The organism is Sinomicrobium oceani, assembly GCF_900119185.1.
In the GTDB taxonomy this organism is placed as follows: domain Bacteria; phylum Bacteroidota; class Bacteroidia; order Flavobacteriales; family Flavobacteriaceae; genus Sinomicrobium; species Sinomicrobium oceani.
This window is the reverse complement of the sequence record NZ_FPJE01000025.1, coordinates 14,446-68,122: the sequence shown is the minus strand read 5'-3', so window position 1 is coordinate 68,122 and position 53,677 is coordinate 14,446. Positions and strand designations below refer to the sequence as shown.

Below are 53,677 nucleotides of genomic sequence, written 5' to 3'. Positions count from 1 at the left end.
TGGTGTCGATACGAATTATCGCCGTGCCCCCCATCACATGGGTCAGCGCATAGCGCATATCGGTGATCTTAAGATCCGAAGGTGCAGAACTGCGACTGACCTTAGAGGTCGTCTGGGCCATCGTATCTTCGAAGGACAAGCCCATAAAACCGGCAAGACCGATACCTCCAAGGGCGGTTTTTTTTAGAAAATTACGGCGGGCTGAGCCCGTATCAGGATGAGATATTTCTGCAGCACGAGACTCACGGTACGCTGCTTCCTCGGCTTTATTTTTGGCCATAAGACGCCTTAACTCCGTTTTCATAAGTTGTTGTTCTGTTTAAAATATTGTCTGATTTTTTGACGGAATTACACGATCTGTTCCTTGCTTACCGATTCGGCAAGCCCACGCATATATCCGATTGCAAACAGGTTTCCGAGATCCATATACCCAGCTCTGGTATTTTTCTCTCCTGCCATGGTAGGAACATGGTCCGGTCGTATAGGGCCTCTGAAACCTATATCGTAATAGGCCTTCATAGCCTGGTACATGTCTATATCGCCTTCGTCATGAAATGTTTCGGTAAACTTCGTACTCGGCAGTTCTCCGCTTAATTCGCGCACATTCCGGAAGTGAACAAAATGTATCTTTCCCTCATTTCCCCATCTCCTCACTAACTTCGGGATATCTGCGCCCATGAGCGAAAAATTGCCCTGGCACATCGTAACACCGTTAAACTCGCTGGGGACAATATTCATCATGCGGTCGAAATTTTCCACCGTATTCATAATCCTGGAAATTCCCTGGATACTATCTACCTGAGGATCATCCGGATGCATGGCAAGTTTCATCTCTATCTTCTCGGCCTCAGGCACTACGGCCTTCAGAAAGTATTCCAGGTTTTCCCATAACTTCTCTTTACTTACCGTTCCGTATTCCGTGAGCGGTTTATCCTTTATCTCATTGTAATCGAAAGCTGTTACAAGAGCTCCGCCCCTTCCGGGACTATCCATCGATGTTCTTGCCCAGCTAATCACCGGCATCCAGTTGTAACAAATTACATCGACCCCGGCACGCTTGAGGTTTTTCATAAAAGTGATAAAATTGTCTATTTCTTCATCCCTGCCTTCAAGTCCGAGTTTGGTCTTGGAATGCAATGAAGGAGGACCTTCCACCACATTGTAATTTAATCCTACGGCCTTCCATCCATCAACTACTTTTTTTATGGATTCATATTCCCATGGTTTTGCTTCCGGGTCACCTATAATTCTTTTATCTATGCCGGCAACAGCTCCGAGAGCATCAATCTGTTTTGATAATTCAATGAGATATTGACATGCTTCCATGCCTCCGAAATACGCATTACTCATTTGCATTCCGGCATCTTTAGCCATGCTTCCGAGTTCCCGGTGTTTTTTCACCACAGCTTGTTTTATTTCCTTTTTTTCTTCGCAGGAATACGCTATTCCTCCCATAGACAAAACTGCTGCCATGGAAGCTCCCTTTTTTATAAAATTTCTTCTGTTATTTTCCATGATTTTACTTTTATTACATATTATCATTCTGCATCCCACCATACTCTTGTGAGATAATTATCCGGTCCCTGTGCACTGATTGCCGCCTCTACATTCATCGTATTAAGTGCGCGTTCTTCATAAGAATACATCAATCTCCTAATGGGTCTTCCGCCGGTGGTATTCAAAGGATAGGTAATCGGTGCCATTTCCGGGAACCCTGTTCTTTTCCAATTAGACCAGGCTTCAAAAAAATCGAGATACATGTAATGTGCCAGGTAAAACTGCGTGTGGATCTGTCTCATCTGTTCTTCATTACTTCCCGTAAGCGGATGATTTGCGATATAATCATCAATTTCATCAGAGGTAATAGATACGCCGTCAACACTACTGTTAGGGTAACGTATCGCAGATTCCATATTGCCGCGGATAGCATTGTGATAATGATCTTGTGGTGTATCGCTGATCCATCCGCGTAATGCTGCTTCGGCAAGTAGAAACTCGCATTCGGAGTAGCTCAGAATAATTGAAGGGGTCGAAAAATTAGCTATTGTAGCCGTATTAGGTTCCGAAAACTCCGCAAGCATCCCATTATTCCATCCCGGAATTATTTCACTGATGGTTCCGGGATCATAACCATTGGGCAGCCCTTTCTGCAAAGAGGGTTCGGTAGTTTCGGAAAGGACCTGGCTTTGTCTTGCATTGATGTTACCTTCCCAAAGTGTCATATAAAAAGGAATACGGGGATCATCGTGCTCCTGTAACAGATCGACAAAAGTTTTGCCCATTTTCACCAGTCCGAGCCCCTGATTACTTTCGGGAAGACTTTCCCTTTTGAGTTCCCTGGCGTCCCAGTTCCAGGTATTGCCACTGGTAGGGGCATGTTCTAACACGGCTATATCGTCATTACTTTGCATCACACCTCCGTTATAGGCTTTAACAACCCATTCCCGTGCCATAGCAGCATCTACTTTGGTCAACCGCATTCCCAGTCTGAGCATCAGGGAATAAGCAAAAGTCTTCCACCGGTCTGTACGCCCTCCGTACACGACATCTCCACCTCCGAAAGAGGCCCTGGAAGCATCGAACTGCCCTATAGCTTCTTCCAGTTCTGCAAGCATCATGGGATATATTTCGGATTGCCGGTCATAAATCGGTTTGAACATCAGTTCACTGCTTCCTTTTACAGCTTCAGTGTACGGTACATCCCCGTAAGCATCCGTAACCCGGTGCAAGACATATACCTTCCATATTTTTGCAATGGCATTCTGATTGACCAGTTCGGGATTATCTTCGGTCGCTTCCAGAATTACAGAGAGTTCCCGCATATGTGAGGTATAAGCGGTTTCGAAAAAATTTCCGGTCTGCTGATTCACAATACCCTTTTCACCATACCAGAACGTCTGTAATGTAGCATGATACTGCATGGCGCCGGAGAGGTATTTGATATTAGTCCGGTTTCTGTCCTCAGTACCGGTTCCTACGGTTCTGATCAGACTGGTGGTAAAAAGACTACCTATATCCGGCTCCGTGTATGCGTTGGGATCCCGGTTCATTTCCTCAAATCCCGAATCGCAGGAAACCATGAGTAACATCCCGGTAAAAAGGACAATCCGGGAGATTGTTTTTGCGCTTATATATCTTTTGAGATTCATGTTGTATTTTTTTGGTTAGCATTCTTTATCTTAAAATGACAAACTCACATCCAACCCGAAAGTACGGGTAGATGGTAATCCGAAATTTTCCAGTCCCTGAGCATTAGAGCTGCTGTAATTCGACTCCGGGTCTATATTATCAGTCGTGGTATAAAGCACCAAAAGATTTCTTCCTACGACAGAAAGACTGGCTGCGGTAAAAGGTGTTTTTTCCAGCAGAGCGGAAGGAAAGTTATACCCGAAACTAAAGGATCTCAGTTTAATGAAATCTGCCTTTTGTACAAATTCATCGGTAATGCTGTAGGCTATACCCCGGTAATAGGTCTGTGCGGGAACAGTAGCGGAATACGCATTTCCTGCTTCGTCAACACCCTGTACCTGTACTCCTGTTTCCCGTACGTTATTGGCTACGGTACGCTTATCAAGTCCGAAATCAGTACCATACGCACTTGTTGCAGAATAAATACTTCCCCCCCAGCGACTGTCGAGCAGAATATTGAGATTGAAATTCTTATAACTGAAATTATTAGAAAATCCGATACTCAACGGGGGAACACCTTTTCCGAGAGGTACTACCGGGCCCGGTACAGGTAATCCGCTCAGACTATTATATACAATTTGTCCGCCGGCATCTTGTAGCATTCGGTTTCCTGCAATCATACCAAAGGGCTGCCCTTCAAAATGATATATACCACCGTTCAATGTTCTTGTTGTCGCTCCGGGCAATTGTAATACATCAAGATCATCTGCTATTTTAAGCACCGTATTCTTATTATAAGCCATGTTATACGTGAGATCCCAGTTCAGTCCATCTTCGCTCCTTACCGGTGTTCCGGTAAGCATAAGTTCGACCCCCCGGTTTCTCATTTTTCCGACATTTAGCGCTACGTTATCATATCCGCTTGAAGGTGCAATAGAGGCGTTTACGATATCATCGGTCGTGGTACGATCGTATAGGGTAAGATCCATTCCCAATCTGTTCTGGAACACCCGAAGTTCTATACCTGCTTCTATTGTAGTAGAAGTATAAGGCACCAACCTCGTAGGAATAGTCCCACTGGTTACATTAGTTAGTGTCTGACCGAGGTGAGGTATAGATTGTGCGGAATAGGTCTGGGCTATAGCGTACGGACTGGGAGCTCCTCCACCCACCTCTGCCCAGGACGATCTTACTTTGGCATAACTCAGCCATTCGGGCTTGTTCGTCCAGGCTTGTGTCAATAAAAAACTAAGTCCTACGGAGGGATAGAAAAGATTGTTGTTGTTTACATCCAGGGTAGAGAACCAGTCATTTCTCCCGGTGAGGGTAAGATAGAGGTAATCTTTATAATCTACATCAGCGGAAAAGAATAAAGAATTGATACCGTATTTTCCATAATCAATATCAAAGTTCTGACTGCTTCCGTTGCCGATAAAATAACGGAAAGGAATATTGAACTGCCCACTGGATAATCCGATACCATCATATAGGTTACGCATCTGATTTCCTCCGGCGATGGCATTGATACTAAAATCTCCCGCATTTAAATTCACCCCGAGTATCGCCTCAATATTGGTTTCGGTTTCCAGACTTTGGTCTGTCCACATACTTCCGGGGTTATTAAAGGCAATACCCGAAGGTTCGATGCGAAACCCATCGGTATTGATCTGGTCCATTCCGATCCGTGCCCTGGCATACAAAAAGTCGGTAATATTATAGCTAACACTGAACGATCCTATAAACCTTTTCCTGGTATCCCCGTTTCTTATTTTATTTACCGCAAAGTAAGGATTCGTTGCATAGATATAATCGCTCCAGGGCATTTCATCGCCATTGGGCAGGTATCCCGGCGCAAGAGTTCTTACATCTATATTCGTGGCAATGAGCTGGGTTCCCGCATTCGGATTTTGCTGAAAATCTGCCAAGAACGTACGGTTTTTCACTTCCTCCGTAGAGTATTGTGCATTACCGGAAAACTCTATTTTTTCAGCCAGACTTGCATTGACATTAAGATTGAAAGTCTTACGGTTCATCTTATTGTGCGGAACAATAGACTTATTGTCCATATTCGAAGCAGCAAACCGGAAATTTATTTTTTCACTCCCTCCTGTCAATGCAACACTATTGGTAATCGTAGAACCCGACTGATAAAAATTCTCTACATTGTTTTTTTTCGCCGTATAAGGTCTCTGTTCGCCGTCCGGCTGTATAACCATGGAACCATCAAGGGGAGCCCCCCACGAAGTTCTTCCGAATGCCACGGCTTCACCTTGCGTTGTCGGTGCCTGTCCTAACGAACCGGAACCGTACTGGTATTGCCAGTCCAGAAAGTTCATAGCAGTTTCCGCAGTAAAATTGGAATGGAGTTCCACACCAATACCTTTTCGACCTCTGCCCGATTTGGTTGTTATCAATATGACACCATTAGCTGCCCTTGCCCCATAAAGCGCTGCTGCTGTTCCTCCTTTCAGCACCGATATACTTTCTATATCATCAGGATTAATACTGGAAAGCCCGTCTCCCCGATCAATTCCTCCATAAGTACCCGGAGTAGACGAATTGGTATTGGTAATCGGCATCCCATTCACCACATACAGTGGTTGATTATTTCCGTTAAGAGAGCCGTTTCCCCTGATAATTACCCTACTGGATGCTGCAGGGCCACCGCTGGTAGGTGTAGCTGTTACCCCGGCCACCCTTCCGGAAAGGGCATTTCCCACATTAATTTCACGTGCTTTAGTCAGGTTTCCCCCATCTACCTCAGAAACCGCATACGTAAGCGCCTTCTTTTCTCTTTTTATACCTAATGCCGTCACTACTACGGCATCCAGTACCTGTGCATCTTCCTCAAGTACAATATTAAACGTGGTTTCTCCCCGTACCGGAATTTCCTTCCTCGTAAACCCTACATAAGACACCACAAGAACAGCATCTTCATCGGAGATCGTAATAGTAAATTTACCGTCAAAGTCACTTACAGCTCCGTTAGAAGTACCTTTTTCCATGACATTGGCTCCGCCCAGAGGTATTTGCTGATTGTCGGTAATCGTACCGGAAACTTCATACCCCTGTACATTGTCTTGCTCAACGGGAGGTACAGTAATACTTCCTGTTTTATGTGTCTTGCCTTTCAACAAAATTTTCCGGTCCATGATCTCGTAATCCGTGTCGGAGCTGTCAAAAAGTTTTTTGAGAATACGGTCTATCGTTTCCCGTTCGGCATTGATACTCACCTTTCGGGATAGGTCGACGGCTTTGATATTAAATATAAAGCGGAATTCGGTCTTCATTTCAATTTCATCGATTACACGCGATACCGGTACGGCATCCATATCCAGGGAAATTTTTGTTTTCTGGGAATATGTATTACTGGCCTGAAGAGCTGCAGTTACGGTGAATAACAAAAGAAGTGATAACTTCATTTTTAAGTCAAAGTTGAATTTCCGGGCATGGTTATACCCGGACTTCCAGAGTTTTTTCATAATTTTGAGTGTTTTTGGGTGATTAATAGATTTTAATCACTTGAACAAATCGGGAAATGTGGCTGCATTTTCCGATTCTTTTTTTCAAATGATCTGTTACAAATCCTGAGAGTTTTCGTGTTTTATGTCATACTGTTCCGATATTAAAAATTAGTTGATTACAATTCTGTTTTCTATGATTTCATAATTTATCTTATAAGCAGCATTAAAATATCGCAGCACCTGTTCTATGCTTTCTTCCCCGGGTTTGATCGTAGCATTGAATTTTTCATATTTCAGGCTGTCGTTATTATTGATAATATTCACATTGTAATATCTCTCCAGCTTTTCTACAATATTATCAAAGGACTCATGCCTCAATATAATCTCTCCTTTCATCCACGAGGTATATAGTGCGGTATTTACTCTTGACCTCGATAATTGCTTGCTCTGTTTATTTAAAATACCTTTATAGCCGGGTTGCAACAGTAGTTTTTCCTGTTCGTATCCCGGAGTACTGGAGGATAAACTGACTGCTCCGTTGACAAGTACGACAGAAGTATCATCATCTTCGGAATAATTGGAAAGATTAAATGTTGTTCCCAATACTTCTACGTGAAGATTCTGTGCCCGCACCACAAACGGATGTTCTCTGTGGTGTGTGACATCAAAAAACGCTTCGCCCTCCAGGTAGACTTTTCGCTTTCCGTTTTCCGGAAAGACTACCGGATATTTCAGCGAACTTCCGGAGTTGAGAAATACATGTGTTCCGTCGGAGAGTACAATATCAAAACGTTTTCCATTAGGTACGTTCAATGTGTTGTACACGATCTTTTTTCCTCCGGAGAAGTCCTTTTTAGTATACATGAGCTTTCCGTTACGTATGGTTCCCAGACGTTTCCCGTTATCATCCGTAACCGGATATTCTCCCTCGGTGTCTATCGTTTTTATGTCACCGTTTTCCATCTGTATGGTAACAGCCCCTTCGGTTTTGGACACTTTCGTAAAATCTTCCTTCCCGGAAAACACATTGTATTCAAAAAGATACCCGACAGCGAAAAACAGGATGGCCATGGCTGCATATGCCATTAATTTGCGAAATCTCCGATGGTATATAACATTTTTATCCTTCCTGATCTCTTTTATCAAATATTTTTTAATGTCATTATTTTGATCCTGATCGTTGTTCATATAAAGAATTATAGCATAGTGGGTTTTTATAAATTCCCGGAAAACCTTTTCATTTTCGGGGTCTTCGATCCATTTGTTAAGTATATCCAGCTCTATACTATTTGCATCTTTACTGAGATATTTAACCAAAAGATATTCGATTTCCGGGTTGGGCATTGTAATGTTGTTTTTATAGTAAATACAGATCTAAAATTAAATACCCTTAATATTTTAGCTTTATTTTTTTGTTATATATAATTTTTATAGTTTTATTTTGCCAAATAAACCAACCACATGTATACTTTTAATAACGAAGACCTTATCGAAGGATTGAAGAAAGGCGATGAAAAGGCCTTTATGTTTCTGGTAGATTCTTATGGCAACAGGCTTATTGCCTATGCCAGAGGACTGGTAGACGATCCGGCAATGGCCAAGGATATCGTGCAAAACGTTTTTCTCAAGACATGGCGTCACAGACATAAACTCGACAGCAAATTTCAGATCAAAGGCTTTCTGTACAAATCGGTGTATAATGAATTTCTGAACCAATATCAGAAAGATAAAACACAAATGATACTGCAATACAAGTATATAGAGACCTTTAATCATATTGTAGAGAAAACTGAAGAAAAAAATATTCAGCAGATGATTGATATCGTATACAGGGAAATTGAAAAATTACCACCGAAATGCCGGGAGATCTTTAACCTGAGTAAAAAGGAAGGATTGACGAATACCGAAATTTCTTTACATCTCGGTATCTCCGTAAAAACAGTTGAAGCCCAAATCACGAGGGCATTTTCCATTCTACGTTCAAATCTGGGAAAACAGTTCGAGTCTATTTTAATTCTGATCTTCGGAAAACTTTCAAAAGTACCGTTTCCATAATTTTCGCCTATCCAATCCGCAAATAGTGCTACTACCAAAAAACTAATTTCTTAAAACAATACAAAACACCTGTTTAAAAATCAAAAACATATATGTGTATTATTTACACAGTCATACGGTTAAGCGTATTTTTTACACACTCAAAATATATGCTTAATTCTCTTTAGTCTCTACAATAAAGTAAGTTAACTACTACAACGTATTGTGGCATCATTTTAAATAGCATTCATCATAAAGTTAAAATTTTCTAAAAAAAGCTTTGATGAAAAAAAAACTATTACCCAGGTCAGTACTTCTGCTTTTGGGCCTGTTCTTTTGTAATCTGTCTGTTGCACAAGAAGAACGGGACATCAGCGGAAATGTCAAAGATGCTACCGGTATGCCATTACCCGCTGCCAATATCGTTGTAAAAGGAACACAAAACGGAGCCGATACCGATTTTGACGGAAATTATTCACTCCGGGTCAAAACAGGTGATATTCTGGTATTCACCTATATCGGGATGCAATCTCAGGAAGTTCCGGTAAAAGACAACCAGGATACCTACGATATAGTGATGAAAGAAGAAAATGCCAAGCTCGATGAAGTTGTGGTTATTGGTTACGGTACACAAAAACGTGCCGATGTTACCGGAGCTATCAGTGTTATGAAAGCCAATAACCTTGACGAAAGACCACTGCTTAAAGTAGACCAGGCGCTGACCGGTCAGCTTGCCGGGGTCCGCGTCGTACAGACCAGCGGTATCCCGAGTAAAGGGCTCTCCGTCCAGGTCAGGGGTACGGGTTCTATCTCCGCCAATACACAACCTTTATATGTAATAGACGGTTTTCCGCTCGATCCGTCGGCGCAAAACAGCGCGGGTGGCTATTCCACGGGTAACCCGCTGGACAATATCAGTCCCAATGATATCGAATCTATACAGGTCCTCAAAGATGCGGCTGCTGCGGCCATCTATGGTTCGCGTGCTGCCAACGGTGTGGTTATCATACAAACCAAGTCCGGGCAGATGGGGGCACCCACCATATCATTCAACACCTATGTAGGTACTGTCGAAGCTTCCAAAAAACTGGACGTACTCAATGCTTCAGAATGGATAGACAGGGCTACAGGTATGATCGATTACAACTGGATAAACTCCGGTCCCGGTCGGACAGCATCGCAGACCGCTGCCGAACGGCAGGCCATCCTCGGCGGCTTCGATGCCAGTATGATCAGGGACGAACGCTGGTACCAGCCCGGTTACGGAGGACTGGACTACGTCGATTGGCAGGATGCCCTTTTTAAGACAGGATTTGTACAGAATTATCAACTCTCCGCAAGAGGAGCTACCGAAAATGTAAAGTACTATATTTCCGGAGAATACCTGGATCAGGACGGTTATGCCGTAGGTGTCAATTACAAAAGGTTCTCAGCCCGGGCCAACGTAGAAGTCAAGGTAAGTGACAAGATCTCGATGGGAGTCAATCTCAATCCCACGTATTCCGAGGCCAATGATCCCGGGCTCGAAGGAAAAGACAATCAGCTACACAAAGCAGCCACTTCCGTACCTTTGTCTGCAGACGGGCTCGATTATAATATCGGGGACAATACCCGCTATGAATGGGGAGGAAGCAGCCCAAGCCCGCTACGGGTACTTCAGAACAGTATAGGACGTACCAAAACCATGCGGACCCTTTCTACCCTCTATGGTACAATGGAGATCGTTAAAAATCTCAACTTCAAATCCACGTTGAACTTCGACAATACCGATGAAGACCACAAGAGTTTTACGCCTTCGTTCGTCACCAACAACAACCAGGCTTCGGGAACATTTACCTCCTTCAGAAAACAGAATTTTGTCAATGAGAATACATTAAACTACGATGCCACCCTCGGCACGAAGCATCGTCTCAATGCCCTGGTCGGATTGTCTTACAACTGGCTGAACCTCGAACAACAGCGCATCCGGTCTGCAGACGGATTTGCTTCGGACGAGATTACCACCATCAACGGAGCCAACAATATCAATGTCAACGATACGTACACCCTGGAGAGCAAACGTGTACTTATCTCTTATTTCGGCCGGGTACAGTATAGTTTTGATGATAAGTACCTGCTCACAGCTTCCATACGCCGGGACGGTTCTTCCAATTTCGGACAGGATACCAAATGGGGAATATTCCCCTCCGCTTCCGCGGGCTGGGATATCAGTAAGGAAAATTTCCTGAAATCCGCCTCTTTCCTCGATCAACTCAAACTCAGGGCAAGCTGGGGTATTTCAGGAAACAATGGTATTCTGGATGATTACGGGAGTATTTCCATGTTGGGATTTGCCAATTACAGCTACAACGGGGCGCTGGTTACCGGACTGGTACCGGCTAATGCCGCCAATCCCAATCTGGGGTGGGAAGAATCGGAAAGTTTTGATTACGGTATCGATTTTTCCGTATTTAACAACAGGATAAGGGGATCTTTCGATTACTATATCAAAACCAACACCGACCTACTGCTCAACATTCCCGTACCTACCGCATCCGGTTTTTCCACGGCACTCACCAATATAGGAGAAGTGGAAAACAGAGGGTGGGAACTCGAACTCTATACCCAGAATCTGAACGGGGATTTTAACTGGTCTACCAGTATCAACCTGAGTTATAATACCAACGAAGTAAAAAAACTCGGCCCCGACAATGCTCCGATCCTGGGGGGAGATTTCGATATCGAACACAATATATTACAGGTAGGTCAACCGATGTACAGCTACTATGTCGTACAACAGGACGGCATACTTACGCAGGCCGATATAGAAAACGGCGCAGCCCTGTTTGGCAACCAGACTGCCGGTGACCCACGTTATGTGGATGCGAACGGCGACGGGGTTATCGACCAGAACGACCGCGTCCTTTCCGGGCACCCCAACCCGGACTATATCTGGGGGATCACCAATACATTCCGGTACAAAGGCTTTGACCTTTCGGTACTCTTGCAGGGACAATGGGGCGGACACCTCTACTCCACTTTCGGAAGGGCCATAGACCGGACGGGAATGGGATACAACCAAAACGTACTGGGAAAATACCGCGATCGCTGGCGCTCAGCAGAAGACCCCGGTAACGGAGTGGTCGGGAAATCCAATTCGAATTTCGGAGGGATTAAAAACACAGACTGGTTGTATTCTTCAGATTACTGGAGGGTACGGAATATTACCCTCGGTTACAATTTCGGCGAAGCGCTTAAAGATACCTTCTTCAAAAGCATCCGTGTGTACATAGCACTCGAAAACTTTTTCGGAGGCGACAAATACGCCGGCGGGTGGAACCCCGAAGCCAGAAATACCAGCGGTGATGACTATGGCGGAGCCCCCTTGTCCAAATCCTTTATTACCGGAATCAATGTTACGTTCTAACCCTAAAAAGACTGTACAGATGAAAAAAATATATATACTGCCCCTATTGGCCGCTACACTCTTCTTCTCCTGCACTAACGAACTCGATCAGAACCCTGTTTCCGATATCGGGAGTGAGAACTTCTACAGGGATGAGGACGATTTCGAACAAGCCATAAACGGTATTTACAGCAGCCTGCAGACCTACCCGGATCATCAGCTCGTACTCTCCGAAATACGATCGGACAACATGTATGCTATCACCAATTCCGGGATACGCGATCATGAGCCCGTAAACAACTTTTTCCCGACCATCGCTACCAACAGTTATATTGCCGAAGTGTGGAGCAAAGATTTCGAAGGGATTCTCCGCGCCAATACCGTCCTGGATCGTATGACAGATGAGGCTGTCCCCGATGAAAACATGCGAAACCGGATGATCGGTGAAGCCCGGTTTATGCGCGCTTTTTTCTATTTTGACCTGGTGCGGTTTTACGGGAAGGTTCCCCTGCTCGATCACGTGGTCACTCCCGAAGAATCTCTCGAAATCGGGAGAAGCAATGTTTCCGAAATCTACACGCTTATCATAGCCGACCTGGAAGATGCCATAAACAAACTCCCCGAAAGCTACCCTGCCGAACAACGTGGAAAAGTGACGCTCTGGGCGGCAAAAGCTATGCTCGGAAAAGTCTACCTCACCCGTTCCGGCACCTCTTATGACATTGAAGGCCCCGGCATGGATTCAGGCGAATACGATCTGGCCTTATCCCTCTTCGATGATATCATCAACAATGGCCCTTATGCTTTTATCGATGATTACGATACTATTTTTGCCTACGACAATGAAAATAATTCCGAGATTATTTTCGATATTCAATATAAAGACGGAAGCCTCGGAATAGGAGCTACCTACCCCGGATTATTCGTCCCGGATAATTATTTTGAAGCCATAGGTATCCCCTTTCCCGCGGGAGGTGAATACAAGGCGCCTTCCGAAAATCTGCTGCACAGTTTCGATGATAACGATATCCGGTACAACACCATATTCCAGGAAGGGTATACCGATGCCAACGGTAATCCTATTGCCGATATCTTTATTGTGAAATTCCTCGATACCGAAAATCCCGGTACCGACCGTTTTGACTGGCCTATCAATTTCCCGCTGATACGATATACCGAGGTGCTGATGATGAAAGCCGAAGCCATTCTTTTCGGAGGAACGGGAAATCCGTCGGATGCCGATGAGATCGTAAACCGGATCAGGGACAGAGCTAATCTCCAACCACTCACCGCGGTTACCACCGATCAGCTCCTCGAAGAAAAGCGAAGGGAATTCGCCGGAGAAGGAACCCGGTGGCACGACCTCGTCCGAAGTGGTAAAGTCCTCGATATCATGAATACATGGATCCCCGAAGATGATGTCTCCGATAAAATACAGGCCCCTATAAACCAGAACAGCATTATTTACCCGCTCCCTTCTACACAGATTACGGTGAAAGAAGGACTTTACGACCAGAACCCGGGGTACAATTAGATTTAAGAATAAAAAAGAGGGGGTTTAGCTCGTGGTTGGTGAATCGCCGGGTTACCGGGTTAATTATCTGGAACCAATAAACACATCGAGTACTACATGGACTGCGAACCACGAGCTAAACAGCTCTCCACCCTCCCTATCCTTTGATTATAGTCATAAAAACAATAAGTTATTAACAATCGGCGCAATCGGTTGCTTTAAACTTTCACGTCACCGGTTTTTTATTTAATTTTCTCCTGCAATTAAAAATCAACCCTAATCCATAGCCTTATGTGCTATGTTAAAACCCGTCGTATGTTTATCTTGTGCAAAAGACTGTTCCCCGCTCTGTTCTTGTTTTTATGGTTCACCGTTTCTCACGCCCAGGGCGGTTATGAACTTTGGTTGAATTACCGCAAAACAGAAAATCCGGAAACCCTGGAGCACTACAGGACACATCTCCTGTCTGTGGTTATGGACGAAAACAGCGAGACGGTTGATGCGATCAGGGAAGAGCTCAGCACCGGTCTTGGCCTTATGCTGGACAGTACGGTCTCCTTCATTTCTGAAATCCCGGAAAAGAACAGCCTTGTCATCCGCAAAACGGAAAACCTTCCTTCGGGGCTACGCAATACCCTGAAAAAAGATATTGCAACTATTGAAAACGATGGTTTCCTGATCCGTGCTTCCGGCAATACGGTAATCATTACCGCCCGGAAAGACGTCGGTTTGCTCTACGGGACTTTCCGTCTGTTGCATCATTTGCAACAAGGCCTGCCCCTTCGCAACCTGAGGATACTGGATATTCCAAAAACAGATATCCGGGTGCTCAATCATTGGGACAATCTCGACAGAACCGTAGAACGTGGTTACGCAGGAGCTTCTATATGGAAATGGCATCGCCTTCCGGGTTATATCGATCCGCGTTATAAAGACTATGCCCGGGCCAATGCTTCGGTGGGGATCAACGGAACCGTTCTCACCAATGTCAATGCCAGTGCATTGGTCCTTACGCCTGCCTATATCGAAAAGGTGGCTGCCCTTGCCGAGGTCTTCCGTCCGTACGGTATCAAGGTATATCTCACCGCCAGGTTTTCGGCTCCCATGGAGATCGGCGGACTCCAAACGGCCGATCCGCTCGATCCCGGGGTACGGCAATGGTGGAGAGACAAAGTCGATGAAATCTATAAGACTATCCCTGATTTCGGTGGCTTCCTCGTCAAGGCCAATTCGGAAGGTCAGCCCGGTCCCCAGAACTACGGAAGATCCCATGTAGACGGGGCCAATATGATGGCCGAGGCGATGGCTCCTCACGGGGGGATCGTTATGTGGAGAGCCTTTGTTTATTCCGAACACGATACAACCGACCGGGCGAAACAGGCTTATAACGAATTTGTTCCGCTCGACGGCAAATTTATGGAAAATGTGCTGGTACAAGTTAAAAACGGTGCTATCGATTTCCAGCCCAGGGAACCTTTTCACCCCATGTTCGGGGCCATGCCGCATACGCCGTTGATGATGGAATTTCAGATGACCCAGGAATATCTCGGGTTCAGTACACACCTGGTCTTTCTTCCCAAACTATACGAAGAAGTGCTGCAATCTGACACCTACAGGCACGGAAAAGGATCGTTGGTCGCCCGTGTCGTGGACGGTACGCTCGACAATAAGAAAATAAGCGGTATGGCCGGGGTTGCTAACATCGGCAGTGATATCAACTGGACAGGACATCCTTTTGCGCAGGCCAACTGGTACGGGTTTGGCCGGCTGGCCTGGGATCCTTATCTCTCCGCATCGCAGATTGCAGACGAATGGTTACGGCTCACCTTTACAAACGACAACAACTTTATCAAGCCCGTAAAAAATATCATGCTGGAATCGCACGAAACCGTCGTAGATTACATGACCCCGCTGGGATTACATCACATTATGGATACCGGACATCATTACGGTCCCGGACCGTGGGTAGGTAACCTGTCACGACCCGAGTGGAACCCCGTATATTACCATAAAGCAGATACGGCAGGGATCGGTTTCGACCGGACTCCTTCCGGTAGTAATGCCACGGCTCAATACGCCGGGGAAGTGGCTGCAACCTTCAATAACGTAAAAACCTGTCCCGAAAAATTCCTGCTATGGTTTCATCATCTGCCGTGGGATTATAAGCTTCAAAGCGGCAATACCCTATGGGATGGCCTCGGTATACGTTACCAGGAAGGTGTAAACCGTGTCCGGGAAGCACAAAAAACCTGGGCTGTCATGGAGCCCTACGTAAATAAACAACAATTCGAAGAAGTACGTATGCTCCTCGGTATTCAGCACGAGGAAGCACAATGGTGGCGCGATGCATGCATGCTGTATTTCCAGACTTTTTCGAAACAACCGTTCCCGGAAGAAATGGAAACCCCGTTGCATTCCCTGGAATATTACCGCTCACTTAAATTTCCCTATGCCCCGGGAATCAGTCCGCAATGGCATTAAAAAAACCGGCTGTCCCGAAGGGGTATAAGGGACAGCCGGTCTTATCTTACCAGACGTAGTTATCACTTTAACACGCCGAGCTCTTCCAGGTCGTATATCTTCTCCATTAACACCCATTTTTCACCGTTCCGGGTGAACTCCGGGGTTTGCTGATACTTCCCCATAAGGCTTTCCCAACGTTGTACGATACTATTTTCCGCATCCATCAGCTCCTTGCGCTCCAGGGAAAAATCATCTTTGGTATCCATAATCATAAACAGACGGTTCCCGGCCAGGAAAATTTCCATCTGTAATACACCAGCCTCCCGGATACTTTTGGTAATTTCGGGCCAGGTATTACTCCTGTGATGATATTCCTTGTATTTTTCGATCAGCTCAGGATTGTTTTTCAGGTCGCAGGTAAAACAAAGTCGCTTCATAGCCATGAGTCTTTTTTTTTCGGGAACTCTTCCCGTAAGGTCAGGTTCGTTTTCGTTATTCTTATTCCGGAAGCAGTGCCCGATCCAGGTGCACATAACCTCCGTCGACATAGACGAACTGTCCTGTGGTATGTGAGGCACGATCCGAAATCAGGAACAAACAGGTATCTGCGATCTCCTGTGCTTCCGTCATCCTTTTCCCTAAAGGTATCTTTTCTTTAATAGCCTGTAACTTCGCTTCACCGTTTTCCATTTGTCCGATCCAGTTTTCATACGCAGGCGTATAACACTCGGCAATGATAAGCGCATTGGTACGTATACCATCCCGGATGAGGTCTACCGCCCATTCTCTGGTAAGCCCCAATACACCACCTTTTGCCGCGGCATATCCGGAGGTTTTCCCCTGTCCGGTCTGGGCTACTTTAGACCCTATATTCAGGATTGCACCCCTGGATTGTTTCAGGTATGGCAGGGCGTACTTTACCGTGGCATAATAACTTACGAGATTGAGGGAGAGCGAACGCATAAAATCTTCTATGGAGGCATCCAGTCCTGCCCCATCATTGACCCCTACATTATTAATCACCGCATCGATACGTCCGTACACCGCCACAGTCTGCTTTATCGCTTCTGCAATTTGATCCGGAACGGTGAGATCCGTTTTTATAAAACTGGCCTTGATGCCCTTTTCACGGTACTCTTTTTCATATTCGTATCCGCGATCGTTACGGCATACGATAACCGGCAGAGCTCCTTCCGAAGCGAGGGCACGGACAATAGTCTCTCCGATACTTCCCTTAATGCCTGCGGCCCCGGTTACGACTACTACCTTGTCTTTCAGATTTAAATCCATTTTCGGTCCTTTTATCAGGAATACAACAACCCCGTATAGTTAATACCGGGTTGCTCTACCCTTATTTTAATTATTAAAATCTATCATCCCCTTAATTACACCTTCTGCCGGATCCGTCCACTTTTCAAAATTGGCTATAGCATCCTTCAATCCCGATTCGTGAGTAACATATTCATTTACGGGAAAATCTCCGATGACCGATATGACGTGTTCAAAATCTTCCGGCGTTGCATTTCTGCAACACAACAAGGTGGTTTCTTTGGCATGAATTCGCGGATGCGTGAATTCCAGTTCCCCGTTAAAGAGTCCTACAAGTGCGTATCTGCCTCCATGTGCCATATAATCGGTTCCGGCTTCCATGGCTCTTTTATTTCCCGTGGCATCAAAAACCACATCGGCGAGGTCATCATCGGTAAGGGCTGCTACTTCGGCTACTGCATTTTCCCCGGCTTTTACGATCTTATCGATACCTATCCGTTCTTTGACAAATTGCAGGCGCTGCTCATTAGTGTCTATAGCAATAACATCTGCCCCGCGTAACTTAGCCAGTTTAAGGATGCCTATCCCGATAGGGCCACATCCTACCACCACAACGCTGTCCCGGTCGGTCACCTCCGCCCTTCTGATGGCATGTGCTCCTATGGCCAGAGGTTCGAGTACGGCAATCTGTTTATCGGTGAGGCCCGGAACAGGAATGAGGAAGGCTTCGGGAAGTACGATCTTCTCTTTCATTCCTCCGTCGGTATGTACCCCGAAAACCCTGATATTACGACAACAATTGGTTTTTCCCTTACGACAGGCCACGCAGGTTCCGCAATGCAGATACGGAATTACGGCAACTTTATCGCCCGGCCTCAACGGACTGCTTTCATCGGCTTCCAGTACTTCCGAAGCTATTTCGTGCCCCAATACCCGGGGATACGTAAAAAACGGCTGGTTACCTCCGTACGCATGCAGATCCGTACCGCAAACACCTATTTTATTTACCCTGAGCAAAACTTCTCCTTTTGCCCGTTGGGGCTCTTCCATGTCACCGAGCACAAGACTACCCGGTTTTTCGCATACTATATATTTCATTTCTATTACGATATTTCTAAGGGATTGGCATAAAAACACTTTCCCTTAGCCTCCGGAAAATCTACGATAAGACCTTCCGGAGTCTGTCGGAAAGATAGCCTTTGTCCGGTGCTTACCAAACGGATACGGCGAATTTTTTTCGGGTAATGTGCATTGCCTTCAGCCAGGCTCTTTATAACCGCTTTACCTTGCTCGGGCCACCCCATAACCGTAGCGTACAGGGTTTCTCCTTTGGTCGCAAAACGAATATCTTTATAAGAGAAAGGTTCCCCTTTCCCCTCGTTGAAACCCTGGGCCTGAAGTTCACCGGCACTTTCCTGTTGGGGACCTTCGCCAAAGATCTTCCAGGGTCGTGTACCGTATATACTTTTGCTGTTCAGAGCCATCCATTCGCCGATTTCTTCGACAACCGCCCGCTCCTGCTCATCGATAGATCCGTTTCCGCGAACGGGGATGTTGAGCATGAGGTTTCCGTTCTTACTCACCACATCGATCAGAGTATGTATCACGGTTTTTGCCGTTTTGTATTCTTTACGGTCGTATATTCCCCTGTCGTAATGCCATCCTCCGATACAGGTATCGGTCTGCCATGGCAGGGGTTCGATAGTATTGCTCTGCCCTCTCTCGATATCCCACACCATAGCCTGGCGTTGATCTTCATTAAGGATTTTTCCGGTGATAACCGCCTTCAGCTCGCCATGATCCGCGATACTCTTATTGTACATATACGCTGCAAAGCGTAAACCTACATCGCTTACAGGCCAGAACGGCAATGCCGTATCATCGAAATATACCATGTCCGGTTTGTACACATCGATCAGTTCTTTAGTACGGTTGTAGAACTTTTCCATATACGCTTCGGTGGGAGGGGCTACGCCGTTACCCCAGTTCCATTGCCTGTGGATCATGCCATTATCATGGCTGTTCTCACCCAGCGGGTGGTTCTGGGCATAGAGTTCCTGCGGATCCAGTCCTTCCCACCAGGTTCCCTTACCCTCTTTTGCAGTGAGTTTTCCGTCGTAGGGAACTCCTGCAAGGGGTCCCTTGGTATCGGCACGCTGGGAAGTTTCGAACCAACTCCACGCATGCGCGGCATGCACACTTACGGCAAAGGGAAGGTCGTATTTCCGGGCAGCATCTGCCCATCCTTTTACGATATCTTTCTTCGGACCTCTTTTTACAGAGTTCCACTCCTTCTGGTAGGTACTGTTATAAAGGTCGAGATTATCGTGGTGGTTCGCCATGGCCATGAAATATTTAGCCCCGGCTTTTTTGTAGAGTCCCACAAGATCATCCGGATCCCAACGATCTGCTTTCCACGAGTGGATAACGTCCTTAAACCCTACTTTCGACGGGTGCCCGTAATGTTCAAGATGATACTTGTACTGCCAGGAATCTTCCATATACATTCCCCTGGCATACCAGTCGCCTGCTTCCGGTTCGCACTGCGGCCCCCAATGGGCCCACATACCAAATTTGGCGTCCCGAAACCAGTCGGGCACCTGATATTTCATCAGGGATTCCCAGGTAGGCTTAAAAGGCCCGGATATTTCCGGTTGAAAAGGTGTTCCCAGCCATTGTCCCTGAGCAAATATGTTGGATAAATACAAGCCTGCCGCTGCTGCCGACATGGTCTTTAATGCATCTCTTCTTTTCATCTGTTTTTTAGTTTTCGTTATAAGTATATCCTGCCCGATGGCAGGTGGGGAGCATATTGCGCAACCATAAACCCGATGGTTTAGGTTTGCAGTACACTTCGTGATACAGCGTGCTTAGCGCTGCTGATAACCTGTATTCTGGTTGAGATGGGTATTGATCTCCCTTTCCGAAAGCGGAATGGGCCACAACTCGTTAATACCCTCTTTAAAATTACGTCTCTGATATAGAAGATATCCCTCATCATCCACATCAAATGCAGTATAATTATCAGGATCGTTAGTGAGTTTCATACCTGTAAACTGACGGTTGAGTTCTTCTGCTGCTATACCCCAGCGCAATATATCAAAATACCGTAATCCTTCGAAAGCAAATTCCACACGACGCTCTCTCCTGATGATTTCGCGAAGTTCGGCAGGATTGGTTGTCGTTACAGCGGGCATCTGTACACTACTGCGCTGACGCACCAGGTTTACCGTCTGGTCGAGGATCCCCTGATCTATGGCCCCACCTGATTCCAGATGTGCTTCCAGATACCCCAGCAATACCTCAGGATAACGGATGATAGACCAGTTTCCTCCGTAATTCATGAGATTGGCGTCAAAATCCGGGTCCATAAATTTATTGATGCAATAACCGCTCCAGTTGTATTTGTTAAATCTGTCGGGCGAATTGCTGTCCGGTCTGGACACGTAGGTGACTCCTTTAAAAACAGTACGGTCAGAGATCATAATGGTGTAATCCAGGCGGGGATCCCTGTTGTCATAGGGGTTGTCCGGATCGAATAACGGGGATTCCTCTGTCGTTTTTCCATCGATACACTCATACGCCTTGACGAGTTCGTTGTAAGGAGAAAACTGGTGCCACCCTCCCCAGGTTTCGGGGTACAGGTACTGTAAAAGTACGTGGCTGTAGGTATCCTGCTGAAATTGAGAACTCAGAATAATTTCTTTACTGAACTCTCCCCTTTCCCAGAACAGTTCGCTATACTCGGGTGCTATCTGGTACGCCCCGGCATCCATGATCTTCCTGTAGGTATTTTTGGCGTCTTCCCACTTCTTATTGAACAACTGCGCTCTTCCCAGAATAGCCAGTGCAGCCCCGGCAGTTATTCTGCCGTTTTCGCTGTCGGGTCTGGTCGGGGGAAGTATTTCCGCGCTCTCCTTCAGTTCTTTCTCTACAAAATCAAAAACCTCATTCCGGGGTGCCTGAAACACACTGTTGGCCTCTGCTATGGTCAGCAATTGTGTTACAAGCGGCACATCGCCGAAAAATATGGCCAGATTCATATAATAATAGGCTCTGAGTGTCCGGACCTCGGAGATCATCACTTGCTTCTCCTCCTCATCCATCTCCACGTTTCCTATTTTTTCAAGAAAATTGTTACATGCTGTAATCTGTGCGTAAGCACTCCGCCAATAGCCTTCGGTAACCCAATAGGCTGAGGTAAGAGTACCGTCTGTAACCCTATCCGGAATAAGCTCTTTTTCCGATCCGTTTCCGGCCATCAGGTCGAGATACAACAGTCCCCTGGGCAACCAGAAATTTTCACCGTCCCATCCCGATCCGGCATGGTAACATCCTGTCAAAGCCAGTTCGGCATCTCCCCTGGTCTTCCAGAAGGTATTATCCGAAACAGCATCGAGAGGATTTTTATCAAAGAAATCATCAGCACAGCTCCCCATTAAAAACGGGGTTACCACACATACGATCAGTTTTGCTATATATCGAGTTTGGTTTTTCATAAAATTGATCTTTGACATTGCGTTAAAAATTAACATTCACTCCAAAGGTGTATACACTGGTTATCGGATAAAAAGGGCTGTTATCGGAAGCTTCCTGTCCCATTTCGGGATCCCATCCCTTATAAAAATCATTCAGTGTAAACAGGTTTTGTCCGCCCGCATATACACGAAGCCGGGTAACTTTGAGGATTTCCAGGATTTTTTTCGGGAACGAATACCCGATTTGCAGGTTCTTCAGTCTCAAAAATCCTGCGTTTCTGTTCCAGAAGGTAGAGGGCATTAAAGTACCGCTACCCTGATTGAGGCTGGTAAGTTTGATATACTCGGCATTGCGATCCGGGTTTTCTTCGGTCCATCTACCGTCGGCCTGCCATTGCTGTATCTGGCCTCCATTGAAAAAAGCATAGGCCTGGTAAGATCCTATTTGTCTTTTATAGCCGGCAAGGCCCTGGAAGATCGCAGACAGGTCAAAGTTTTTGTAATCGGCATTGAGGTTGAGTCCGTAAGCGTATTTTGGAAAGTAACTACCGATGACCTTACGATCGTACGTGGCATCCACAACGCCATCCGGAACACCGTCCGGGCCACTGATGTCTTTATACCTTACAAAGCCGGGCTCGGCCTGATAGGGTTGGTCCGGATAGTTTGCAATATCGTCAGCATCCGTAAAGAGTCCGTCAGCCACATACCCGTAGGTAGAGTTTACGGAGTGCCCCACGAACAGGCCCTGTCCTATATCCTGTTGAAGACCGTTGGCCAACTTGGTTACCCGGTTTTTGGTGTAGGAAAAGTTAGGAGATATCCCGATGTTAAAATTACCTAAATCCATAGTGTAGTTCACGGACATTTCGAAACCGTTATTACGCACTTCAGCGGCATTGACCTCCGAAGGTGTCAGTCCGAGTACATCGGATACGGATACCTGGTACAAAATATCGGAAGTAGTTTTATCGAAGTACTCCGCAGTGATATCCAGTGCACCTTTAAGTATACTAAAATCCAGCCCGATATTTGTAACACTGGTCGTCTCCCAGGTAATATCGGTGTTGGCCAGATTGGTAAGCCTTGCTCCTGAGATCAGATTACCTCCGAAAGGATAATTTCTTCCCAGGGTTAATACATTCTGATAGGGATAGTTTCCTATATTCTGGTTTCCGAGCATCCCCCATGATGCACGGAGTTTCAGGTTCTGTATCCATCCGGCATTTTCTTTGATGAAGGATTCTTCCGAAATCCTCCAGCCGGCAGAAAAAGATGGAAAGAATCCCCATCGCCCGTCCTTCGGAAATCTTGAAGTACCGTCGTACCTGGCATTGGCTTCAAACAGGTATTTTCCGGCATAATTGTAGTTTACCCTTCCGAAAAAAGAGCGGAGCCCCCATGATGCACCGGAGCCATAAGCCTGCATATTGCTCTGTGCTCCGGCATTCAGCTCATAAAGTTCATTATTGGGAAAATCGTCCCGGTATCCCCGGAGAAAACTATCTTTGTACTCCTCCTGTGAAAAACCGGCCAGAAAGCTGAGGTTATGCGCCCCGAAATCTCTGGTATACCTGGCCAGGGCCTGTAGGGTAACCAGTTGGTTCTCGCCATCCTGAACGTTCAGATTATTTGGGCCCACGGTTTTGTTCTCATCAAAGATAAAGGAAGATGAAAAATCTTTGTTTTCGTATCCGAAGTATTTAAACCCTGCTTTTCCACTGAGTTCGAAACCTTCGAAAAGATTCCAGGTCAATTCCGTTCCCCCGAGAAAATATTTGTTTCTTCTCGAAGAAAAAGATTCGCTCGCCAGCCAGGCCTCAGGGCTGTAATTGTCCTGGTAACCGTAGGTTCCGTCCGATTTTCGCCCTGCATATACAGGCCCCTGCCTCACGGCATAACCGATGATCGAAGTGAGATCTCCGTCGTATTGTCTCGGTTCGTTAGTATCGGAGCTGTAACCGTTAAGGCTTACCTTCAGGTTGAGGTTTTCTTTGATCTGGCTGTCAAAATTCAGCAGCACATTATACTTATTGTAAGTATTCTCGGCCACTACACCATCCTGTTTGAGATATCCGAATGCGAAGAGATACTTATTTTTTTCGTTTCCCCCGGTAAAAGAAAGATTGTGATTGGTCTGAAATCCGGAACCCGAACGGAGCAGGTTTTTCAAATGTGGTACATTCGGGTAATTATCCGGATCGGAGCCGTCGGCAAACCACCCGACCTCTTCTTCGGTATAGGCATCGGCCTGGCCCTGATTTCTGTTGGCTTCGTTACGCATTCTCGCATACCCCTCGGCATCGAGAAAATCCGGAAGTTGGGTTACTTTCTGCCAACCGATATAGCTGTTGTAACTCACCTTCATATCGCCCGAACTTCCCCGCTTGGTCTCGATAAGTATAACCCCGTTGGCTGCTCTGGTACCATATATGGATGCGGAAGCTGCATCTTTGAGTATGGATATGCTTTTAATGTTATTGGGGTCTATGTCATTTATCGAAGATGCCAATCCGTCGATCAGTACGAGAGGTTCATTCCCCGCACCGGAAAACGTGCCCAAACCGCGGATCCGGATAGAAGCTCCGTCTGATCCGGGGCGTCCGGATCCCTGCTGTACAGAAATCCCGCTCGACAACCCGGCCAGGGCCTGGGAAGCTTGTGTTATCGGTCTGTCGCTTAGCTCTTCAGAAGAAATAGAGGATACCGAACCCGTGAGGTTTACCTTACGCTGGGTCCCGTACCCCACCACAACGACCTCATCGAGTTTAGCCAGGTCCTCCTCCATCGCCACATCGATCCGACTCCGGCCCGATATACCTACCTTTTGTTGTTTAAACCCTATGTAGGAAAATACAAGGGTGGCATCTGAAGGGGCCGTTAAGCTGTAATTTCCGTCAAAATCGGTAACCGTACCGATCTGTGTACCTTCCACAAGAACATTTACCCCGGGAAGTGGTGTGCCATCCTGCTCGAAAGAAACTGTGCCTTCTACACGTATATCATCCTGAGCTCCGGCATACAGGCCGGAAAACAATAGGGATGCAAACAAGAGTAACTTTAACTTCATAAACATGTAATCATAAATTAGAGGGTTATTAAAAAACTACCTCTTTTACCTGGTAGTTGTTGGTTCCGTCGCACAGTAGTGTATATTCAGAAAACCCGGAGCATCTATTTTTACTATATTTTTTTATCGGTTGAAAGAGCAGAACATATTCATTACATATTTCCGGCTCCTGAAAAAAATCTCATGTCCTACCGTTACTATCTTTATTGAGATTTAGAATAAGTTCCACGAAACGGTAAGATCAAATTTTTGTGATTCATCAGATTTTTAATCTATTTTTTCGTTAATTTAACATCCAAAACACAAAAAAGAATGCAAATAATCATCATTCATCGATTTCAAAAGTAGCACTCAAAATAATTGTAACAATTACACTAAAAAGACTTTTTTTTATTTAAAACCGAGAATTCACCTCACCACCAACCTTTTCTGTTATGAGCAAAAGTATTTTTAAGTATTCGTTCTCTTTACTTAATACCGATTATGTAAAGCTTAATTCGAGCTGGAATTATGCCAATGTCATCAGTCCGTACTACCGGATATATTATATCGATGACGGTATCGCACAACTGTCCGGAAAAGAAACCGTACTTACGCTGAAGCCCGGCTATCTCTATCTTATACCGAGCTTTACGATATGCAATATGAAATGCGACAGTTATCTGAGCCAGTATTTTCTGCAATTCTTCGAGGAGACGCCCAATGGCATTTCCCTGTTTCAGGATCAACGGGAAATTATGCAGATCAAGGCCATGGAAACGGATATTCTGAATTTTAAACGTATTCTCAAAATCAATCCGGGACGCGGGATTAACCGGTCGGACAACCCGAAGGTTTATGAAAAACAGGCCTACTATGACGAGTATATCTCATTGAACCATAAAACAAACCTTTCCCTACAGTTCGAAAACCAGGGGATCATATTACAGTTACTTTCCAGGTTCTTAAAATCGGGGAATATAGTGAAGAAACAAACGGACATTCCGTCTAAAATACTTGACAGTATGAGTTATATTCAGCTTCATCTGGACAGGAACATCACTATTACAGAGCTTGCAAAACGGGTTAACCAGAACAAGGATTATTTCTCCAGGCTTTTTCTTACCCACACCGGTAAGCGGCCTATGACCTATATTTTGGAAAAAAAAATCGAGAGGGCACAACACCTTATGCTGACGACCAATAAAACACTGCTGGAAATATCCATAGAAACCGGTTTTTCCAATGTACCTCATTTTACCAATACATTCAAGAAAATAGTCAGTATTACTCCTGCTGCCTACAGAAGACAGAACGAAAATATGGCATAGATAAACACCAGCGGGACAGAATTTCTGTTTGCATTCACCTTTACCGCTATATCAGCAGATAAAAAAGGTTAAAATATTATTCAAATTTCATCCAATCGATCTCTGCCGTACCCTCCAGGAGTTCCAGTACGAGATCATGGATCCCGGTAATCGTACGATGCAACGGAACCTTTACGGTATTCCAGGTTTCGGTTTTTGGGATTCGGGCATCACATAGAACAGGAACATTACCGTTTCCCGGGCGCAATTGCAGTATTGCCCCGGCACCAGACCGAACCCTTAACACGGCATACCCGGGTGTTTCCTTGCCAAAGTCAACGCTGTTATAACGTATCCAGCCTTCTTTTTTATCCATGATAGTCTTCCATCCCGCAAAAGTATCGGCCTGGTTCAGAAAAGTTACGGATACTCCCGTTTTGCTCTTATCGCTGTACCTGTCCGGATGTATAGGGCCCAAACTTTGAGTACGTCCTATTCCGCGTAGTGTCGGATATACTTTTTGTATGCTGCCATCTGCATTAAAAAACAAACTGTCTGCACGGATGGCGCGGTTTTTATCAAAACCCGGAGAGAGATCATTGTGGTGATAAAAAAGGTACCATTGGTCGCGGAAGTTCACCACAGACTGATGATTGGTCCAGCAACCGTCCGGCGATTCGTCCATAATAACGCCCCGGTACGTAAAAGGTCCGAGGGGATCTTTCCCGGAGGCATATTCCAGGCGCTCGGTTTTACCTGCAACATGCGGGTAGGTCATGTAGTATGTTCCTGCGCTTTCAAACACGAAGGGGCCTTCCTTAAGTCCTTCTTCCGGCAGATCCCTCAGAATTTTCGGTTCCGAAGCCAGTTCGAGCATGTTATCCCGCAGTTTTGCACCGTAGATATGTTTTTCGGACCAGTACAGATAAGCCTGCCCGTCCTTGTCTATCATTACATTCGGGTCGATCCCCCGCACTCCTCGTATGGGTAAGGGTTGTGGCACAAAAGGACCTTCCGGGCTATCGGCAACCGCAACACCTATGGAAAACCCTTTACCGTTCAGGGTCGTATCTCTGGCTTTGGCCGGAAAATAAAAAAAATATTTCCCGTCCTTCTCTATACAATCGGGCGCCCACATACTGTAAGCCGTTGCATCCGCCCAAGGCACCTCTTCCTGACTTACGATAACACCGTGATCGGTCCAATCCGTAAGGTTTTCCGATGAAAATACATGGTAGTCTTCCATACAAAACCACTTTGGCCGCAGGTGTTCTTTATCATCACAACGAATGTCGTGCGAAGGATAGACATATACCCTGTCTCCGAACACCCTTGCCGAAGGATCGGCAGTAAACTGATCTGTAATCAGCGGATTTTGCGCATACATGGCGTACCCGCACAAACATAAGACACCGTACAAGACGGCCTTTGATCTATATTTCCTGATCGAGTGTAATGTCATAACTTTTGTTTATTCACCGATACGGTCGCGTATTTTAAAATAATCGAAATCTACATGTCCGCCCGGTTGTATGGTAGCATAATTAAACAGGGCAAAACGGTATCCCATAAAATGAGGAAGTGTATATTTCATATGCAGTACATTACCTATCGGCGTCCACTGCTTCCCATCGGTACTGTAATAGAACCTGCCTTCGTCTTTTTTATCCCGGAAATCGCAATCGGCCCTAAAGTAGACCACTTCCTGTCGTAACGGAATACTTTTTACGGTCTCCGGAGTTCCCGACTCCGCGTTAATCATCACTATGTTCTTTTGTCCGTTTTCAAACCGTACGCCTGCCAGACCATATCCTTTCTGAAAAAGAGCCAGTCCGGCCACATCTCCTTCCTTCATGCCAGATACGTCAAGCGCGATCTCTCCCGAGCTTTCCGGACCTATGGTACGTTGTGTCAGTGTATTTCTGGCAAATAATACGGACTCGTCCGTCCTTGAGGTGATAATCCTAAAGAATCCTTTTTTACCGTTTATTTTCCAGTGTTCCGGATCCGGGTTATGGTTCCACTGCCACACCAAAGGCAAGATAGCTTCGTTCTTTTTTCTTTTGAAATCATCCGGGGCTACAATCCCGGGAATCAGGGATCGGTTTGCCGGTAATCCGTCCAGATTTTCCGGCACTTTTCCGTCCACCCCCAGTACCGGCCAGCCGTCTTTCCAGGTCACGGGTACGAGATAAGGGATACGGCCTACGGCACCATTATCACGGAAGAGATAGGCGTACCACCTGCCGTCGGGGGTATCGATAAGCCCGCCCTGGGCCACACCTTTATCCTGTAGGGCCACCCTACCTTCATAAGGTCCCGTGATCTTGTCGGCACGATGTATGATTACCGTACGCATTCCTCCCTTGGGCCAGGCAATGTTGAAGAGATAGTATTTCCCGTCTACCTTAAACAATTGCGATCCTTCGGCGGGAAGCCCTACATTCGGTCCGGCAGGGGCACTGGCATTGGCGATCAACACCTGCTCGGTTCCTGCTTTTATCCCCGAAAGATCTTCTTTGAGCTCTACCATACGAAGTTCCCCTCCTCCCCAAATCAGGTATATTTTACCATCATCGTCAAAAAACAGGGTATGATCGTGATAGGAAGGCTTGAAGGATATTGCTTTCCATGGGCCTTTTTCTATATCTGTTGTCGTATAAATATGGGTTTTACCCGTCGTCTGGGCAAATGTCGACAGGTAATAGATCCCATTCCGATATCGCAAACAACTGGCCCACGATCCTCTTCCGTACGTATCTTTCCCGTTGAGCATATTGAGATCATCGTTATCAGGGGCCAGCACATCATACGCATAATTTACAAGCTCCCAATTGATAAGGTCTTTCGATTTCATGATCGGGACCCCGGGATTCATGTGCATGGTCGTACTGCTCATATAATAGGTATCTCCAACCCGGATCATAGACAGATCAGGTACATCGGCATGAATTACGGGATTTCGGGCTTCGCCGGCTTGCGCTGCAAGATCTGCAGTGTATAAGACAATAAACCCGAGAATTACTGTCAGATAACGGTTGTACATTATTTTTGGTTTTTTATGTTCAGGTTCCGGAGTTGACAATTTCCGGGCTCCTTTACTTATACATGTAAATTTAACATATAAAATGCAGCATACAAATATCCCGGTATATGAGGTACGTGCAAAGCTATTATTTATAACCATTTAATTCCATCCTCCGAAACCGGGAATTGTATTCCGGACGCGTTATTTATCAGCGGGTCATCTGTATAAGAGCATCCACTACAGGTTTGGGATGGTTATTGCGGTCGAACAGGAGCGGGTAATCCGTTCTTCCCCGTACCGGCCAGTTGTTCCGCCAGGAATTACCGTCGTTGACACCCCAGAAGGTAACCCGTGTAATTTTGTCGGAGTGTTTCAGAAATAACCGGAACAAATGGGTATAACGTTCGTCGAACTGTCGCTTGATACTGTCGGTAAGTCCTTCCGCATAAGGATCCATTTCCTTACTGTATTTGAAATCAGCCGACACTTCGGCCCCTGTCCGCTCCCACGGAGAAGGCAGTACGGTAAGATCGAGTTCCGTAATCATCACCTTCGCTCCGATACCGGAAAAGGCCAGTATTGTTTTTTCCAGTTCTTCTATTGCGGGGCCGTCCAGCCCTACATGTCCCTGCATACCGATACCGTCTACGGTGATACCTTCGTCCTGCAGTTTTTTGACGAGTCGTATGATACCTGCTCTTTTTTCGGGTATTGCCGTGGAATAATCATTATAATACAGTTCGGCTTCCGGATCGGCTTCACGGGCAAACTGAAAGGCCAGTTTCAGGTAATCTTCACCGATAATCTCATAAAATTTACTTTTTCTGAGTTCGCCGTTATCCAATACGGCCTCATTGACGACATCCCAGGTATGTACTCTGCCTTTGTATCGCCCTACCACCTTATGAATATGGTCTTTCATCCGCGCTATCAGTACTTCCCGACTTACCGTATTCCCCTGGTCATCTTCAAAAAACCAGGCCGGTGCCTGCGAATGCCAGATCAGGGTATGCCCGTTGATCCACATCCCGTTCTCTTCCCCGAAAGCTACGAATTTGTCGGGCAGGGCAAAATTATAGGTATCCTCTTTGGGATGGATACGTTCACTTTTCATACAATTTTCTGCTACGATGGCATTAAATTGTTTTTTAACCAATTCCATTTCTTCTTCACTCTTCCCTGCAATCTGTCTTTCATTCAGTGCCGTACCGATATAGAATTTTCCGGCATAGGCATCCTTCAGTGTTACTACCTCAGTCCGGGCAGTAGCATTTTTACACGCAGTGATTCCCGTTGTAATTCCGCAGACACAGAGCAAGGCTACTATGATCTTTTTTCTTTTCATATTCTCCCGATATTTACATTACTGTTTTGTTTCTGTTTCTACCGATCATAAATCCTTACCTGAAAAGCAAGGGCGCAAACCGGTACAGATTATCTCTCCAAACCGGCCAGGTATGGCCTCCGGGATACTCATAATAGGTATATTTCAGTCCGAGTTCGTCAAATTTTTTCAGCATTTTCAGCCCGTTGTCATGCGCTATGTCTTCTTTGCCTCCCATGGCAATCCACATCGTCCTCAGATCTTTATTGATTTTTTCTTTGTGCTGGCTGATAAAATCATATTGCTTATCCGCAACAGTCTTCTGTCTGTCGTATATCCATCCGGAACTGAATACCCCAAGAGCAGAAAACAGTGCCGTATTTTGTATACCGGTGTACAGGGTATGTATGCCTCCCATAGACAATCCTGCCAGGGCGCGATGGGCAGCATCGGTTTCTACCCGGTATTCTTTTTCGATCAATGGGATAACCACTTCTTTGAGTTCGGCTTCAAACATGTTTAGTCCGTTTTCTTCGAATGCAGGAGCATTCATATTGGCATCGGGCATCACCACCAGCATCGGCACCACCTGTTCTGCCGCGATCAGGTTATCGAGAATAACATCGGTTTTGCCTTGCATGGCCCATCCGCTTTCATCTTCTCCTCCGCCGTGTAACAGATAGAGTACCGGGTATTTCCGATCCGAATCGTCATATCCGGGAGGTGTATAGATAAATACGCGTCGCCAGCTTCGGGTCACCCCGGAAAAATATTTCCGGATACGGATCTCTCCGCGAGGTACCTCCCGGAGTTTATCATAGTCTCCTCCGTAAAAAGGGATCTCAATACCACTGGCCATACGGCCCATACCGTAAAAGGTTTCACTGGACGGATCGGCAAGGGGCACGCCGTCTATAAGCAGGGAGTAATAATGGAATCCGGGACTCACCGAATCGGTAGTTACGGTCCACGTTCCCTGTTCGTCTTTTTTCATATCGTATTTACCGGACAAATCTACCCCAACCTGTTTTGCTTCCGGCGCATGAATACGGAACTTCACCCGGTGATCGGGTAATATCTGCGGGTAATCAGCCGATCTCACATTGGTCTCGGCCGGAATTCCCAGCACACTGTACTTGCCAAACGATGTCTTATCAACCGGTTTGAATAGAAGTTGTGAAAACACATACAAGTCGTTCTTCCAGACTTTGAAATCATGCCCGCCGGGTTCGGCATAAAATATATGAGGTATCTGGTGCCTGGCCAGGTATTCGTGTGTACGTTTTGAGATATACATCAGGTTGTCGCGATCGCCACAGGAAATCCACAACAGCTTTAATTTTTCGCGTAGTTCCGATGGTTCCGGGACTAATATTTCGGGAGTTTTGGTATTGGGTGCGGAGGAAAATCCTCCGACCCAACCAAAGATATCCGGGTTACCAAGACCAAAATTCAGTGACTGTCCTCCTCCCATGGACAGTCCTGCAAGGGCGCGATGCCCCGGGTCCGTATACACCGGATAATCTTTTTCTATGTGTGGAATAAGATCGTTGAGCAGATCCTTTTCAAAAGTGGCAAATGCCCTGACCTTGATGCTGTCGAAAATATTTCCGGTAGCCCTGTCATCTTTCATGGCACGTCCGTTGGGCAATACCACAATCATAGGGGCCAATTCTCTCTCTCTGTAGAGGTTATCCAGAATAATCTGCGGGTTTCCCTGGTCCAGCCATTCGTATTCATCCCCGCCAATACCGTGAAGGAGATACAGCACCGGGTATTTCTTGTCGGCCGAATATCCGGGTGGGGTGTATACCACAGCTTTTCTGTCGGTCTGTACCGTTTCCGAGTAGTAAGCAATCGTGTCTACCCTTCCATGCGGAATATCCGCACGATAGGTGTCGAATCCTTCCGGGGCATGCTGTTCTACCTGTTGTGCCTGTGCAAGGAACGCCAGGATAAACAGGAAAGGAATCATCATTTTAAGTCTGGTTTTCATGGTCTCATATCTTATAGTGATTTTACGTATTCCCTACCGGTTAAAAAAACAGGGACTCCTTAGATTAAAAAAGGGTTGTCCCTGTTCCACCAAAACTGCTTATTGTAAGCTCATGATATCATTTCCGGTACACTGTTAATTGGGGTACCCCGGATTCTGATATGCTCTTTTATCGGATTCGGACATTTCCATACCATCCAGCTGTCCCTGAGGAATTGGCCGCAAATAATGATAAGGTTCTATAGTTCTTTGAAAGGTCTGCGGGGTGTGATCTCCCACATCCGGACCACATATCGTATAGGATCCTGCAAACTCTTCCCATTTTTGGGTACGCACGAGGTCAAACCACCGATATCCCTCTCCATAATATTCCCTGGAACGTTCTTCGAGAATATAGTTGATGGTAATTTCGGCTGGTGTAGCCGACACCATTTCATCGCTGTAATCTTCATCTTTGGCGGCGTTGCCGTTATTGTCCCATCGCCATTTCCCCGCACGGGCACGGATAACATTGATAAGTTCCCTGGCGCTCTGGCCTCCCTGCGGAACAGCACCTTTAACAATGGCTTCTGCTGCGATAAAGTAAAATTCGGAAAACTTGGCGATATTAAACGGACGTGTACTCGCCGCATTGGGTTGCCCCAGGCCATTCCCGTTATCGGTACGATACACCCCGAGTTTCCATAATCCCGGATACACCCGGCGGCTTATTCCCTCCGGCGAGATCACATAATCCGAACGGCCAGGTAACACTCCTGCTCCTATCCCGCTGTTATACGTACTATTGGAATAGTCTATAGCCTCGTCCGGTTCTTCATCGAGGAAAGAAAAAATAGGTTCTCCCGGATAGACTTTCAGATTATTGGCGTTATACACAAATTCCGCATTACTTCCTCCTTTGGGCCAGTTAGCACGATAAACGGTGACGAAAGTACCGTCGTAGCGGGAGTCGTTCGTCTTATCTTCGAAGGTGTTGGTCACCACATCTATGGTAGGGGCCATACGTGTCCACGGCCGGCCGTAGGCTTGTGCCGCTTCCCGCTGTACCGAACTCAATATGCTGCTGCGCTCCGTATTGAGTGCGCTGATCAGACTGGTATAATTCCATGTCATCATCCATACTGCAAAATTATCGGGAGCTCCCCCGCTACCATAAGTAAGGCTTCCTCCGTTATAGAGTTCGCTGTCTTCGGTATGATCTGCATACAGTAAAATCTCGTTATTACGGTCATTCTCAGCAAGGTTTACATCATAATAAGTATCCTGTAAACCGTAAGGCCCGGGACTGTTTATAGCCTCTACAGCAATGTCATGAGCCTGCTGATAATACCACTGCGCATCGTGTCCGTCGGGGTCTACCCGCTGGGCTTCGGGATAAGTAGGAATATTACGAGGGTTTTCCAGCCACCACGCATAGGTCAGATAAGCCTTCGCGAGGTGAAGCCGTGCAACGGTTTTTGTTACTGCCCCGGTGACCCTTCCTACATCCGGAAGGTTTTCGATAGCCGTAATCAGATCCGGAAATACGGCTTTGGTGTACACTTCCGGAACCGTATTCCGGACGGAAGTACGCACCGTAGCGGTATTAAATCGCAATTCTCCTCCACCCAGATCGAGCGGAACTCCACCAAAAGTCTGTACGAGCAAAAAGTAATCAAAGGCCCTGAAAAACCTCGCTTCGGCAATGAGCGACTCGGGGATATTCTCTACGGTAGGAGCGTTTTCTATAATCCCGCTTGCCATATTGATGTTTGGCAGCGCGTTATTCCAAAGCACATCGGAACGGCTCGTCATGGCATTGAGCTGCCCCACTCCGGAGAGGTCCATATCCCTGAAGTTCCCATCCGCACTTTGTGCATAGGTAGCCTCATCGGTTCCCGTAAGACAGGAGTTGTAATAATAGGCCTGTCCGTAAATATTTCGCAGGTGTCCGTACAAGGCGGTCACTCCTCCGTAAATCCCCCTTTCCGTCTGGAAATAACCGGGTTCATAAATACTGCGGGGCTGCTCGTCCAGGATATCCTTGGAGCACGATCCCAAAAACAGCGAAAGCAATGCTGTTCCTATATATATTTTTATATAATTACGTTTCATAGCTATCGGTTTTAAAAAGTTAGATTCAGACCAATCATATAGTTTCGTGTCGCCGGGGTATTGGTCCCGATAATCAACAGACGTCTTTGCCCGCCCACTGCGACATTTTCATCACCATACGAGTTGGTTTCCGGGTCCATCCCCGATTCCCGGGTGTAAGGCGAGAAAAGTACAAACGGGTTCTGCACGGTACAATACAACCGTAACCTGTCGATCCCCGCATCCGTGATAAATTTCTGGTCAAAATTATATCCGAGTGTGATGGTACGCACCTTGAGAAAAGAAGCGTCGAAATAGCCCAGCGTACTTCCGTATTTGGGATTATCACTGGTCTGGATTCCTCCGGGTTTCGGGTATTTTGCATCTGTGTTTTCCGGGGTCCAGTAATCCACACTGACGTTATTACCTGCACGGCCGTTCAAGGTGTTCAGGTATCCGGAAGAGCCGTAAAGTGCACTGATCAGTGTTCCTCCGCTCTTAAAAGCCCCTACCATACTAAAATCGAAATTCTTGTAGGTGAGCCTGGTATTAAATCCTCCCTGAAACCTGGGCTGTAAATCGCGGATCTGCCTGTCTTCGGCACCGATAGCCCTGGTCGGCGATCCGTCCGCATTATAATCTCCGGTATATTTTACCTTGATCATCCCTGCATTCCCCCCGGGCTCGAGGATATCCCGATACGGATCGTCTTCCTGCCACAATCCTGTACGTTCATAATCGTAGATCACATCTATAGGATGTCCTACGAACCACCAGTTTCCTTCATCGCGCTGCTGCCCCGATGCCAGGGCTACCAGTTTGTTCCGGTTGGCATAGACATTGATCCCGGCTTCCCAGCTCAACCCGTCCGGATTATCGAGAATAAGTCCGTTCAGCGAAAATTCCATCCCTTTGTTCTGGGTCTTCCCGATATTGGCCGTATAGCTCCCTACCCCGGTCGTCGGAGGTAATCCTACGCCAAGCAATACATCATTTGTATTCTGAATATAATATTCGGCAGTACCGGATAGCCTGTTGTTGAAAAAGGAAAAATCCAGACCGAAGTTCCAGGTTTCGGAATACTCCCACCCCAGATCCGCATTGGGCAATTCGGAAAGATAATATCCCATGGCAAATTCATCTCCGAAATTATAAGGTCTTGTGGCCAGTAAACCGAGTGTCTTGTACGGATCAACGGACTGATTGGACGTTTGTCCGAAACCTACCCGGAATTTTAACTGATCTATGCTTTCCACGTTTTTCATAAAAGACTCTTTAGCGATGTTCCATCCTGCCGATATGGCCGGGTAGGAATGCCACTGATGGCCTTTGGCCAATCTCGAAGAACCGTCCGAACGGAACGTTGCACTCAACATATAGCGATCGTCATAGGAATACATGGCTCGCCCCATATAAGACATCAGGCCGCTGACATTGTACCATTGCTCTCCGGGATTGACATTGATCTCTCCCTGGGCCTGCCCCAGGTTGTAGAACTGAAAGTGATCTGCCGGAATATCCCTGGCCCAGACATACGACCTGTTATAGCGGGATTCCTGTGCGGAATATAATGCTACCACGTTCAGGTTATGCTTTTCAGCAAACGTACGATCATAGGTAAGCATATGCTCTATTGTCCATTCCGTCGTATGTGCATTGGCAATGGAGGCCGTAGAAGGGTTGTCGGTTATACCACTGAACACCCCTTCGCCGGTATAACTACCGTCATTGCTCTGGCGGTAGTTCAACCCGAGATTCATACGATACTTTAATCCTTCTACATACGGAATATCCAGCTCGGCATACAAACTGTTATAAGAACTGAAGGCACGATTCTGGTCCACGTACTTATCTCCGAGCGATTCGAAACGCTTTCTGCCGGGCACCCATTGCGCTCCGGAAGTCTGTTCGAGCAATGTATTTTTCAGGGAACCGTCTTCATTATACGGATTTGCTATCGGCGAACGCCCGAGCGCCATCCCTACGGCAGGCGAATTGTTCCCGTTGGTTACGGCATAAGTATTATTCGTCGTCAGTCCGACGCGGATAAACTCTCCTATCCCCTGGTCAAACGAGCCCCTAAGGGACAGACGTTCGTAATTTTGTAACGGCACCACGGCTTCATCTTTATAGTAACCTACGTTAAAGCTATAGCTCCCTTTTTGTGTTCCCCCGGTCACCCCGATATCATGACTGGTAAGCATACCGGTCTTGAAAATCATATCCTGCCAGTCGGTATTGGTATCATCCGACTCATCGAGGGTATTATCAAATTGTCCTGCCGCAGCCCGAAGCGCTACAAACTCCGGTCCGTCCATCATCGGGAATTTAGAAAACAGGGTGCGTATACCGGTGTATCCGTTATAGGTTATTTTAGCGTCCTGCCCGGCCTGCCCGCGGTTTGTAGTCACCAGGATCACCCCGTTGGCTCCTCTCGATCCATAGATGGCCGTGGCGGAAGCATCTTTGAGGATATCAAGACTTTTGATATCATTAGGGTTGATATCTCCTATCGAACCTCCGAAAGGAATTCCGTCCAGTACCACAAGCGGATCATTACTGGCGTTAAGCGACCGGGTACCTCGAATACGGATCTGCATGGAGGCGCCGGGTTTACTCGAAGTAGGGGTCATCTCCACCCCTGCCACACGTCCCTGGATAGCCTGGGAGATGTTAGGCGCTGGCATTTCACGGATCTCTCCTCCTTTTACGGAAGCTACAGAACCGGTCACCGCTTCTTTTCGCTGTGTTCCGTATCCGACTACCACAACTTCATCGAGTTGCTGCAGATCTTCTTCGAGAGTGACATCGACAGACGATCGTCCTCCTACGTTAATTTCCACGGTCTTAAAACCTACATAAGAAAATACGAGTACAGCATTGGCATCGGGTACCTGGATACTGTAATTCCCGTCAAAATCACTGACAGCCCCGGTGTTTGTTCCTTTTACCCGGACACTTACCCCGGGAAGTTCCACCCCCGATTCGTCAAGCGTTCTCCCCGATACGGTCTGCTGAGCCTGGGCATAGACCGTAAAAGAAAACATCAGCACCAGCGAAAAGGCTATTCTGAAAAGCCATCGACAACACTGCTGCCATAAAGATTGTACATTTACACTTTGCATAGATTTTGATTTTAAAGCAACTAAAAACCAAAAGCGTTTGAACACGTTGTTATTACCTGCCCTGTCCGCCAAAAAAACTTCCCTGTGTTACGAGGTTTGGTTTTTAATTTTCTGATTGGTTAAACTTCACACACATTATTATAAAAACGAGCTGTACATTCAAAAAGGAATTAAAAAAGAGTACGACAGCTTCTGTTTTTTTCACACTACTTAAACGCTTTGGAACTGGCATACATTCCCACCGTTGTACCTGTAAAGCCATAAGAGTTCGCTGTAGAAAGGTGTCTTGCCGGAATATGTTCCGCGACCTTTTTCCAGTCATCACTTCCTTGCTTAAAGGTGAAATCGAAATGTTTTCCTGAAGAGGTTATTTTCAGTAACACCCCTGTTTTGTCTTCGGAAGAAAGTGCCTGTTTACCGATAACCTCCACCCCTTCGGGGCTTATTTTATGTACGGTTACTTCGGTCTCTTCCCCGGTTTTGTGTACCAGGAATGCATATTGATGTTTTTCGTCTTTAAACAGGACCAACCCGGCTTGCTCCTTATCGGTTTCCGGAAGAAAATGCATTCGGGTCTCACATTCGAATTTATGGTGTTGTAACCTTCGGGCCACAAAAGCAGGCTCTTTGAGTTCCGATGTATTCACCTCAGCTGTTTTAAGCGCGAGGTACCCCGGGTTTTCCTTAAGCGTGTAGAGCCCTTCCGCCGGTCCTCTCAGGGTCATCCATTCGGCACCCAACTGCGGAGCATCAAAATTTTCCCGTACCGTAAAATTCCCGAACGTAACACGGTCTGCCCGTTGCACTCCGTCCATTTTCACGATTCTCGGTACGACTTCATCACCCGTTGTCATAAAGGGAAACCCGTCTTCACTCCATTGTACCGGCATCATGAATGTTTCCCGGCCCAGATTCTCAAAATCGTTCTCCAGCGGACGGCAGGCGAGGAACACGCCCCACCACTCGCCATTGTCTTTTTGTATAAGATCGGCATGCCCTGCGCAGGTAACCGGTAAAGGACGGTCCGGGTCCAGGTGTCTCTGGGTGAGGATCGGGTTCTTATCCCAGGGCTTAAAAGGCCCCATCGGACTGTCGGAAACAAATATAACCTCACGGTGATCTACCGAAGTTCCACCTTCGGCACACATCAGAAAATACTTCCCGTTTATATGGTACAGGTGCGGTCCTTCTATCCAGATTGGCTTCTCTTTGAGATCTACCCCTCCGTTTATGATCATTTTCCCCTCTCCCTTTGTCTTTTCCGTTTCCACGTCAAATTCGTGGATACGGATCGCCCTGTGCCCTTCATAGGCAGACCCTCCGTCAGGTTCGTCATTATTCACGATGTAAGCTTTTCCGTCCTCATCAAAAAGAAAAGACGGATCGATGCCGTGTACCCCGGGCAACCATACAGGATCCGACCAATCCCCGAAAGGATCACGGGTCTTGACAAAAAAATTACCACCGCCGATATTGGTCGTAATCATGTAATACGTCCGGTTGTGCGGATTGTAACTGATGGCCGGTGCAAATATCCCCTGACTGACACGTTGATTGTCCAGTTTGAGCTGAGCGGAGCGACGGAGAATATTCCCCACCTGTTTCCAGTTCATGAGGTCTTTACTATGAAATAACGGAACTCCCGGAAAATAGGAAAACGTACTCGTTACCATAAAATAATCATCGCCGTTACGGCATATACTGGGATCGGAATACCACCCGGGAAGGATGGGATTGTAAAAAGAGGAGTTATCCGGCAGCGGATTCTCTGTATAAAAATCATCTTTCCCGGTATAATTAAAGTAATCAAAGAAAGCCGTATGAGGAGCTACCGGCACATTCTCGTCTTTCTTTGCTTCAGGGCCGCAAGACATGAACGCTACAAGGTATACAATGCAAGGTACAAACCTCCGCAATACGGACAAACATGGTGTGTTTAACATGGTCGGTTCTGTAGATTAATTAACGCTTAAAGCTGTGTTCTCCGCATGTCGGAAAATAACACGCGGGACCTCTTCATCTGCACAATAACAGTTCGCTTCAAAAAACTTTTTTTCACTTGCGATTTAGCTGTTATCACATGGGGTAAAAGTACCCCCTAATTGTCAAAATGACTATTCGTAATGTTACAATTCCTTTCCGTTACGTTACACCGGCACGAAATCACAGAATATTTAACAATACTTAACCTACAGAATATACGAAAATATCATTTTAAACCACCGAATACTATCAAAAACACAATTACGTAATATTCATATTAATAATTTACCACAGGAAGCCTGGCCAAGACTGTTTAATGGCCCAAAAACCGGATATCAAATGAGATACATCATATTAAATACTTTAAAACAAGACCTCAAAACAGTATTGTTAATATTTTTTTATCTAAAAAATTGAGAATATAAAAAAATAAGCATACATTGTAGTCATAAAAACTATATGGTGTATACACTATATGAGCCCACGGAATATTCATGGAATCCGGCCAGGTTTTATCGCTTTCCGGGAGCGAACTTCGGAAGGTCGTGTGAACATTACGAAAAATGTAGTGATCGGTGTTTAAATTATAAGTTACTGCCATGATGAAACAACTATTTTTCAGATTTTTGATAGCTATTTCCCCTTACTGTCCCCCTGCTATTGTATTTGCAGCTTTCATCGGCTGTTTTTTTTATACGGTGCCTGAGCTTTTTGCGCAATCCGGCAAGCTTTATTCTACGGATACGGAATTATCCAGCAGCATGATCAACCAGGTTTTTCAGGATTCCAGGGGACTTATCTGGATTGCTACCGAAGACGGCCTCAATCGTTACGACGGCGCCAAGTTTACAAAACTGAAACACCGCCAGCAAGACACAACAAGCTTACTGAACAATTACGTCCGGGTCATATTCGAGAACCGGGAAAGCCACTTGTTTTTCGGTTTTTTCAACGGTTTGCAACACTACGATTACGACACCCAGTCCTTTACGGAAATCCCTATATATACTTCAGAAAGGAAGCGTTTACAACCTCACGTAACTTCGGTTACGGAGCGAAAAAACGGGGATGTCCTGGTGGGTACTTCCGGCTTTGGTATATTCCTGCTACAAAAAAAAGGCGGACAATATTTCTGTACCCCTTCCGATATATCCCTCACTACAGGTTATGTACACGGACTCTTCGAAGATGCTTCACAGTCCTTATGGGTCCTCACCCAAGACCAGGGACTGTTTCGGATAACGAGGTCCGGGAAATCCGAGCATTTCTTTACCTCAAATACCGGAGAGGGAAATATTTCGAGTATATGCCAGGATCACAAGGGCGATATTTATGCCGGAAATCTGCATGAAGGCCTGTTTATATACGACGAGAAAAAACACAACTTCCGGTCGGTCATTTCACAGCACCGCGCCCAAATTCCCGTAAAGACCCTATACGTCAATAAAGAAGGGCATATCCTCATCGGCACGGATGGTGAAGGTATCAAGCTTTTTAACACGAAAACCGGACAGTTGACAGACCTGAACCCGGGAGCAAATCGTTTTGATTTTTCAAAGACAAAAGTACATTCCATTACGGAAGACCAATCCGGAAATTTATGGGTGGGTATCTTCCAGAAAGGGGTTATGCTCATCCCCTCCATGACCAACAGTTTCCGGTATATCGGTTATCAGTCTCCTCAGAACAACGCCATCGGTTCCAATTGTGTAATGTCCGTATTCAAGGACCGCAAAGGTATTCTATGGGTGGGAACGGACGGCGACGGGCTCTACGGTGTCGATGAAACAGGTAAGCAGGTGGCTCATTTTGCTCCACCGAATGCCCCGGCTACCATTATGACGATCTTCGAGGATTCGGAACATCATCTATGGGTTGGTTCTTACCTCAAAGGACTCGCCCGGGTAGACCGCAAAACAGGAAAGTTCGAGTATATGGGTCAGCTCAGGGACGATCAGTCTCATAAAGTAGAAAGCATCTACGCCATTACCGAAGATCGCGATAAGAACCTTTGGATAGGTTCTATGGGATCGGGACTTTTTTCCCTAAACCTCAAGACCGGCGAAGTAACCCGGTATTGTACGGCTCCCAACGGCAACCCGGAAGACCGTCTTCATAACAAGTGGATCAACTACCTGCTGTATACGGAAGACAATATGTTGTATATAGGAACGTATGGAGGCCTGGGGTTTCTGGATCTCGATACCATGTCGTTCCTCAATACGGAGAAAAAAAAACATTCCCTGAATAACACCATTATCTATACCCTGCACGAAGACCAGGACGGAAGCCTCTGGATGGGAACCTCCGAAGGACTGTACCGCAAACATCGCAACGGAGCGCATAAAAAGTACACCATGGCAGATGGCCTCTCCAGCGACTTTATCTGTGCGATACAGGGAGATGACCAGAATCATCTCTGGGTAAGTACGCACCACGGGTTATCGAGATTCGATCCGCAGAAGCAACACTTTACCAACTACTATATCAACGACGGTCTGCAGGGTAACGAATTCAGCAAAGGAGCAGGGTATTCGGATGAAACGGGCCAACTTATCTTCGCAGGCACCAACGGGGTCACCCTTTTTCGTCCTGAAGCTATTATCGATAACGGACAAGTGCCTGATGTAAAGATCACGGCTTTTTACATCCGGAACAAGGAGGTTAAAAAAGGTATGAAGTCCGGAAAATACGACATTATAGAAAAAAATATTACCGAGTCCGATACCATACAACTGGCCTATTCCGATAATACATTCAGTATCGAATTTGCCACGACCAACTTCACTTCTCCCGAAAAAGTCACCTATTATTATACGCTCAACACTAACAACTGGGTGAGTCTACGACAGGTAGGAAACAACATTACTTTTAATGATCTCGTACCGGGCACCTATACATTTCGTGTAAAAGCCCGGGAAAACAAGGCCTTTTCACCTCCTGAGGAAATCACGGTAATCATCCACCCCCCGTGGTATGCTTCGGTATGGGCCAGGATATCTTACGGGGCATTAGTCCTGCTTATCGGTTTTCTCATCTACTACCAGGTACGGCAATGGTATAAAACCCGGAAAAAGATCCGTAAGCAGCATTACAACAATAAGATCAACGAAGCCAAACTACAGTTTTTTATCAATATCTCTCATGAAATAAAAACCCCGATATCGCTGATCATAAATCCGCTGACCAAACTCATACATTCCGATAGAGACCCTACCCGTCAGCGTACCTATAAACTGATCCGGCGAAACTCGGAGCGTATCCTGCACCTGATTAATCAGCTTATCGATGTCCGAAAGATCGATAAGGGACAAATAACCATGCAATTCCGAAAAATCGAGATCATCGGGTTTATTGAAAAAGTGTGCACGTTATTCGAAGACCGTATCCAGGCCCAGAATATACATTTCGAATTCCGGCACAATGTCCCCGCTTTGTTTATGTATGCAGACCCCGCCTATTTTGATAAGGTCATCCAGAACGTATTGTCCAACGCCTTTAAATTCACACCCGATAACGGTGTCATACGACTGACCCTTGATGTGATAAAACACGATAACGGGGAAGATTATGCCCGAATTACCGTGCAGGACAGCGGTGCGGGCATTAAACCGGAAGAAACCGAACGCATCTTTAACAGGTTTTACCAGAACCCCGATCCGGACAAGCCGGTGGAAGGTACGGGAATAGGACTGCATTTCACCCGGTCTATCGTAAACCTGCATTACGGTACCATCCGTGCTGTGAATACCCCGGAAAACCAAGGGGCTACATTTGTGATCGAGATCCCTATGGAAGCTCATCATTTCGGGCTCCTGCCTTCCGAAACTCCCGTAACACCGTCTCACCAATACGAACCGAGAAGAGAACCTTATATTACCAGTTTCTCCGAAGCTACGGATGATGAACATGTCCGTTCGAGTACGAAGTATAACGTACTCATCGTGGATGATGACGAAGAAATACGAAACTATCTGCACAAAGAACTGGCCCCGTTATATCATGTGGCGGAATGTTGTAATGGTAAACAGGCCCTTATGCAGATACTCAGGAAAAATCCGGATATCATTATCAGTGATGTGAAAATGCCCGAAATTGACGGGATCGCGCTATGCAAAAGAATTAAACAAAATGTGAATATCAACCATATTCCGGTAGTCTTGCTTACGGCTAAAACGGGGATCAACGATAATATCGAAGGGTTGTCCATAGGAGCGGACGCCTACCTGTCCAAGCCCTTTAACATAGAGATCCTCAAAAAAACCGTACGCAACCTGATTAAAAACAGGGAGTTATTGAAAAACATATACTGCGGAAATCAGATCAAGGAAGATAAACTGAGTAAGATCAGTATCAAATCGGCGGATGAAAAACTGCTGCAAAAAGTCACAAAACTCATCAACGAAAACATTGCTAATCCGGAGCTTAACGTAGAGATGATGGCTTCGGAGATCGGGATCAGTCGTGTTCATCTTTTCCGGAAACTCAAGGAGCTCACCAACCAGTCGCCCCGCGATTTTATAAGGAACATACGCCTCAAACAGGCCGGTGAACTACTCCGTACCAATAACCTGAGCATTACCGAAATCGCTTATGCGACCGGGTTCTCCAATGTTTCCAAATTTTCGTCCGGGTTCAAGGAATTTTACGGGCTTACACCGACGGTCTACAGGGAGAAGGTCCCGGAAGAAGCCAGCGTGCACTAAAAACGTGCCAAGAGAAAAACAGGTGTCATCTTCGCGGATGTCCCAGGTCTTTCAGGACCCGGACAGCGGCATGGTATCCGCACATACCGTGTACGCCTCCGCCCGGCGGTGTGGAAGACGAACATAGGTACACTCCTTTTGCCGAGGTACGATACGGTGACCTGCGCCATGCCGGCCGGGTAAAAAGCTGTCCGATGTCGATAACCCCGCCATTGATATCGCCTCCTACGTAATTGGGATTGTAATCCTGCATTGCTATGGTATTCATCGTGTTCCTGGCCAGTATCACATCCTTAAAACCGGGAGCAAACCGCTCCACCTGGTTCTCTATAGCTTCTGTACGGTCTGCTACAGATCCGTGGGGCACATGGCAATATGCCCAGGCCGTATGCTTCCCTTCGGGCGAACGCTTATGGTCTATTATACTGGGTTGTGTAAGTAATACGAAAGGGTTGCCGGCAAGCTTCCCCTGTGCTGCCTGCTTTTCGGAGTGCACAATTTCCTCCAGGGTGTTGCCGAGGTGAACGGTTCCTGCCCTCCTGCATGCTTCGGCCTTAAAAGGTATGGGTTCGTCGAGAGCCCAGTCTATTTTAAAAACCCCCATTCCATAGCGGTACCTCTTCAGCTGCCATCGATAAAATGCGGACAGCCTGTCTCCTGCTATGTCCAGTAATTGCCGGGGCGTTACATCGAGAAGTACGGCACGGGCGTGTGGAAGCTCTTCCAGCGAACGCACATAGTATCCGGTGTGGACGGTTCCCCCCATCGAAGTAAACAAAGAACCCATGGCATCGGCAATGGCCTGTGATCCTCCTTCCGGTACGGGCCATCCGCCATCGTGCCCGGATGCCGTGAGGACCAGCCCTATGGCTGATGTCGCATAATTACTCAGGGGCTGCAAAGAATGTGCGGCCATACCTGCCCAGAGCCCTTTACCCGCCCGGGTACGGAAATGTCTTGCAAACCAGGTGGCCGGCTGTAATGCCCTCATCCCGAATTTCAGCATGTTCCGGGGACAGGAAGGAAAAGTCAGAGGTCCGAGAACATCCGGAGCAATATCGCACCAATATGAGGCGAGATCGGTATAGATATCACAGTATGCTTTGGTGTCTTGTCCAAGGGAAGCTGCACTGCGGCGCACGGACCGCTCCAGGTGCGCTGCGGAACCGTCGTCGAAGGGATGTGCACAATCTATCTCCGGCCAGATGTATCTCAGCCCGTGCCTGTGTAGTGGCAGGGAAGCCATAAAGGGTGAAGCCAGGGCAGTCGGGTGCACCGCAGAACAGATGTCGTGCCGGAACCCAGGCAGCGTAAGTTCGGCCGTACGCATCCCGCCCCCGATAGTTTCTTTACCTTCTATGAGCAGCACCTGTAATCCCTCCGACTGCAGTTTTATGGCTGCAGCCAGCCCGTTGGGGCCGGACCCTACGACGATAATATCATAATCTTCCTCCATCGTTCCCCTAAGTTACGGGAATATCCGGAAATTACAGTGTTTTCCTATGATCTTTCGGGTCGGTCAATGGTCGCCGTCTTCCCGGTCCACTTTATCTTCCAGCGCCCTCGCCGCCCCGCTGGTATGCTTTTCTTCGGAATAGAACAGAGCATTCATATCTACTCCCCTGGCTTCGGCCCGCTCCCGGAACCTGTCATATCCCGGCAAACTGCGGTGTATCCCCAACAGGAGTAACTGTATGAGAAGTATAGCGAGAATGGCAATCACTAACTTTCCGGCACGGCTTTTCATCAGAGGCTTTCTGTTATTTCGGGAAATACGATATAAAACATCAGGTAGGCAACCGCCAGGGTAAGCAACAGGTTAAAAAGCTGTCCGCAGGCGTACAGAATAAGCGGTTTCCCTCCGCTGAAATGCGATTTTAATGCCTTAAAGTTCACAGACAGCCCGATACTCACAAAAGCCAGGCAGAACAACCAGCTCCGTAGGTCTTTGGTAAAACTCCTGATCAGCCCCCGGTCTATCATAGCCTCTCCGAGATCAGGTCCTGCAAGATGGTATAACAACGAAATCAGTATTGACGCTCCTACGAATCCGAGAATAAATTTGGGAAAACGGTTCCATAGTTCCTTTGCTTCTATCCTGCTATTTCCGCGCTCTTTATTGCCGGATATCCGTGCAAAATAATAAGCGACAAAGAAAGCTATAAGCCCGATGAGCATATTCTGAATCATCTTTATGGTTGCCGCTACCTGCAGGGCGGTCTCTCCGAGGAAAGCTCCGGCAGCTACCACAGCACCGGTGGCATCTATAGTACCACCTATCCAGGCGCCCCCGAGTACTTCGGGCATACCGGTCATATTGATAAAGGCCGGTAACACGACCATCATCACCGAAGTAAACACCATAGACAAACCCACCGCAAGGGTGAGTTCTTCCTTACTGGCTTTCGATGCCGCAGCCGTCGCTATGGCCGCCGAAACCCCGCAGACGGACATATCGGCACTGATCGTTATATTCAGTGTTTTACTCGTTATCTTCAGGACTTTCTGTCCGAACCAGTACGTGAGTACCAGAACAACCGGAGTGACCACCCAGGCTACGAAAATCCCGGGCAACCCTATGGATAGTATTTTCCCGAATAAGATCTCCGCACCGAGTAATACCAATCCGGTCTTGATATAAAATTCCGTCCTGACGGCCGGAAGCAACCAGGCAGGCGTTCCTATGGTATTTGAGATCACCATGCCAAGCACTATCCCCCATAAAGGATAACCGAAGCCCATAGAGCGGACATCGGTTTGCTGCCCCAGTATAAAAGAAATCAAAGCCAACCCGAAAATACCCAGAAAACCAATAAAAAAAGTCCGGAAGCCGTATCCCAGAAAATGTCCGCCAATCGCAAAAATCATCCCGAATAGTATGGCCAGCACCGGCAGTGACCACAGCAGGTTATAGGAGGACACCCCTTTTTTCGCCTTATCCAGTGCCTTACGGGCTTCGTTCCATATAGTAGCAGAACGGGCTGCCGTTTCCATGTCTCTTCCCGGAGTTCCCCTACGTTCAAAATGCCTTTGCGCCGCAAGAGCACGTTCCTCAAGTATCCGGAGACTGTCTTCGGCAGCCGGAAGAACGGTGGGATACGGAGCCTCATTTTTATATAAGGACTGCAGCGGATTATATTCCCATTTTCCGGGACTGCGCAATACGTTTTTTATCGCACTGCCTGCAGGGGTCCCGGCAGAAGACAAAACCGATCGCTCCTCCGAAAGACGGTACCAGGCAACTGTTTTATAAGGGGAACTCTCCTGCGCTTTCAGTTCCTCTTTCAGCAAATTTTCTTGTTGTGCCATCCCCGAAAATGGAAGGATGAAAAAAACAATAAGTCCGATAAGGACAAGACCGAGACCAATGATAATGGCCCAGCTGTCTTCATTTCTTAAAACACGTTGCATACGGCGGATGTAAAGATGGGTTATGTCCGTTAAGACGGCAAATTAATAAAATTCGGACAGATTACCCCACGGCATTCCCCAAACCACATCCTTCCGCTAAGTTCGACGCTGACATCGGCTATCCAGGTCAGACTTATCAATAAAAAACTAAAAACCAAACACTTAACACTAAAAAAACTTATCAATCTGTATATTTTTTACACAAAAAACATGGTGTATGTTTCAAATTACACAACATAATCCATGACTTAAAAAACATAAATCACTAACAAACAGCAAACTAACTAAAAACCTGAATTATGGCATAAAATTTACATTATACATAACAGAACATTTAAAGTTAATCTTAAAAACATCATATTATGAAAAAGGTAATTTTGGCTTCGGCCCTGGTTTTCGGAATTTTTGCCGCTCAGGCAACCCCCGTAATAGCACATAACAATAACATCGTTACCGTACAGCAGGAAGAGTTTACCGAAGTTCCGGTAGACCAGGTACCGCAGGAAGTCTCCGATGCACTTTCCAGAGACTTTGAAGGTGCTACCATTTCCAAAGCTTATACGAACGAAGCAAAGGAGTACAAACTGGAAATTTCCATGAACGGTGAAGAGAATGTACTTTTTGCCGATAAAGACGGAAACTGGATACAGAAATAAGCAGGTTTAATGCTTTAATCCGATAATCTTTATATTCATGTGAAAGAGGCTGTCCGGGAGGATGGCCTCTTTTATTATGGCAATAGAAACCGATGAGTATGGGTAGCGCAGGATTTCAGTACCCGGTATTTTTGCAGTCCCGTTTTCAGAGTGTATTATTATTCACTTCTATCCAGTAACCGTCCGGATCCTGCAGGTAGATCTGTTTTATCCCATCCGGCCTTGTATTGGTCGTTCCGGCTTCACCGGGCCAGTTCTCGAAATGAACGTGATGTACTTTGAGATGCTCCATAAATGCATCGAGATCATTTACGTTCAGTGCCAGGTGAACCCCTTTGTGCGGTTCAAAATGTTCTTCGCTTTCGATGAGGTGTATCTGCACTTTGTCCTGAAACCGGAACCAGCGATACTTTACTCCAAGGCCACCACTATAGATCTCCTCCAGACCGAATATTCGCGAATAAAATGCCGCACTTTTATTGACATCCCTGACCAGCAAAGCATCGTGATCTTTATGGAATGTAAAATTATGCGGAGATGATGTACGTTCGTTCATGATAATATGGTATTGTCATTGATTTTTCAGTGTATGAAAATACTATTTTTTTTAAACTCCCTGTTTTCCATGAAGGGTTTACGGTTCTACCTGTTTAGTTTTACCGCAATATCGGAGGAATAGAAAATCTTCTGTTACTCTCCTCTAAACATGTATTTTTGTACCCATAAGATATAAAAACGCCAGGTTATTATATTTTTAAACACCAAAAAACATCCATGTACCGTAAACATCTGCTATTTTTTATCTTGTTGCCCTTCACCGTATTTTCACAGGCACAGGACAATCCTTTACAAAAACAAGAGCAGGACAGCCTGATGTTTATACGGCAAAAAGCCCGCGACTATTTGCATGCATGCCAGCAATACCATCGCAACGGCCAGTATGAACTGCATAAAAAATATACCGATTCCCTACTGGAATTTTCCCGTTCTTACGAGCTCAGGGAAGCAGAACTTCAGGCGCTGATGAACCAGGCCATCTATTATAACAATATCAATGCGTATGAAAAAGCGTTGCGTATTTATCACGAAGCACTCGACAAATGCGGGGACATCCCCAACAGGGATATTGCCAGGACAGTAATTCTGGTCAATGTCGGTAATGTCTATAATAATATCGGGGCCTACGACAAGGCCATTGCCGTGATGGACACCGTGATACAGCGGACCAGGATGTATAAAACCCCTCCCCTGACCGCCATTGCCGCTTACAACGGACTTTCTACGGGGTATTCCAAACTCGGTGATGAAAAGGAATCCCTGCGTTACCTGGAAAAGGTCCGCAAGATGGGCCTCGAAATCGGGGATACTACTGTTGTGGTTACCGCACTCAACAATATGAGCAGTTCCTATATGACGCTGGGAGATTACGGCAAATCACTGGATCTCAGTAATAATTCCTTAAATCTCCAGCAAAACATCGTATATTCCAAACAAAAGACAACGGCACTTCTTAATATCGGCATGAGTTATCTCAGATCCGGGAAACCCAAACAAGCCATAACGTATCTCAACCAGGCCGGGGAAGCATCCGTGCAACTGCACATCGTTGAAGTGGAAATGAAGACTCACAACTATCTTGCCGAAGCTTATGAAGCTACAGGAGACTTCGAATCCTCGTATAAGGAACAAAAACGGTATTCGGATATGGTAAAGTCCAATATGAAGGAAAAGGGCGATGCCATGACGCTCGACCTGAAAAAGGAAAACTCCGATCAGCAGAAAATCATACAACACGGAAAAAGGGAACTCGCTTTTCTCAGGGCGCAAAAAGGAAAGATCATCCTGGGATGTTTCTTAGGATTTCTTCTGCTATCGGGTATCCTGTTTTTTTACTACCGGAAACGGAAGTCCCTGGAATCGGAAAACGCCCGGCTTATCCGCGATTTCCGGGATATTCACAATCGCCACGACGCCCTCAAGACCCAAATGGAAGAGATCGCCGGGCGGATAGGCCATGAAAATGCAGCAAATGACAATAATTCCCCGAGCTATAAAAATTCTTCCCTCAGTGCGGCAGACCGGCAGCTACTCATGCACAAACTCACCGATTATATGGAACAGGAGAAACCTTACCTGGATTTTGACCTGAATCATTCGCAACTGGCTTCCAGGCTCGGTATGAGCAGTAATCACCTTTCTGAAGTCCTGAGCCTGTGTTTTGAGCAGAATTTCTACAATTTCATTAATATCTATCGGGTCGACGAGGCTTGCAGGTTAATGAAAGACCCGGAGTACCGGAATCTCAAGATCATAGCTATCGCATACGAATCCGGCTTTAAAAGCAAATCTTCCTTCAACCGGATTTTCAAAAACCATACCGGCTATACCCCGACGGCCTACAAAGAGAAATTCTGCAGTTAGCCCCCTTTTTATGGTCTTTTTCGTGTACCACTCATTAGGGTGATACCGTTGGCACAGAAGTGTTGGATACTTTTGCGGCAAAAGCAGCATTTCGTTTTTGGAAAAGTACCGAACTATGCAACAACGATTACTTCCAGCGTTTTTCCTCATCTTATATTCCGGTATCTGTCTGCACGCACAGACTACCGCCATACCCGATACCGGTTTCGAACAGGAACTCATCGACCAGGGTATTGACAGCAACGGACTCAACGGTAACATACTCAACTCGGACGCACTGGGGGTTTCCTCCCTCACCATTTCAGCAAATACCATTACGGACTTTACAGGGCTTGAAGCTTTTACCGCTCTGGAATACCTCGATGCAGGAACCAACCAGTTTGCCACCCTGCCTCTGCACAATTTAACAGCATTGAAAACACTGATCTTCGATCAGAACCAGGTCCTGGAAAACCTCGACCTTTCCTCTAATACCGAATTGACGACCCTCGATATCCGGGCCAACGGAATGACCAATGAGGCTCCGATCACCGAAATTGACCTGGGGACAAATACAAAACTGGAAAAAATACATATTTATAACTTCGGAGACCTGCAGGATTTTACACTGCCACAGACCACCTCACTAACCGATCTCTATATCTATTCGAGAAATGACCTGGATATCGACCTGGCCCCGAACCCCAACCTGGAACAAATCGATCTCGGTGTAGGAGCCTTACGCACCATACAGGTCAATCTACCTTCCACTCCGGATATCCTGAAGAACATACGCTTATATGGCGGAAACATCCCGGTTATCGATCTTTCCAACTTTATTGCTTTACAAACCATCACACTTATAGGCACGGATGTACAAACCTTTATCCCTCCTGCAACCGCTACGCTCACTAAAATAGATATACTACTACACCACATGAGCAATCTCTCTTTACAAAACTGTCCTGAGCTGACCGATGTAAGTATCACATCCAAGGGTACTTCGGGGCCCTTTGAGATCGACCTTTCCGGAAATACAGCGCTTCTCCGACTCAACCTCAGTAGCAACAATATGCTTCAGCTCGACGTCACCAATAATACTTTAATCCGTCAACTCACCGCTTCGGGCAATCAACTTACCGGGATCGACCTGTCACAAAATACCTTGCTTGAAAACCTCAATGTAAGCCGCAATGACTTCAGCAGTATCGACCTCTCCAACAATACACTGCTCAAATCACTTAACGCTTCTTCCAACCATATAACCCCTACTATCGATATCTCACAAAACCCGTTACTGGAAAGGATCAACCTCAGTAGAAACGAACTGACATTTTTCGACATTTCAACCGCTCAAAATATAGGGAGTATTGATGTATCAGAAAACAACATCACCGGAAATGAGCTCATGATGCAGTTTTTTACCAATGTGGCACATCTGGGATCCAAAACCCTGAAGGTAAACGATAACGAAATGTCCGGCCCTATTCCCGACTTCAGTTCCAAAGTGACTCCAAATACTTATAATTTCTCTTTTGAATTTCAGCATAACCGTTTTCACTTCGGGGATTTTGAAGGGCAGCACGAAGATTACGTCTATTTCCGGGATCATAAACGACGGGAGCAGGATTTTTATCATATTTTCGGGGATTACAACTATGCTCCCCAGGCCAAAACAGACGAACCCGAAGCATATCTGCCCAATGCGGGAGATACCCTTATACTGACGACAAAGGTCAGGGGAAGCCAGAATCATTATCAATGGTTTAAGGACGGTACTCCCATCGAAGACGCCCCTGATGATCACGAATACATCCTGAACAATCTCTCCGGATGCGACAAAGGCGTCTATTACTGCCAGATAACCAGCGATCTGGTTCCTCTGGAAGACAGTGCCCCCCCCCGGAAACAACGGAAAAAATCTTATTCTCATCCGGCATGATATTACAGTGACGGTTCCGCAGGTAGCAAAACAATGTACTTCCGTAACCTTCCCGTCCGATGAAGCAACAGATGTTCCGTTAATTCCGGAAATCACATGGGCCAATGTACCGGGAGCCTGCGGATATAAGGTCAGCTTAGGAACAAATCCTGATGCGGACAATTTCTTAGACGGGGAAGATATCGGAAAAGTACTTTCATATACCCCGGAAGTGCCATTACAAAGCAGCACTACGTACCATCTCCGTATCATCCCCTATTTTGAAGACGAGGAGCAGGAAAACTGTCCGGTAACTTCGTTTTCTACAGGCGACGGTGCAGAACCACCGGAATGCACCACACTGCTTTCTCCTGTTCCCGGCAGTACGGATGTTCCTGTAAGTACCCTACTGGAATGGAATAGTGTTAACGGTGCAGATGGATATTATCTACAGGCAGGTACCACTCCCGGTGGAAATGATATTCTTTCGGAAACGGACCTTACTGAAGGTACTATGACCTCTTTTGAATTTCCGGAAGCACTGCCGGAAAATACGGAAATATTCATACGTATCACCCCCTATAACGAAGAAGGAGAAGCCGAAGGATGTACGGAGATCAGTTTTACCACCGAGATCTTACTTACCGCACCGCCTTGTACCACCGTGAACATGCCGCAAAACGGGGATACCGAGGTCGGTATTAATACCGATATTTCCTGGAACTCCATTGCGGAAGCCGAAGGGTACTATGTTTCCATAGGGACCACATCCGGGGGGATGGATTTTGTGAACCGTCAGCAGGTGTCCGGGAATGTGTTTACACTCCCTCAACCTCTCGAAGAACACACCACCTACTATGTTTCCGTTATTCCTTATAACGAAGAAGGAGAAGCCGAAGGATGTACGGAGATCAGTTTTACCACCGAGACATTGCTTACCGCACCGCCGTGTACCACCAT

Annotated in this window: 31 protein-coding genes and 1 pseudogene; 10 read left to right on the top strand and 22 right to left on the bottom strand. The window is 46.4% G+C overall.

The genetic code is table 11. The features are described 5' to 3' along the window. From BT112_RS17870 to BT112_RS17850, 5 genes are all read right to left on the bottom strand, one after another. Positions 1–304, bottom strand: a 304-nt coding sequence (locus BT112_RS17870) for a twin-arginine translocation signal domain-containing protein (RefSeq protein WP_139276299.1), incomplete at its 3' end; no start/stop codon positions are given. Between the two features lie 44 nt (positions 305–348). Continuing rightward, complete coding sequence (locus BT112_RS17865) at positions 349–1,515, bottom strand: mannonate dehydratase (protein WP_072318830.1); 1,167 nt, start codon at positions 1,513–1,515, stop codon at positions 349–351. Positions 1,516–1,538: 23 nt separating this feature from the next. Next, on the bottom strand, positions 1,539–3,149 hold the full coding sequence (locus tag BT112_RS17860; RefSeq protein WP_072318829.1) for a SusD/RagB family nutrient-binding outer membrane lipoprotein: 1,611 nt from the start codon (positions 3,147–3,149) through the stop codon (positions 1,539–1,541). A 30-nt stretch (positions 3,150–3,179) separates the two neighbouring features. Then, positions 3,180–6,611, bottom strand: coding sequence for a SusC/RagA family TonB-linked outer membrane protein (locus BT112_RS17855; protein ID WP_072318828.1), 3,432 nt, complete (start codon positions 6,609–6,611; stop codon positions 3,180–3,182). 150 nt (positions 6,612–6,761) lie between these two features. Further along, the gene (locus tag BT112_RS17850; protein WP_072318827.1) at positions 6,762–7,937 is read right to left on the bottom strand and encodes a FecR family protein; all 1,176 of its coding nucleotides are present in this window, start codon (positions 7,935–7,937) and stop codon (positions 6,762–6,764) included. Between the two features lie 117 nt (positions 7,938–8,054). Here BT112_RS17850 and BT112_RS17845 point away from each other — a divergent pair, with 117 nt between their 5' ends. The 4 genes from BT112_RS17845 to BT112_RS17830 all read left to right on the top strand — a co-directional run bounded on the left by BT112_RS17845 (position 8,055) and on the right by BT112_RS17830 (position 16,006). Further along, the gene (locus tag BT112_RS17845; RefSeq protein ID WP_072318826.1) at positions 8,055–8,648 is read left to right on the top strand and encodes an RNA polymerase sigma factor; all 594 of its coding nucleotides are present in this window, start codon (positions 8,055–8,057) and stop codon (positions 8,646–8,648) included. 262 nt (positions 8,649–8,910) lie between these two features. Beyond that, positions 8,911–12,033, top strand: a complete 3,123-nt coding sequence (locus BT112_RS17840) for a SusC/RagA family TonB-linked outer membrane protein (protein WP_072318825.1) — start codon at positions 8,911–8,913, stop codon at positions 12,031–12,033. A 19-nt stretch (positions 12,034–12,052) separates the two neighbouring features. Then, positions 12,053–13,546 (top strand): RagB/SusD family nutrient uptake outer membrane protein, encoded by a 1,494-nt coding sequence (locus BT112_RS17835; protein ID WP_072318824.1) that lies wholly within the window; start codon positions 12,053–12,055, stop codon positions 13,544–13,546. A gap of 294 nt (positions 13,547–13,840) precedes the next feature. Continuing rightward, positions 13,841–16,006 carry an alpha-glucuronidase family glycosyl hydrolase gene (locus tag BT112_RS17830; RefSeq protein WP_072318823.1) on the top strand — a complete coding sequence of 722 codons (2,166 nt, stop codon included), beginning with the start codon at positions 13,841–13,843 and terminating at the stop codon, positions 16,004–16,006. Between the two features lie 62 nt (positions 16,007–16,068). On the opposite strand, the gene BT112_RS17825 is transcribed toward BT112_RS17830, so the two are convergent. The 6 genes from BT112_RS17825 to BT112_RS17800 form a co-directional block, all read right to left on the bottom strand. Further along, on the bottom strand, positions 16,069–16,425 hold the full coding sequence (locus BT112_RS17825; RefSeq protein WP_317039611.1) for an L-rhamnose mutarotase: 357 nt from the start codon (positions 16,423–16,425) through the stop codon (positions 16,069–16,071). Between the two features lie 61 nt (positions 16,426–16,486). Continuing rightward, positions 16,487–17,278: an SDR family oxidoreductase gene (locus tag BT112_RS17820; protein ID WP_072318821.1), complete on the bottom strand. Its 792-nt coding sequence runs from the start codon at positions 17,276–17,278 to the stop codon at positions 16,487–16,489. A 66-nt stretch (positions 17,279–17,344) separates the two neighbouring features. After that, on the bottom strand, positions 17,345–18,355 hold the full coding sequence (locus BT112_RS17815) for a zinc-binding alcohol dehydrogenase family protein (RefSeq protein ID WP_072318820.1): 1,011 nt from the start codon (positions 18,353–18,355) through the stop codon (positions 17,345–17,347). Positions 18,356–18,360: 5 nt separating this feature from the next. Beyond that, positions 18,361–20,013: an alpha-L-fucosidase gene (locus BT112_RS17810; RefSeq protein ID WP_072318819.1), complete on the bottom strand. Its 1,653-nt coding sequence runs from the start codon at positions 20,011–20,013 to the stop codon at positions 18,361–18,363. 114 nt (positions 20,014–20,127) lie between these two features. Then, positions 20,128–21,756, bottom strand: a complete 1,629-nt coding sequence (locus tag BT112_RS17805) for a RagB/SusD family nutrient uptake outer membrane protein (protein WP_072318834.1) — start codon at positions 21,754–21,756, stop codon at positions 20,128–20,130. A gap of 22 nt (positions 21,757–21,778) precedes the next feature. Further along, complete coding sequence (locus BT112_RS17800) at positions 21,779–24,805, bottom strand: SusC/RagA family TonB-linked outer membrane protein (protein ID WP_245777066.1); 3,027 nt, start codon at positions 24,803–24,805, stop codon at positions 21,779–21,781. Positions 24,806–25,239: 434 nt separating this feature from the next. Between BT112_RS17800 and BT112_RS17795 the strand changes: the two genes are divergently transcribed. Beyond that, entirely contained in the window at positions 25,240–26,115 is an 876-nt protein-coding gene (locus BT112_RS17795) for a helix-turn-helix domain-containing protein (protein ID WP_072318817.1), read from the top strand. A 76-nt stretch (positions 26,116–26,191) separates the two neighbouring features. Here the strand turns inward: BT112_RS17795 and BT112_RS17790 are convergent, their stop codons facing one another. The 7 genes from BT112_RS17790 to BT112_RS17760 form a co-directional block, all read right to left on the bottom strand. Beyond that, complete coding sequence (locus BT112_RS17790; RefSeq protein ID WP_072318816.1) at positions 26,192–27,556, bottom strand: family 43 glycosylhydrolase; 1,365 nt, start codon at positions 27,554–27,556, stop codon at positions 26,192–26,194. 9 nt (positions 27,557–27,565) lie between these two features. Beyond that, complete coding sequence (locus BT112_RS17785) at positions 27,566–29,140, bottom strand: glycoside hydrolase family 43 protein (RefSeq protein WP_083564984.1); 1,575 nt, start codon at positions 29,138–29,140, stop codon at positions 27,566–27,568. A 190-nt stretch (positions 29,141–29,330) separates the two neighbouring features. Next, complete coding sequence (locus tag BT112_RS17780) at positions 29,331–30,467, bottom strand: endo-1,4-beta-xylanase (protein ID WP_072318815.1); 1,137 nt, start codon at positions 30,465–30,467, stop codon at positions 29,331–29,333. 55 nt (positions 30,468–30,522) lie between these two features. Next, complete coding sequence (locus tag BT112_RS17775) at positions 30,523–32,442, bottom strand: alpha/beta hydrolase-fold protein (RefSeq protein ID WP_072318814.1); 1,920 nt, start codon at positions 32,440–32,442, stop codon at positions 30,523–30,525. A 135-nt stretch (positions 32,443–32,577) separates the two neighbouring features. Then, positions 32,578–34,536 carry a RagB/SusD family nutrient uptake outer membrane protein gene (locus BT112_RS17770; RefSeq protein WP_072318813.1) on the bottom strand — a complete coding sequence of 653 codons (1,959 nt, stop codon included), beginning with the start codon at positions 34,534–34,536 and terminating at the stop codon, positions 32,578–32,580. Between the two features lie 11 nt (positions 34,537–34,547). Further along, positions 34,548–37,640 carry a SusC/RagA family TonB-linked outer membrane protein gene (locus BT112_RS17765; RefSeq protein WP_072318812.1) on the bottom strand — a complete coding sequence of 1,031 codons (3,093 nt, stop codon included), beginning with the start codon at positions 37,638–37,640 and terminating at the stop codon, positions 34,548–34,550. Positions 37,641–37,846: 206 nt separating this feature from the next. After that, positions 37,847–39,514, bottom strand: a complete 1,668-nt coding sequence (locus BT112_RS17760; protein WP_217652420.1) for a glycoside hydrolase family 43 protein — start codon at positions 39,512–39,514, stop codon at positions 37,847–37,849. Between the two features lie 870 nt (positions 39,515–40,384). Here BT112_RS17760 and BT112_RS17750 point away from each other — a divergent pair. Beyond that, positions 40,385–44,329, top strand: coding sequence for a hybrid sensor histidine kinase/response regulator transcription factor (locus BT112_RS17750; RefSeq protein ID WP_217652418.1), 3,945 nt, complete (start codon positions 40,385–40,387; stop codon positions 44,327–44,329). A gap of 25 nt (positions 44,330–44,354) precedes the next feature. Here the strand turns inward: BT112_RS17750 and BT112_RS17745 are convergent, their stop codons facing one another. The 3 genes from BT112_RS17745 to BT112_RS17735 form a co-directional block, all read right to left on the bottom strand. Then, a complete protein-coding gene (locus BT112_RS17745) occupies positions 44,355–45,785 on the bottom strand; it encodes a phytoene desaturase family protein (RefSeq protein ID WP_072318809.1) in 1,431 nt (476 codons plus the stop codon). 63 nt (positions 45,786–45,848) lie between these two features. Continuing rightward, the gene (locus tag BT112_RS17740; RefSeq protein ID WP_072318808.1) at positions 45,849–46,076 is read right to left on the bottom strand and encodes a hypothetical protein; all 228 of its coding nucleotides are present in this window, start codon (positions 46,074–46,076) and stop codon (positions 45,849–45,851) included. Next, on the bottom strand, positions 46,076–47,740 hold the full coding sequence (locus tag BT112_RS17735) for a YeiH family protein (protein ID WP_072318807.1): 1,665 nt from the start codon (positions 47,738–47,740) through the stop codon (positions 46,076–46,078). Before BT112_RS17735 ends, BT112_RS17740 begins: the two co-directional genes overlap by 1 nt. A gap of 362 nt (positions 47,741–48,102) precedes the next feature. Between BT112_RS17735 and BT112_RS17730 the strand changes: the two genes are divergently transcribed. Continuing rightward, on the top strand, positions 48,103–48,396 hold the full coding sequence (locus tag BT112_RS17730; RefSeq protein WP_072318806.1) for a hypothetical protein: 294 nt from the start codon (positions 48,103–48,105) through the stop codon (positions 48,394–48,396). 145 nt (positions 48,397–48,541) lie between these two features. Here BT112_RS17730 and BT112_RS17725 read toward each other — a convergent pair whose 3' ends face one another. Then, a complete protein-coding gene (locus tag BT112_RS17725; protein ID WP_072318805.1) occupies positions 48,542–48,952 on the bottom strand; it encodes a VOC family protein in 411 nt (136 codons plus the stop codon). Between the two features lie 218 nt (positions 48,953–49,170). Here BT112_RS17725 and BT112_RS17720 point away from each other — a divergent pair, with 218 nt between their 5' ends. The 3 genes and pseudogenes from BT112_RS17720 to BT112_RS21905 all read left to right on the top strand — a co-directional run. Then, on the top strand, positions 49,171–50,817 hold the full coding sequence (locus BT112_RS17720; protein ID WP_072318804.1) for an AraC family transcriptional regulator: 1,647 nt from the start codon (positions 49,171–49,173) through the stop codon (positions 50,815–50,817). A 115-nt stretch (positions 50,818–50,932) separates the two neighbouring features. Then, entirely contained in the window at positions 50,933–52,738 is a 1,806-nt protein-coding gene (locus tag BT112_RS17715) for a hypothetical protein (protein WP_072318803.1), read from the top strand. A gap of 7 nt (positions 52,739–52,745) precedes the next feature. Beyond that, a pseudogene (locus tag BT112_RS21905) lies at positions 52,746–53,677 on the top strand (hypothetical protein); the annotation flags it as partial.

What these genes read in the sequence shown, in the direction of transcription:
- BT112_RS17865 (WP_072318830.1), bottom strand. Translation starts at nt 1,515, where the DNA reads ATGGAAAATAACAGAAGAAATTTTATAAAAAAGGGAGCTTCCATGGCA.
- BT112_RS17860 (WP_072318829.1), bottom strand. Translation starts at nt 3,149, where the DNA reads ATGAATCTCAAAAGATATATAAGCGCAAAAACAATCTCCCGGATTGTC.
- BT112_RS17855 (WP_072318828.1), bottom strand. Translation starts at nt 6,611, where the DNA reads ATGAAAAAACTCTGGAAGTCCGGGTATAACCATGCCCGGAAATTCAAC.
- BT112_RS17850 (WP_072318827.1), bottom strand. Translation starts at nt 7,937, where the DNA reads ATGCCCAACCCGGAAATCGAATATCTTTTGGTTAAATATCTCAGTAAA.
- BT112_RS17845 (WP_072318826.1), top strand. Translation starts at nt 8,055, where the DNA reads ATGTATACTTTTAATAACGAAGACCTTATCGAAGGATTGAAGAAAGGC.
- BT112_RS17840 (WP_072318825.1), top strand. Translation starts at nt 8,911, where the DNA reads ATGAAAAAAAAACTATTACCCAGGTCAGTACTTCTGCTTTTGGGCCTG.
- BT112_RS17835 (WP_072318824.1), top strand. Translation starts at nt 12,053, where the DNA reads ATGAAAAAAATATATATACTGCCCCTATTGGCCGCTACACTCTTCTTC.
- BT112_RS17830 (WP_072318823.1), top strand. Translation starts at nt 13,841, where the DNA reads ATGTTTATCTTGTGCAAAAGACTGTTCCCCGCTCTGTTCTTGTTTTTA.
- BT112_RS17825 (WP_317039611.1), bottom strand. Translation starts at nt 16,425, where the DNA reads ATGAAGCGACTTTGTTTTACCTGCGACCTGAAAAACAATCCTGAGCTG.
- BT112_RS17820 (WP_072318821.1), bottom strand. Translation starts at nt 17,278, where the DNA reads ATGGATTTAAATCTGAAAGACAAGGTAGTAGTCGTAACCGGGGCCGCA.
- BT112_RS17815 (WP_072318820.1), bottom strand. Translation starts at nt 18,355, where the DNA reads ATGAAATATATAGTATGCGAAAAACCGGGTAGTCTTGTGCTCGGTGAC.
- BT112_RS17810 (WP_072318819.1), bottom strand. Translation starts at nt 20,013, where the DNA reads ATGAAAAGAAGAGATGCATTAAAGACCATGTCGGCAGCAGCGGCAGGC.
- BT112_RS17805 (WP_072318834.1), bottom strand. Translation starts at nt 21,756, where the DNA reads ATGAAAAACCAAACTCGATATATAGCAAAACTGATCGTATGTGTGGTA.
- BT112_RS17800 (WP_245777066.1), bottom strand. Translation starts at nt 24,805, where the DNA reads ATGAAGTTAAAGTTACTCTTGTTTGCATCCCTATTGTTTTCCGGCCTG.
- BT112_RS17795 (WP_072318817.1), top strand. Translation starts at nt 25,240, where the DNA reads ATGAGCAAAAGTATTTTTAAGTATTCGTTCTCTTTACTTAATACCGAT.
- BT112_RS17790 (WP_072318816.1), bottom strand. Translation starts at nt 27,556, where the DNA reads ATGACATTACACTCGATCAGGAAATATAGATCAAAGGCCGTCTTGTAC.
- BT112_RS17785 (WP_083564984.1), bottom strand. Translation starts at nt 29,140, where the DNA reads ATGTACAACCGTTATCTGACAGTAATTCTCGGGTTTATTGTCTTATAC.
- BT112_RS17780 (WP_072318815.1), bottom strand. Translation starts at nt 30,467, where the DNA reads ATGAAAAGAAAAAAGATCATAGTAGCCTTGCTCTGTGTCTGCGGAATT.
- BT112_RS17775 (WP_072318814.1), bottom strand. Translation starts at nt 32,442, where the DNA reads ATGAAAACCAGACTTAAAATGATGATTCCTTTCCTGTTTATCCTGGCG.
- BT112_RS17770 (WP_072318813.1), bottom strand. Translation starts at nt 34,536, where the DNA reads ATGAAACGTAATTATATAAAAATATATATAGGAACAGCATTGCTTTCG.
- BT112_RS17765 (WP_072318812.1), bottom strand. Translation starts at nt 37,640, where the DNA reads ATGCAAAGTGTAAATGTACAATCTTTATGGCAGCAGTGTTGTCGATGG.
- BT112_RS17760 (WP_217652420.1), bottom strand. Translation starts at nt 39,514, where the DNA reads ATGTCTTGCGGCCCTGAAGCAAAGAAAGACGAGAATGTGCCGGTAGCT.
- BT112_RS17750 (WP_217652418.1), top strand. Translation starts at nt 40,385, where the DNA reads ATGATCAACCAGGTTTTTCAGGATTCCAGGGGACTTATCTGGATTGCT.
- BT112_RS17745 (WP_072318809.1), bottom strand. Translation starts at nt 45,785, where the DNA reads ATGGAGGAAGATTATGATATTATCGTCGTAGGGTCCGGCCCCAACGGG.
- BT112_RS17740 (WP_072318808.1), bottom strand. Translation starts at nt 46,076, where the DNA reads ATGAAAAGCCGTGCCGGAAAGTTAGTGATTGCCATTCTCGCTATACTT.
- BT112_RS17735 (WP_072318807.1), bottom strand. Translation starts at nt 47,740, where the DNA reads ATGCAACGTGTTTTAAGAAATGAAGACAGCTGGGCCATTATCATTGGT.
- BT112_RS17730 (WP_072318806.1), top strand. Translation starts at nt 48,103, where the DNA reads ATGAAAAAGGTAATTTTGGCTTCGGCCCTGGTTTTCGGAATTTTTGCC.
- BT112_RS17725 (WP_072318805.1), bottom strand. Translation starts at nt 48,952, where the DNA reads ATGAACGAACGTACATCATCTCCGCATAATTTTACATTCCATAAAGAT.
- BT112_RS17720 (WP_072318804.1), top strand. Translation starts at nt 49,171, where the DNA reads ATGTACCGTAAACATCTGCTATTTTTTATCTTGTTGCCCTTCACCGTA.
- BT112_RS17715 (WP_072318803.1), top strand. Translation starts at nt 50,933, where the DNA reads ATGCAACAACGATTACTTCCAGCGTTTTTCCTCATCTTATATTCCGGT.